We start from the raw sequence: 55,184 nt of genomic DNA on the forward strand, positions 1-55,184 counted from the left end.
TGTCGATCAGGCTGACGAAAGCAACGCGCGGCTCGGCGCGCTTGCCGGTCAGCACGGTGAGATCGGCGCCATCCAGTGGCCGCACCGCGTCGATGCGCTCGTTGGCGGCGTCGATATAGGCCTGCTCGCGTTCGATGCCGACGAAATGGCGGCCGAGACGCTTGGCCACCGCGCCGGTGGTGCCGGAGCCGAAGAAGGGATCGAGCACGATGTCGCCCGGTTTGGTCGAGGCCATCATGATGCGGGCAAGCAGCGCTTCCGGCTTTTGCGTCGGATGCAGCTTGTCGCCATTGTCGTTCTTCAGCCGCTCGCCGCCGGTGCAGATCGGAAACAGCCAGTCGGAGCGCATCTGGATGTCGTCGTTGGACGCCTTCATGGCTTCGTAGTTGAAGGTATAGCCCTTGCCCTTCTGGTCGCGCGTAGCCCAGATCATCGTCTCATGGGCATTCTGGAAGCGGCGGCCACGGAAATTCGGCATCGGGTTGGTCTTGCGCCAGACGACGTCGTTGAGGATCCAGAAGCCGAGATCCTGCATCTTGGCGCCGACCCGGAAGATGTTGTGATAGGAGCCGATCACCCAGATGGTGCCGTTGGGCTTCAGCACCCGGCGCGCCGCCAGCAGCCAGGCACGCGTGAAAGCGTCATAGGCCTCGAAACTCTCGAACTGGTCCCAGTCGTCGTCGACGGCGTCGACCTTCGACTGATCGGGGCGGTGCAGGTCGCCGTCGAGCTGCAGATTATAGGGCGGATCGGCGAAGATGACGTCGATCGATTTTTCGGGCAGCCGGTCGAGCGCGGCGACGCAGTCGCCCTTGAGGATCGTGTCCAGCCATTCGGATTGCTGGGGAGCGTGGGATAGCTCGTCGAGAAGACGCACGGCAGACATTCTGACACCCAAGGCACGCGTTACTGTTTACTCTCCGTTATGGTTACCGATCAGCGTAAATATTCCGTGAAGGCCAAGGGACGGGTGTGGCGAATTTGCGAAGGCGGCCCTGTTGGTGTATGCCGCGCCGCCTAAGCCTTCCGAGGCCACTTCGCCCTCCCATTGTCCGGATCACCATGCCCCAGCCAGACCTTGTCATCTTCGATTGCGACGGCGTGCTCGTCGATTCCGAGATCATCGCCGCCCGCGTCGACGCCGAGCTTTTGACCTTGGCAGGATACGAGATATCGGCTGAGGAGATTTCGGAGAGCTATGCCGGCCTGACCTTCAAGGACATCATGCTGCGGGTCGAGGAAAAGTCCCGCATCCCCTTCCAGGCCTCTCTGATCGACAGGGAGGAACAATTGGTCGACCGCAAACTGCGCAGCGACGTCCGCGCCATCGATGGCGTGCGCGAGGCCGTTGCCGCGGTAAGCGTGCCGCGCTGCGTCTGCTCGAATTCACGCTCCGAGCGGATCGAATTCATGCTGGAAAAGGTGCATCTTCTGCCGTTTTTCACCGACCGGATTTTTTCGGCGATGGAAACACCGACCGGGAAAACGAAACCGGCGCCGGACGTGTTCCTGTTCGCGGCGGAGAAACTCAGCGCCAACCCCGCGAACACTTTCGTTATCGAGGACTCCGTGCACGGCGTTCACGGCGCAAGGGCGGCGGGCATGCGGGTGATCGGCTTCACCGGAGCCGCCCACAGCTATCCCGGCCATGCCGACGCGCTCACCGAGGCCGGCGCCGAAACGGTGATCCGCCGCTGGGCAGAGTTGAAAAGCGTAATCGCGGCGCTGTCGGAGTGGTCGGACGCCTGAGAAGCGTGCGCCGCGACGCACGCCTCATGCAACTGCCGAGACTTAGTTCGTCGCGGCGGCTCTCTTCCTCTGCTTCTTCTTCGGCTTGTCGGCCGTTGCCTGATGCGCGGTTTCGTCATAGCCGGCAAAGGCCTGATAATCCTGCGCCGTCGGCTCGGGCACGACGACATTGGAATCGGTGAAGACGAACTGCGTGGCAACCGAAGGATCGGTGACCTGGACCTGATACTGGTGGAGCTGCGAGTAGAGGACCTCGGTGCCATGCATCACAGCCGTTCGGATCGGCATGGTGATCGTGCCTGGAGAAAACTTCGGTCCGGGGACAATCTTGCCGGCGACCGCAATCTTCATCGTCAGCTGGCCGTTGGCACGGCTGCAGTCGCGTGTCACGTCGCTGACCGACGCCTGGTAGATGATATTAGCCGATTCGTCGGGCGGAGTTGCAGCAGCAGCGTCAGCCTCGGCCTGGGCCGCGGCATCCTGCGCGGCGTCGCCGGTCTTCTTGATCCTGGGCTTGGGCTTCTGAGCTTCCCTGGAATAGGTGTTGAAGAAGGCCGTACCGTCGCGCACCGTCACCCGGGGGCAATAGGCCTGCAACTGGCTGGCCAGTATCTTGGGATCCTGCGGCGGCGGTGGCGCCGTTGGATCCTTCTTGCCTATGCCGAGGTTCAGGATGCCATTGTCGCCCGATTGGCAGCCGGCGGCGGCAAGCATAAAGCCGGTGAGCGCAAGACCCGCCAAAAAGCGACCACTGAATGTACGAAACGCCATGAAACTGCACTTCCCTCTCGCAAAGCTGGTGACGTATATCAACCGCGCGGCAAAAATGCGACTGAGCCAGCGCAGAAATTAACCACCTTGCGGTGGATGGAAAAGCCAAGCAGTAACGGAATTGTGACATGCATTATGTGAGTACCCGCGGGGAAGCCCCCGTTCTTGGATTTTCCGACGCCGTGCTGGCCGGGCTGGCGCGCGACGGCGGGCTCTACGTGCCGCGCGAGTGGCCACAGTTTTCCGCCGCCGAGATCCGCGCCATGCGCGGCCTTGCCTATCCCGAACTTGCCATCCGCGTGCTGTCGCCGTTCCTTGGCGACGAGATCCCGGCCTCCGTTTTCGAGCGGCTGGTGCGCGAAGCTTATGCCACCTTCCGCCACGAGGCCGTCTGCCCGCTGGTGCAGACCGGCCCCAACACCTTCATCCTGGAACTCTTCCACGGGCCGACGCTCGCCTTCAAGGACGTGGCGATGCAGCTTCTGGCCCGGCTGATGGACCATGTGCTTACCGAACGCGACCAGCACGCCACCATCGTCGGCGCCACCTCGGGCGATACCGGCGGGGCGGCCATCGATGCCTTTGCCGGTCGCAGCCGGACCGACATCTTCATCCTTTTCCCGCACGGCCGCGTCTCGCCGGTGCAGCAGCGGCAGATGACGACGTCGACGGCTGCAAACGTCCATGCGCTGGCGATCGAAGGCAATTTCGACGATTGCCAGGGCCTGCTCAAGGACATGTTCAACGATCACGGATTTCGCGACCGGGTGGCGCTTTCGGGCGTCAACTCGATCAACTGGGCCCGGATCATGGCCCAGATCGTCTATTATTTCTCCTCGGCGCTGTCGCTTGGCGCGCCGGACAGGCCGGTCTCCTTCACCGTGCCGACCGGCAATTTCGGCGATATCTTCGCCGGCTACGCGGCCAAGAAGATGGGCTTGCCGATCGAGCGGCTGGTCATCGCCACCAACGACAATGACATCCTGGCGCGGACCTTCGCGACAGGGGAATATCGCACCAAGGGTGTCTTTGCGACCACGTCGCCGTCGATGGATATCCAGGTGTCGTCCAATTTCGAACGCCTGCTGTTCGAGGCCTCCGGCCGTGACGCGGCGACCGTGCGGCGCTACATGGACGGTCTGAAGCAGTCCGGCGCTTTCACCATCGAACCCCAGCAAATCGCCGGGATGCGGTCGGAATTCGACGCCGGCCGGGCTGATATGGACGAGGTCGCCGCCACCATCCGCTCGACGCTCGCGGCCAGCAACTATCTGCTCGATCCGCACACCGCGGCAGCTGTGCATGTCGCTGCGGGCAAGGCGTCAGGCGCCGTGCCGATGGTGGTGCTGGGTACCGCACACCCGGCAAAATTCCCGGCCGCCGTCGAAGCCGCCAGCGGCGTGTCGCCCGCACTGCCCGCATGGCTAGGTGGGTTGATGACATCGGAGGAAAAATACACGGTACTTCCCTCCGACCTGAAAATGGTGGAAGATTATGTCGGCCGCCGCGCGCGGGCGGCGCGTTAAGGAGTACTAGCCATATGGGTGTTGAGGTAAGCCGTCTGTCGAACGGCCTGACAGTCGCCACCGAAACCCTTCAAAGCATCGAATCGGTTGCCCTTGGTGCCTGGGTCAAGTCGGGTGCCCGCAATGAACGTGAGGACGAGCATGGCATGGCCCATCTGCTCGAGCACATGGCGTTCAAGGGCACGAAAAGGCGGAGCGCCTTCGAAATCGCCTCGGAGATCGAAGACGTCGGCGGCGAAATCAACGCCGCCACCAGCGTCGAAACCACTTCCTACTATGCCAGGGTGCTCTCCGACGACGTGCCGCTGGCCGTCGACATTCTTGCCGACATCCTGCAAGAATCCGAATTCGACCCGCAGGAACTCGAACGCGAACAGCATGTGATCCTGCAGGAGATCGGCGCCGCGCACGACACCCCCGATGACATCGTCTTCGACCGTTTCACGGAAACCGCCTATCGCCATCAGACCATCGGCCGCTCCATTCTCGGCACACCCGAAACGGTCAAATCCTTCACCTCCAAGCAACTCCACGACTTCATCGAGCGGCAATATGGCGCCGAGCGCATGGTGATTGTCGCCGCCGGCGACATCAAGCATGACAATTTCGTGCGCGAGGTCGAAAAGCAACTCGGCGGCTTCCGCAGCAAGGCCGACAGCACCATCCCGCAATATGCGCAATATGTCGGCGGCGACTTCCGTGAGGACCGCGACCTGATGGACGCGCAGATCGTGCTGGGGTTCGAAGGCCGGGCCTATCATGTGCGCGACTTCTATGCCTCGCAGGTGCTGTCGATGATCCTCGGCGGTGGCATGTCGTCGCGCCTGTTCCAGGAGGTCCGCGAGAAGCGCGGCCTGTGTTATTCGGTCTATGCTTTCCATTGGGGCTTTTCCGACACCGGCGTCTTCGGCGTCCATGCCGCGACCGGCCAGAGCGACATCGCCGAACTGGTGCCTGTCATCATCGACGAGCTGCAGAAGGCCGGCGAGAAAATCCTGCAGGAAGAACTCGACCGGGCGCGCGCCCAATATCGCGCCGGACTGATCATGTCAGCCGAAAGCCCGGCCAGCCGCGCTTCGCAGATCGCACGGCAGCTGCTTCTGTTCGGCCGGCCGATCGCCAAGGAGGAACTGATGGAACGGCTGTCGGCGCTGACGGTCGAGCGGCTGACCGATCTATCGTCGCGTTTGTTCTCGACCAAGCCGACGCTTACCGCTGTCGGGCCTGTGGGCACACTGGCGCCATACGAGGCGATCCTCGAATCGCTCGCAGGCACGCAGACCACGGCCCGTAAGCTCGCCGTCTAAGCCCCTCGAAGCGTCGTGTTCGCGCTCCCTTTCTTCCGCCGCGACCTGCCGGCGCTGAAAGGCGACCGCGTCACGCTGCGCGTGCCGTTCACCAACGACTTCCGCGAGTGGGCGGCGGTGCGTGGCGAAAGCCGCGCCTTCCTCGAACCCTGGGAGCCACGCTGGACTCCCGATGAACTCGACCGCAACGCATGGCGGCTGCGCATCAGCCGCTACCGCGAGGATTATGCGCAAGGAACCGCTATCGCCTTCTTCATCTTCGAGAGGAGCAGTGGCAAGCTGGCCGGCGGCATCACGCTCGGCAACATACGCCATGGCGTCTCGCAGAGCGGCCATGTCGGCTACTGGATCGGCGAGCGCTTCGGCGGCCGCGGCCTGATGACCGACGCGGTCAAGGTGGTGGCCCGCTTCGCCTTCGATACGCTGAGGTTGCACCGGATCGAAGCCGCCTGTATTCCCGACAATATCCGGTCGATCCGCGTGCTTGAAAAAGCCGGATTTCGGCGCGAAGGACTGCTGCGATCCTATCTCAGGATCAACGGCATCTGGCAGGACCACTACCTCTACGCCCGGATCGCGGACGATCCGCCGGGCGTTGGAACGAAGGACTGATTTTTGACGAATTTCCTGCGCAACGGGTCGCTGTTCGCCTTTGTCCTCGCGACACTCCTGACGCTGTGCGCGGCATCGTCGGCCTTTGCCGTCGAACCGATCAAGATTGCCCGCGACGACGTCGCGCTCGACCTTTCCGGCGCCGTCGAGATCTACCGCAACCAGGGCGAGAATTTCCAGGTGTCGACCGCGCCGGGTCCGGACGGTATCGTGCGGCGCATCGAGGTCGAGGCCAATGATGCCCGTTCCACCGGCGACTGGGCTGTTTTCGCGCTCGCCAACACCACCGACCAGCAACTCGACCGGCTGATCGTCGCACCGCATTTCCGCCTGGTGAATTCCGGCATCTTCTGGCCGGATCTCGGCTCGACCCGCATCGCCGCCATCACTCCCAGCGAAGGCTTCGCGCTCGATCGCCAGACCAGCCCCGACGCCGACGTTTTCCGGGTGACGCTGAACCCCGGCACGGTGATTACCTTCATCGCCGAACTGGCCTCGCCGAAGCTGCCGCAGGTCTACCTCTGGGATCCGGAATCCTACAAGGACTCGGTCAATTCCTACACGCTGTTTCGCGGCATCGTCATCGGCATTGCAGGCCTGCTGGCGCTGTTCCTGACCATCCTTTTCGTGGTCAAGGGAACCTCGATGTTCCCGGCAACCGCGGCACTTGCCTGGGCGGTGCTGGCCTATATCTGCGTCGATTTCGGCTTCCTCAACAAGATCATCGAGATATCGCCCGGCAACGAGCAGATGTGGCGAGCGGGAACGGAGGTGGCGCTGGCGGGAACCTTCGTGGTGTTCCTGTTCGCCTATCTCAACCTCAACCGATGGCACGGCCATTTCAGTTATGGCGCGCTGGTCTGGATCCTCGGACTGGTGCTGATCGCCGGCGTCGCCATCGTCGATCCGGCGGTCGCCGCCGGCATTGCCAGGCTGTCCTTCGCCGCCACCGCACTGACCGGGCTTGGCCTGATCATCTTCCTCGGCATACGCGGCTACGACCGTGCCATCATGCTGGTGCCCAGTTGGGTCATGGTGCTGTTGTGGCTATGCGGATCGTGGATGGCGATCACCGGCATGCTCGACAACGACATTGCCCAGCCGGCCCTGGGCGGCGGGCTGATCCTGATCATCCTTCTGATCGGCTTCACCGTCATGCAGCATGCTTTTGCCGGCGGCGCGCTGCATCAGGGCCTGTTCTCCGACCTCGAGCGGCAGGCGCTGGCGGTCGCCGGTTCGGGCGACACGGTATGGGATTGGGACGTGCTGCGCGACCGCGTCGTCACCAAGCCCGATGTCAGCATCCAGCTCGGACTGGCGCCGAACAGCCTTGGCGGCGCGGCCCGCAACTGGCTCCCGGTGCTGCATGCCGACGACCGCGACACGTTCCGCACCACGCTCGACGTCGTGCTCGAACACCGGCGCGGCCGGGTATCGCAGAATTTTCGCCTGCGCGGCGCCGACGGCCACTATCACTGGTTTTCGCTGCGCGCGCGCCCGGTCATCGGATCCGACGGCGAGGTTATCCGCTGCGTCGGTACCATGGTCGACGTGACCGAGCAGAAAAAGTCCGAGGAAAGGCTGCTGCACGACGCCGTTCACGACAATCTGACCGGTCTGCCGAACCGCGAACTTTTGATGAATCGGCTGGAAGCGATCATCTCGATCGCGCGCACCGAAGAAAAGGTGCGGCCAACCGTCTTCGTCATCGACATCGACCGTTTCAAGCAGGTCAATGACGGCCTCGGCATCTCGGCCGGCGACACCATCCTCTTGACCATCGCGCGTCGCCTGCACCGGCTGCTCAAGCCGAAGGATTCGCTGTCGCGCTTTGCCGGCGATCAGTTCGCGCTGATGCTATTGTCCGAACAGGACCCGGCCCGCATCGCCGCCGTGGCGGATGCCATCAAGCATGCCATCAACAACCCGATCACCTTTGCCAAGCGCGAGATCGTGCTGACCGCGTCGATCGGACTGATCACCTGGAATTCGCCGCAGATGTCGGCCGAGGACATGGTCAAGGATGCCGAGCTTGCCATGCACCAGGCCAAGCGCTTCGGCGGCGACAGGATCGAGCCGTTCCGTCCGGCCTTCCGCACTGTCGGCACCGACAGGCTGCAGTTCGAATCCGACCTGCGCCGCGCCATCGAGCGGCGGGAATTCACGCTTGCCTACCAGCCGATCGTGCGGCTTGAGGACGGCAGTGTCGCCGGCTTCGAGGCGCTGCTGCGCTGGGACCACCCGCGCCGCGGCATGATCCCGCCGGCGGATTTCATCCCGGTCGCCGAAAGCTGCGGGCTTATCGTGCAGCTCGGCCTGTTTGCCATGCAGCAGGCGGCGGAAGATCTCGCCAGCTGGCAAAAACAGATCGGTGACGCGCCGCTGTCGGTCTCGGTCAATTTGTCCAGCCGCCAGCTGATCCGCCGTGACCTGGTCAGCGACGTCCGCTCGGTCATCGCGCGGGCCAATCTGAAGCCGCGCTGCTTCCGGCTGGAGCTCACCGAATCGCTTGTCATGGACAATCCCGAGCAGACCGCCCATGTGCTGACCAAGCTGAAGCAACTCGGCATCGGCCTGTCGCTGGACGATTTCGGCACCGGTTATTCCTCATTGGCCTATCTGACGCGTTTTCCCTTCGACACCATCAAGATCGACAAGAGCTTCGTTGACGACAACACGCCCAAGCGCGCGGTGCTGCTGAAATCGATGGTCAACATGGCGCATGAACTCGGCCTGTCCGTCGTCGCCGAGGGCATTTCGGACGAGAGCGACGCGCTGGAACTGCGCCAGATGGGCTGCGAATATGTCCAGAGCTTCATGTTCGGCGCACCAATGCCGGGCGACCAGGTGCTGAAGACGCTAAAGGAGCAGTATCCGCTGACGCAAGCGTGATGGGATTCAGGCGCGCGTCGCCCAGGCGCGGACCTCTGCGATTGGCCGAGACGCCTATCGCTTCGTCATCCTAGGGCGAAGCAAGGAGCGCAGCGACGCGGCGCAGACCCTAGGAGCCATGCCGTGAGGTTAAAGCGTTGAAAACGGTTCAGATTTCTTCGCCGCTGCATCCTTCGACATAGGTCACGGAATGGATCCCAGGGTCTCCGCGACGGAGCTTCGCTCCTGCTTCGCCCTAGGATGACGAAGGTGTAGGCGGCTTCGGCTAGCCGCGAATGTTGCGCATGACTGTTCGCGATTACGCGTGTCCGGCCGCCAAGCTGAGATGCGCAAGGTCGATACCGATCGAGGCGAGGATCCGGTCGTATTTGCGCTCGATGTCGGTGTCGAACAGAAGCTCGGCATTGGCCGGACAGGTCAGCCAGCCATTTTCGGCGATCTCGGTCTCCAATTGGCCGGCGCCCCAGCCGGAATAGCCGAGCGCCATCAGCGCGTGACGGGGCCCGCGGCCGGACGATATGGCGCGCAAGATGTCGACGGTCGCAGTCAGGCAGATGTCGTCGGAAACGGTCAGCGACGATTCCACCCGATAGTCTCCCGAATGCAGGACGAAGCCCCGGCTGCGATCCACGGGCCCGCCATTGCGCACGACGAAATCGCGGGCCTGCGCCGGCAAGCGGATCGCCTCCTGCTCGTTCATGATGCCCAGTTGCACGAGCAAGTCCGGAAAGAGCATCTGCTGCGTCTGGTTGATGATCAGGCCCATGGCGCCTTCATCCGAATGTGCGCAGACATAGATGACCGAGCGCGTGAAACGGTCGTCCTTCATGCCGGGCATGGCAATCAGGAACTGATCGTCGAGAAAGCCGCGACTGGCGACCGTCTTCTTGTGGCGCAACAAGTCCATAAAGGGAGCGTAACGCGTTTCCAAAGCGCCGAAAAGATGCGCCGTGCTGGATTCGACCAAAGCCTGTTGCGGCGGCTCGAACATTCTTCTCCCTCGAAGTCACGCAAATATGATACCGGCAAGGCCATGAAATCATTGCGCGGCCACGAACGGACGATCAAATCACCGCCATGCGAAGCTTGAAAATCCTGCTGCTCGGCGCCGCCATCGGATCGGCAACCGCTCTTCCCGCCGCCGCCTCTTCGTCGGCGTGGTACAACAGTGAAGGCGGCAAGGTTCGGCTGGTAACATCAGGCAAAGCCGACGATGCCGGCCGTATCCAAGGCGTTCTCGATATTGCGCTCAAGCCTGGCTGGAAGACATATTGGCGCGATCCGGGCGACGCGGGCGTGCCGCCGCAACTCGACATTTCAGCCAGCACCAACATCGCCGACGCCGCTCTGTCGTTTCCGGCGCCGCAGCGCCATGACGACGGCTATGGCAAATGGGCAGGCTACAACTATCCGGTTTCTCTGCCGGTGACATTCACGCTGGCGACGCCGAACCAGCCGGCGGTGATCGATGCCGACATCTTTCTCGGCATCTGCGAAACGATCTGCATTCCGGTGCAGACGCGGCTGACCGTCGACCCCGCCTCCGATCCGGACAATGTCGAGGACGCGGCGCTGGTGAAGGCGAGTTTTACGGCGCTGCCGACGCCCGCGAGGTCCGATTTCGGCATCAATGTGCTGCCGGGCGACCACGAGACGCTGATTGTCGAGGCGAGCTTTCCCGGCGATCCGGCGGCGGCGGATTTCTTCGTTGCCGGCGAGCGGGACTACATGTTCGGCACCCCGGCCCGCAGCGAAAAGGACGGCAAGCTGATTTTCACCGTGCCGATCCTCGATCGCCCCTCGACGACGCCGACCGATGGCGGGCTTCACTATACGCTGACGAGTGCGGCGGGCGCGGTCGCAGGGATTCTGCCTTTCCCTTGATCCAGCCTGTCCCAACGATTGCAGGAAGCCGTTGAGTTCGCTACGCAAAGACACGTCCTTCCCATTTTCCCAAGCGAGGAATCCATGACCATTTCCGTTGGCGACAAGCTGCCTGACGTGACCTTCAAGACGATGACCGCCGATGGCGCCAAGCCGATCACCGGGGCCGAGATTTTCTCGGGCAAGAAGGTCGTGCTGTTTGGGGTTCCCGGCGCCTTCACACCTACCTGCAGCAACAACCATTTGCCGGGTTATCTCGAGAACCACGATGCCATCCTGGCGCGCGGCGTCGACACCATCGCCGTCGTTTCGGTCAATGACGTCCATGTCATGGGTGCCTGGGCGCACTTCACCGGCGGAGAGGGCAAGATCCTGTTCCTCGCCGACGGCAGTGGCGATTTCGCCAAGGCGGTGGGCCTCGATTACATCAGCAACGATATGGGCCTGCGCTCGAGGCGCTTCTCAATGATCATCGACGACGGCAAGGTCACCGCGCTCAATGTCGAGACCAAGCCTGGTGTCGACGAGTCCGGTGCGGCTCATATTCTGGGGCAGCTCTGAACTTCAGCGACAACGTCGGGCTGGACCGCAACGGTTGCCGCCGCCCGACGATCGCCCTTGTATTCCAGGGATTGCCTTTGGGGGGACCTCGATGTTTGACATGTTCTGGCGTGCTATCGCGATCGGCATCGGCGCTACGGTGGCGATGGATCTCTGGGCCATCTTCCTGCACAAGGCGTTCGGGCAGCCACGGCCGAACTGGGGGCCGGTCGGTCGCTGGGTCTGGCATCTCCGCGACAAGGTCTTTCACGATGATATCGGCGGTGCAGCGCCCTACGCGCATGAAAAGGCGCTGGGCTGGGCCTTTCACTATTTTGTCGGCATCGTCTACGGCATCATCCTGGTGGTGTTGGCCGGAGCGGGCTGGCTTGCCGCGCCGACATTCCTGCCGGCCTTCATCCTCGGCATCGTCACCGTCGGCGCCGGCTGGTTCCTACTGGCACCCGGCATGGGCGCCGGTTGGGCCGCCTCGAAGCGGCCCAACCCGATGCTGATCCGTGCGCTGAACCTGGTGTCGCATACGGTGTTCGCGCTCGGGCTTTGGGGCACAGCGCTGCTGATCCGATAAACAGCTCGCTAGAATAAACGGTTCAGATCCCGCCGGTCGTCCACCACACGGACGATTTCAACCCACTCAACAGGGCCATCATCCGTGTCCGGAATCGTTTCGTAGAGCAGTACAAACGGCGCCTCCACCAGCATCCGTACGGAAGACCTGATCGGGTGCCTAACACCCATGCGCGGATGGTCTGCCAGCTGCAAGGCCCGCGCTTCTAGTTGATCATAATAGCGATCGGCCGCTCGTATGTTTTCGCTGCCTATCATCACGTAGACGTCGATGAGGTCCGCCTTGGCCGCGGGTGACCAGACCAGCCTAACGGTCATTCCGCGAGGCTTCCGCCAGCCTTTGCCGAGCTTCCTTTCGCAACGCGTCGAAATCCACAGGCTCCGGCCTCCCACTTGCCTTGCCTTCATCCCACAGGTGCCTTAGCCGGCGGATATCGTCGTGCCGAAGTTCACGCTTGGCCAGCCAATCCCGCACCGCTTCACGCACAATCTCGCTTGCGGTGGCATACTCGCCCGCCTCGACAGCCTCACGCATCACAGCTGCTTGTTGCGGGGTCACAGCCACGCTCATTTTTTCTACGTTTGCCACGCCCGTTTCCTTATCGCATTTTGCTCTATGGTAGGAAATATTACTCCCTCCGTATTCTGGAGCAACTGCGACGCCACCAAAGGCCTTACGTCCGCTGGACGCTGGTCAAGGCAGCCTGTCGTCGGCCGTCAACCGTTGATAACGCGATGCGCGCCTAGCCGCGCCGCTCCGGAAATTCAATAGCTCTGGGTCGAGCGCCGCACTTTCGCGATTGCCGGTTGTTTGGCCGGCGCGGCAGGCTTTGGCGCTGCTGCAGGCCTCAACGGGCCTTTCTTGAACGGCGCCATGCCTTCGCGCGCGAGTTCGTCGGCGCGCTCGTTCTCGACATGGCCGTCATGGCCCTTGACCCAGTTCCAGGTGACCTTGTGGCGCTTGTTGGCCTCGTCGAGCGCCTGCCAGAGTTCACCGTTCTTCACAGGCTTCTTGTCGGCGGTTTTCCAGCCGTTCTTCTTCCAGCCGTGGATCCACTTGGAAATACCGTCCATGACATATTTGCTGTCGGTGTGAAGGTCGACAACGCAAGGTTCCTTCAGTGCATTCAGCGCCGAGATTGCGGCGAGAAGTTCCATGCGGTTGTTGGTCGTCTCGGCCTCACCGCCGGAAAGCTCCTTGGTGGTGCCGTTGAAGCGCAGGATCGCGCCCCAGCCGCCGGGGCCGGGATTGCCCGAACAGGCGCCGTCGGTGAAGATCTCAACCTGTTTGCTCATGATACCCATATCAGGCCAATCCATATTCCGAAGACGATTTAATCGCCCGGTGGAACCGCATCCTTCTGATGTATTCGGTCGGATCGCGTTTCATCACCAGCCCGCCATCGGGAACGGTCAACCAGTCGTACAGCCGGGTCAGCATGAAGCGCAACGCCGAACCGCGCGCCAGCATCGGCAGCGCAGCCTTTTCCTGGTCGCTCAGAAGCCGGAGGCTCTGGTAGCCGGCGAGCAGCGCCTTGCCCTTGGTGAGATTGAAGGAAAAATCCTTCTCGAAGCACCAGGCGTTGAGACAGGTGGCGACATCGTAGGCGTAGAGGTCGTCGCAGGCGAAATAGAAATCGATCAGGCCGGACAGTTTTTCGCCGAGGAAGAAAACGTTGTCGGGGAATAGATCGGCATGGATGATGCCTTGCGGCAGGTCTTTGGGCCAGTTGCGCTCGAAATCGGCGAAGTCGGCATCGACCTCGGCGGCCAGACCCGGCTCGACCTCGTCTGCGCGATCGCGCGCTGCATCCCAGAGCTTGCGCCAGCCGTCGATGGCCAGGGCATTCGGACGCGTCATCGAAAAATCGGCGCCGGCCAGATGCAACTGCGCCAACGCCTTGCCGACCTCGGCACAATGCGTTGCTGTGGGCCGCCGCAACGAAAGCCCTTCCAGGAAGGTGATGATGACCGCCGGCCGGCCGGCGAGCGTGCCGATGACGCTGCCGTCATGCGCGGTCACCGGCAGCGGGCAGGACACGCCCTTGTTGGCGAGATGGCCCATCAGACCGAGGAAAAACGGCAGATCCGCCTTCTCGACCCGCTTTTCATAGAGCGTCAGGATGTAGGAACCGCTGGAGGTGTGCAGCAGAAAGTTCGAGTTCTCGGTACCTTCGGCGATGCCCTTGTAGGACAGGAGATCGCCGACCGGATAGTTTTTCAGGAATGCGCCGAGTTCGCCTTCCGCAACGTCGGTGTAGACCGCCATGTGGCTTACGCGGCTCCATTGACGAAGGCCATGTCGGCCCGCGTCAGTTCGACATCGCGCAATACCCGCATGACCGGAAAATCCTCCGTTTCCGTGGCCGTGATGGCCAGATCGATCGTGACATCGAAGCGCTGCCGGAACGCGTCGATGATCTCGTCGACAATGATTTCGGGCGCCGACGCGCCGGCCGACAGGCCGAGCGTCGAGATGTTGCCGATGTCATTCCACGGAATCTCGGCGGCGCGCTGCACGAGAAGCGACATGGTGGCGCCTGCACGCTCCGCGACTTCGACAAGTCGTCGCGAATTGGAGGAATTCGGCGCGCCGACGATCAGATAGAGATCGGCGCCCGGCGCGGTGTCCTTGACGGCTTCCTGGCGGTTGGTGGTGGCATAGCAGATCGATTCCGCCGCCGGTGCCTGCAGCGCCGGAAAGCGATCCTGCAAGGCGCGGATGATGCCGGCGGTGTCCTCGACCGACAATGTGGTCTGGGTAACGAAGCCGAGCGCCTGCGGATCGGCGGGCGAGAGCTTTGCGGCATCGGCTTCGGTTTCGATCAGCGTCACCGCTCCGTCCGGCAGCTGGCCCATGGTGCCGATCACCTCGGGATGGCCGGCGTGACCAATCAACAGCACATGACGGCCGAGCCGCTGATGGCGCATCGCTTGCTTGTGGACCTTCGACACCAGCGGGCAGGTGGCATCGAGATAGAAGAGATTGCGCGCCTTCGCATCCGCCGGCACCGATTTCGGCACGCCATGCGCCGAGAACACGACGGGCGACTGCCGATGTTCGGCCGGTATCTCGGAGAGTTCCTCGATGAAGACGGCGCCAAGGCTTTGCAGCCCCTCGACGACGTAGCGGTTGTGCACGATCTCATGGCGGACATAGACCGGCGCGCCATATTTCTTCAGCGCCAGCACGACGATCTGGATGGCACGGTCGACACCGGCGCAGAAACCGCGCGGCTGGCAGAGCCGGATCGTCAGAGGTGGTTTGGTGGTTGTCTGAAGCATTAAATCCGGGCCGGTTGATCAAAGCCGAAATGAGGTGCGCACCCCTGCCCTGTCAAGGGCATCAGCCGCGTTCATTCGTCTTTCGCGGGACGGCGAAGCCGCAGGATGAGCACGGCTGCGAGCGCCGCGGCAAGCCCGTACCAAGTCATCGCATATTGCAGATGGCTGTTCGGGAGGTCGATGATGGTGACGCCGCCAACCGGCAAGCCGCCTGGGTTTGGCGTCTTGTCTGCGTCGATGAAGATCGGCACCAGCGCGGCGCCCGCCGGCAGACCGGCGCTCGCAGCCATCACGTCGCGGTCCTTCCAGTAGAAGATGTTCTTCGCCACGTCGTTGTCGGGCAGCATCATCGACGGCTTCGCCGGCAGCGGGTTGCGGGCCAGCCCGGTCACGGTCACTCTGCCAGTCACCTGTCCCTTGGCGCGCTTGGCGGCGTCCTTCAGATCGTAAGGCACGAAGCCGCGATTGATCAGGACGAAGCGGCCGTCGTCGAGCGCCAGCGGCGTGTAGACATTGAAGCCGGCGTCACCTTCCCAGGTTGCGTAGAAATGGCGTTCGCCTTGATGCAGGAACGTGCCGGTGACGGTAACCGGCGTATAATCGACATCCCCGGTGGCGGCGAACTCTTTCTCGACCGCAACCAACGGCAAGGGCGCCGAATGGGTACGCTGGTCGATGGTCTGCAGAAGGCCTTCCTTCCAATACAGGCGCTGCACTTGCCAGGTGCCGAGCACCAGCAGGATCAGGAACAGCATAAGGCCAAGGCCGAGCAGCAATGCCGATCGCGGCCGCGAACGACCGTCAGTTTTAACGGAAGCCTCGTTCATTCGCCGCGATCCAGCCGGCCCTCGGCCGCTTTGTTGCGGTATTGCAGCGTCAGCAGCACGCCCTTGATCAGCCGCAGCGCCGTCAAGCACAGCACAACAGCCAGCGGAATCCAGACCAGCAGATGCAGCCAGAGCGGCGGGCTGAGCGTGACTTCTACCCAGAGCGCCAGGCCGACGATGATAAAGCCGATGATCAGGATCACGAACACCGCCGGCCCGTCGCCGGCATCAGCGTAGGAATAATCGAGGCCGCAATTGACGCATCGCTTGCCGACGGTGAGGAAGCCGGAGAACAACCGCCCCTCGCCACAACGCGGGCAGCGGCCATGCAGGCCGGCCGAGATCGGATCGATCGGCGGCCAGATCGCCCTATCTTCACTCTTGGAAGAGTCGCCGCTCATTGCCTACCGCTCGATCTCGATCGGTGTGCCATCGGCCACCATCGCCCAGATTTCGTCCATATCGGAGTCCGTAACCGCAATGCAGCCGTCGGTCCAGTCGACCAATTGAAGCAGCCAGCCCCACCAGCCATAACCGTTTGGCTGGCCGTGGATCATGATCATGCCGCCCGCGTCGACATTGCGCGCCTTGGCGGCGGCCTCATCGTCGGCATTGGGGTAGGAAATATGGATCGACCTGTGCGCGATGCTGTTCGGGTTCCGCCAGTCGAGGACATAGTTCCCCTCGGGCGTGCGTTGATCGCCCTCCTGGTGCTTGTGCCCGACAGGATCGCCACCGAGTGCGATGCCGTAGCTGCGCAGGATCTTGGCGTCGCCGATCAGTTCCAGCCGTCGTTCGGCTTTGTGGACACGCACCAGATCCACCTTCTCGCCGGCAAAGGCCGGGAGTGCCGCGATCATCAATGCGCAAATGGCCCGGAAAATTGTCAGCCGCATCGGCTATCGATCAGCGATCATTGCGCCAAAAAGAAGAAGGCGGCCACGTTGCCGCGGCCGCCTTCTCGAAATGGAAATTCCTCAGGCCAGGATCAGTGGCCCTCGATCACCGCGCCGACCGATCCCCAGACGTAGATCGAGGCGAACAGGAAAAGCCAGACCACGTCGACGAAGTGCCAGTACCAGGCGGCCGCCTCGAAGCCGAAATGCTGCTTGGGGGTGAAATCACCCTTCATCGCCCGGATCAGGCAGACCAACAGGAAGATGGTGCCGATGATGACGTGAAAACCGTGGAAGCCGGTCGCCATGAAAAAGGTGGCGCCATAGATGGAATCCTTGAAGGCGAACGGAGCATGCATGTACTCGTAGGCCTGCACCATGGTGAACAGCATGCCGAGGCCAACAGTCAGCACCAGGCCGTTGATCAGGCCTTTGCGATCGCCATGGATGAGCGAATGGTGCGCCCAGGTCACCGTGGTGCCGGACAGCAGCAGGATGACGGTGTTGTAGAGCGGCAAATGGAAAGGATCGAGAACTTCCATGCCCTTCGGCGGCCAGACACCGCCGGTAAACGCGGTGCGGGCATATTGCTGGGCTTCGCTCGGAAACAGGCTGGCATCGAAATAGGCCCAGAACCAGGCAACGAAGAACATCACCTCAGAGGCGATGAACATGATCATGCCGTAGCGCAGATGCAGCGACACGACACGCGTGTGATGGCCCTCATGCGCTTCCTTGATGGTGTCCGACCACCAGGCGAACATGGTGTAGAGGATGATCACGAGGCCGATGAAGAACAGCCATGGATTGGCGATGTTGAAGCCGAAGATCGGGAACGAGCCGCCCTTCAGGTACTCCATCAGGCAGACGCCGCCAAAGGCGGTGACCAGTGCGCCTACCGATCCCAGGAAAGGCCACGGGCTCGGGTCGACGAGATGATAGTCATGTTGTGGTTTTGCGTGCGCGTCTGCCATATCAACCCCCGAGATTTGCTTCGGTATTCGAAATTGTCTTGCTGTTGCCCTCGGCCGGCTCCGAGGAGGCGACCGGCTTGGTCTTCTCGACCGGGAACATCGTGTAGGACAGAGTGATCGTCTTCACGTCCTTGAGCTCCGGCACATTGACGATGTCGGGGTCCACGTAGAACAGCACCGGCATGTCCAGCGTCTCCCCGGGCTTCAGCGTCGTGTCGGTGAAGCAGAAGCACTCGACCTTGTTGAAATAGGGACCTGCCAGTTCAGGCTGCACGTTGAAGGTAGCGCGGCCGGTCACGGGACGATCGAACTTGTTGGTCGCCTGATAGTGCGCCTGCACGGTCTCGCCGATCTTCATCGTCATCGAGCGCTGGACCGGCTGGAACTCCCACGGCACGCCAGCGATGTTGGCATCGAAGCGGACAGTGATCTCGCGGTCGAGCACGCGGCCGGCATACTGCTTCTCGGCACGTTGCGTCGTGCCGCCATAGCCGGTGGCCTGGCAAAACATTTTGTAAAGCGGCACCGCGGCATAGGCCATGCCGATCATGCCGGTGAAAAAGGCGAGGCAGACAGCCGCGACGATGACGTTGCCGTTCTTGCCAGCCGCTTTTTTTGAGGTCTCGACGCTCATCACATCGTGCCCAGATTGTGGCCGAACTTCACGATCGTCGCGATGTAGAAAATGACCACCAGCAGCGCCAGCGCCACACCGATGGCGATGGAACGGCTGCGCTGCGCCTTCTTCTGACGCTCGGTCAACGTGACGGTCTCGAGCTTTTCCTCGATCATGGTCATGCTCCACCCATGGCAAGCGCGCGTTCGACAACGCTGTCGGCCAGATAGGCAGCGAAGATGGCGAAGAGATAAAGCAGCGAATAGGCGAACAGGGCCTTGGCCGGTTTCATGACGCGGTCATCGTCGGCCATGCCAAGCACTTTCCACGCGTACCAGACAAAACCGACTCCCAGAAGCAGGGCGGCCACGCCATAGAACGGCGTGGTGTAGCCAAGCAGCCACGGCAGCACGCCGACCGGGGCCAGCACCAGCGCATAGGCGAAGATCTGGCGGCGGGTCGAAGCGTGGCCGGCGACGTTGGGCATCATCGGAATGCCGGCCTTGGCATAGTCCTCGGACTTGAACAGCGCCAGCGCCCAGAAATGCGGCGGCGTCCACAGGAAGATGATCAGGAACAGGACAATGCTTTCGAGGCTGACTGTCCCGGTCACCGCGGCCCAGCCGATCACAGGCGGAATGGCACCGGCAGCGCCGCCGATGACGATGTTCTGCGGCGTCCAGCGCTTCAGCCACATCGTGTAGACGACGGCGTAGAAAAAGATGGTGAAGGCCAGCAGCGTCGCCGCCAGCCAGTTGACCAGCACGCCGAGCGTCATCACCGACAGCACCGACAGCACCAGCCCGAAGGTCAGCGCTTCGTGCGGCTGGATGCGACCGGCCGGGACCGGGCGGGTGGCGGTCCTGGTCATCACGGCATCGATGTCGGCATCGTACCACATGTTGAGCGCGCCGGAGGCACCAGCACCTATTGCAATAGCCAGGATGGCGATCACCGCCAGCAGAGGGTTGATGGTCACGGGTGCGGCGACAAGGCCGACAAAGGCGGTGAACACCACCAGCGACATGACGCGCGGCTTCAGCAGCGCGAAGAAATCGCCCGCCGTCGCTTCCGACATGCGAAAGCCCGCTTCGTCAATCAATGGGTCGTCGACAAGGGCCATGCGTACTTAAGTCCATCATCCGTTGGCCAAAACCGCCGGCGGACCGGCGGTTTCGTATTCGAGCGGGCAGCCGCCTTACTTGATTTTCGGCAGCTGTTCCCACTGGTGGAAGGGCGGCGGCGAAGGCAGCTGCCATTCGAGCGTCGTTGCGCCCTCGCCCCATGGGTTGGCGCCGGCGATCCGCTTCTTCTGGAAGGCCTCGAACACGCCATAGAGGAAGATCAGGACGCCGATGGCCGAGATATACGAGCCGATGGACGACACATAATTCCAGCCGGCAAACGCATCGGGGTAGTCGATGGTGCGGCGCGGCATGCCGGCGAGACCGAGGAAGTGCTGCGGGAAGAAGATCAGGTTCACGCCGACGAAGGTGACCCAGAAGTGGGTGTTGGCGATGACGGGCGAATACATGTAGCCGGTCATCTTCGGGAACCAGTAGTACCAGCCGGCGAAGATGGCGAACACCGCGCCCAGCGACAGCACGTAGTGGAAGTGGGCAATGACGAAATAGGTGTCATGCAGCGAGCGGTCGAGGCCGGCATTGGCCAGTTGGACGCCGGTGACGCCGCCGATGGTGAACAGGAAGATGAAGCCCAGCGCCCACAGCATCGGCGTCTTGAACGAAATCGACCCGCCCCACATCGTCGCGATCCAGGAGAAGATCTTCACGCCTGTCGGCACCGCGATGACCATGGTGGCGAAGACGAAATAGCGCTGCGTGTCGAGCGACAGGCCGGTCGTGTACATGTGGTGCGCCCACACGATGAAGCCGACGGCGCCGATCGCCACCATGGCATAGGCCATGCCGAGATAGCCGAACACCGGCTTCCTCGAGAAGGTCGAGATGACGTGACTGATGATGCCGAAGCCCGGCAGGATCAGGATGTACACTTCAGGGTGACCGAAGAACCAGAACAGGTGCTGGAAGAGGATCGGGTCGCCGCCGCCGTCGGGCGCAAAGAAGGTGGTGCCGAAATTGCGATCGGTGAGCAACATGGTGATGCCGCCGGCCAGAACCGGCAACGACAGCAGGAGCAGGAAGGCGGTGATCAGCACCGACCAGGCAAACAGCGGCATCTTGTGCAGCGTCATGCCAGGCGCGCGCATGTTGAAGATGGTGGTGATGAAGTTGATGGCGCCGAGGATCGACGACGCACCGGCAATGTGGATCGACAGGATCGCCAGATCCATGGCCGGCCCGGGCTGGCCCGAGGTCGAAAGCGGCGGATAGAGCGTCCAGCCGCCACCGACGCCAAAGGCGCCGGGCGCGCTCGGCACGAACATCGAGGTGAGAAGCAGGATGAAGGCCGGCGGCAACAGCCAGAAGGAGATGTTGTTCATGCGCGGGAACGCCATGTCGGGCGCGCCGATCATGATCGGAACCATCCAGTTGGCGAAACCGCCGATCAGCGCCGGCATGACCATGAAGAAGATCATGATCAGGGCGTGCGCGGTGGCGAAGGCATTGTACATGCTCTTGCCGCCGTCGATCGCGGCGTCACCGTTCATGCCATAGACCATCTGCGCCAGGCCGCTGAAGATCTGGATGCCAGGCTCCTGCAGTTCCATGCGGATGGCGACCGACAAGGCACCGCCGATGATGCCGGCCATGATCGCGAAGATCAGGTAGAGCGTGCCGATGTCCTTGTGATTGGTCGAATAAACCCAGCGGACCCAGCCGTGATAAGGCTTGTGGTCATGCCCGTCGTGAGCTGCAGCGTCTGCCATGTTCCGCTCCGTTCCCTAAATCTTGCTAACCCGCGGCATCAGTTGCCGGCGGCCGCTACCTTGTTCTGGCCGTCGACCTCGGCCATCAGCGTCTTGTTGGCGCCGGGCAGATCGGTCTTGGCTGCCGCCAGCCAGGTCTTGAACTGCGCATCGGAGACGACGCGGATGGCGATCGGCATGAAGGCATGATCCTTGCCGCAGAGCTGCGAGCACTGGCCGTAAAAAATACCTTCCTTCTCCGCCTTGAACCAGGTCTCGTTGGTGCGGCCCGGAATGGCATCGATCTTGATACCGAACGACGGCATGGCAAAGGAATGGATCACGTCGGTCGCAGTGACGAGCACGCGGGTCATGGTGTTGACCGGCACCACCAGTTCGTTGTCGACGGCTAGCAGGCGCGGATAGACCTTGCGGTCCTCCTTGCCGGCGCCGGCCCGATCACCGTCCTGGAGGATCGCGGAGTTGAAGGAGAGCGTGTTTTCGGTCTGGTACTCGTAGTCCCAGTTCCACTGGTTGCCGGTCGCCTTGACGGTCAGCTTTGCTTCTTCCGGCGGCGTATATTGCGCGGTCAGCAACTGGAACGAGGGAATTGCCAGGCAAAGCAGGATCACGACCGGACCGACAGTCCAGATCACCTCGATCAGCGTGTTGTGGCTGGTCTTGGACGGAACCGGGTTCGCGCTCGCACGGAATCTGACGATGCAATAGGCTAGAAGAAGCAGCACCAGGATGGTGATCGGGACGATGAACCACATTGTGTAGTTCCCGAACCACTCGATCTGCCGCATCATGTCGGTCGCCGGCGCCTGGAAGGTTGTCTCCCAGTTCTTGGGCTGGTCGGCATGAGCGGATGCGCCGGCGAAAAACGTGATAGCGGCACAAGCACTTAGAAACTTGGCACTTGCTGGAACCTTGGCGTTTGCCAGGAAATTTCTCATCGCCCTCATCGTCTCCCAGTTCCTCGCTGCGGTACCCACGAGAATAACGAACAATGCCGGGACGGGAATCCCGACAGTTTCAAGCTGGTTCAAACCATACTCTTTTTCCCTCCGCAAGAAAGGAGCGGACGAAACCGTGCGGCATTTTTGCGCGCAAGCCCGGATGTGCCTTTGGCGGCAGCCGCGGCAGCACCGAATCGCCTACAATGAGCCCGCAGCAGCATTTCCGCGGGCCGTAGGTGCCGAACGTCGCAATTCGGGCGAAATTGGCAGGGAAAAGCGCCCTATTGGCTTTTTCGAGGCAGACCTGGTGCGGTCTCGTCCTTTACTTGGCTTTGGCGCGGCTTAAAGTGCCGTGATTCGCAATGGAGCCGTCATGAATTACTGGCTTTCGAGAAACTCTCGGTTTTCGAGAAACTGGGCGAAGGTCATCTTTTTCGCCGCCCTGTCTGGCATCGGCTTGTCCGCGATCGTGTCCGGCACGGCGAACGCCGCGCAGCCGAGCGGCACCGTGCGCTCGACGCATGGCGCATGGTCGATCATCTGCGACACACCGGCCGGCGCCACCTCGGAACAATGCGTGATGATGCAGAACGTCGTCGCCGAGGACCGTCCCGAGATGGGACTGTCGGTCGTGGTGCTGCGCACCGCTGACAACAAGGCGGAGATCCTGCGCGTGCTGGCGCCGCTCGGCGTGCTTTTGCCCAACGGGCTCGGCCTCAATGTCGACGGCAAGGATATCGGCCGCGCCTATTTCGTGCGCTGCTTCCAGGACGGCTGCTATGCCGAGGTCATTCTCGAAAAGCCGCTTCTCGACACGCTGAAGACCGGCACGTCGGCCACCTTCATCGTCTTCCAGACCCCGGAAGAAGGTATCGGCATCCCGGTCGACCTCAAGGGTTTTGCCGACGGCTTCGCCGCGCTCCCCTGACAGCCCGGCGACATCACCGACTTCATCAACCAGAAGTGACATCGGCCGGCTGCTGGCAAACCGCTTTTGTCTTCACAATGCGGCAGAACGATTGTCTCGGCGCACCTTCGCGCCTACATCGTGGCAAAGACCCATTCCTCCTGTGAACGGACGCGCCATGAACAGCCTGATCGGCCAATTCGACATTTCAGACGATCGCATCAAGCAGATCGTCGCTGAGACCATCAACGGCGCCGATGACGGCGAGCTGTTCCTCGAATACAGCGAGAGCGAAGCGCTGATGTTCGACAACGGCCGGCTGAAGACCGCCAACTTCAACACCGACCAGGGTTTTGGCCTGCGTGCGGTTGCCGGCGAAGCCAGCGGCTATGCCCATTCCAGCGACCTCTCCGAAGCTTCGCTGCTGCGCGCGGCCGATGCCGTTTCAACCGTCAAGGGCGGTTATTCCGGCACGCTTGCCGCCGCACCCGCCCGCACCAACCGCCATCTCTATGGCGAAGAGAACCCGATCCCCTCGCCTTCCTTCGAGGCCAAGGCAAAGCTCTTGCAGGAAATCGATGCCTGGCTGCGCGCCGAGGATCCGCGCGTGCGGCAGGTTTCGGCATCGCTCGCCGCATCCTGGCAGCATGTCGAGATCGTGCGCGCTGATGGCCAAATGGTGCGCGACATCCGCCCGCTGGTCCGCATCAACGTCTCCGTCGTGGTCGGCGATGGCGACCGCCAGGAGAGCGGCTCCTACGGCATGGGCGGCCGCAAGGCGTTTGGCGAATTCCTGGTCGAGGACAGCTGGAAGCACGCCGCCAAGGAGGCGCTCAGGCAAGCCCTGGTCAATCTCGAGGCCATACCGGCCCCGGCCGGCACTTTCGACATCGTCTTGTCCAGCGGCTGGCCGGGCGTCATGCTGCACGAGGCCGTAGGCCATGGGCTGGAAGGCGATTTCAACCGCAAGAAGACCTCGGCCTTCGCCGGCCTGCTGGGCCAGCAGGTCGCCGCCAAGGGGGTCACGGTGGTCGACGACGGCACGATGCCCGAGCGGCGCGGCTCGCTGACCGTCGACGATGAAGGCACGCCTTCGGCCCGCAATGTGCTGATCGAAGACGGCAAGCTGGTCGGCTACATGCAGGATCGCCAGAACGCCCGGCTGATGGGCATGAAGGCAACCGGCAACGGCCGCCGCGAAGGCTATGCCCACCAGCCGATGCCGCGCATGACTAACACCTATATGACATCAGGCGACATGGAGCCGGACGAAATCATCGCCTCGGTCAAGACCGGCATCTATGCCGTCTCCTTCGGTGGAGGCCAGGTCGACATCACCTCGGGCAAATTCGTGTTCGGCTGCACCGAGGCCTACATGATCGAGAACGGCAAGGTGACGCAGCCGATCAAGGGCGCGATGCTGATAGGCAACGGCCCGGACGCCATGCACCGCGTCTCGATGATAGGCAACGACATGAAACTCGACACCGGCATCGGCATGTGCGGCAAGGCCGGACAGGGCGTGCCCGTCGGCGTCGGCCAGCCGCATCTGCGCATGAATCAGATGACGGTCGGCGGCACGCGGGTCTGATGCGATGGCCACTGGAGAAAAATCCGTTGCCTCCAGTTCAACCGACGATCAGCTCACACGGCCTGCTCCGGTCTTTCCCCCAACGCGACCCGAGGATGTGTTCGGGTCGCTGCCCAACAGAGGCAAGTCGAAAATATTGAGAGAAATGGAAACGGGCGTGCTCGCGGAAGCACGGCGTCGCCAAACCAGCGAATGATCTACCGCCTCTTCTTCGGCTTCTCCAGCAGCGCCACTGCCTCGACATGCGGCGACCACAGGAACTGGTCGATCGGGGTGACGCTTTTCAAGGTGTAGCCACCGTCGAGCAGGATGCGCAAATCCCGCGCGAGCGTCACCGGATTGCAGGACACCGCCGCAACGTAGGGAACATCCGAGCGGGCGATCTGCTTTGACTGGTCCTCGGCGCCGGCGCGTGGCGGATCGAACACCAGACCGTCGAACGCATTCAACTCCTTGAACGTCAGCGGCCGGCGGAACAGGTCGCGGCGTTCGCCCGTCACCCGCTTCAGACCAGTGGCGAAGCGTGATCCCCGGTCGAGCGCCGAAAGGGCTGCCGCATCACCCTCCACCGCATGGACTTCTGACTTCGCGGCCAGGCGCAGAGCAAAACTGCCGCAACCGGCGAAAAGATCCGCCACCTTCTTGGCACGCTTCAGATGCCCGCCGACGATATCGGCCATCGCCTGTTCGGCGGCCTCGGTTGCCTGCAGGAACGCGCCCGGGGGCAAGGCGACAGCGACGCTGCCGAACATGACGACCGGCTTCCTCGGCTCGATGATGATTTCGTCATCGATGGATAGCCTGGCAAAGTCCTGCGCCATGACGAAATTGGCCGCGATACGGCGCTGGTGCTCGCCGAGCTTGCCGGATTCGTGAACCGCGACATCGAGCCCCGAACCGGTCACGGTGACCGCCAGCCGGAACGATTTGGTGGTTGCGCAGACCAATTCGGCGAGCGCCTTCAACCGATCGAGCGAAGCGACGATCTCCGGCAGCGAGATCGGGCATTCCGATATGGCGATGATCTCTGGCGACAGATGGCGATGGAAGCCGAGCAGCATGCCTGTATCGGTGCGGCGGGCGGCAAGCACGACACGGCGGCGCGTCTGCGGCGCGCAGGCGACCAGGTCACCGATCTCGCAATCGATGCCTTTGCCCTTCAGGATGTGCGCCACCTTTTCGCGTTTCCACTGGCGATAGGCTTCGGCTTCGAAATGCTGGAGCGCGCAACCGCCGCATTCGGTGAAATGGCGGCAGGCGGGATCGATGCGCAGCGGCGATGATTCCAGCACCGCCATCAGCATGGCGCGATCCCTTGCGCGCGCGGCGGTAACCGTTTCACCGGGCAGTGTGAAAGGAATGAACAGATCCCCTGTCTCGGTCTCGGCGACACCGTCGCCCTGAGCGCCAAGTTTCCTGATGCTGAAGCGCGCGCTCATCGGTCCTTGATCCCACCGAGCAGGAATTCGCGATTGCCGTCGCCGCCCTCGATCGGCGACAAATGCAGCCCCAGCGAGCGCCAACCGGGAACGGAGTCCAGCCAATCCTGCAGCAGGCCGGCGACACGAGAGGCGTCGTAGGGATCTTTCAACAGACCACCCTTGCCGATCGCATCACGGCCCGCCTCGAATTGCGGCTTGACCAGAAACATGGCCTTGGCGCCAGCCTTCGCCAGACCAAGCGCCGGCGGCAGCGCCAGTTTCAGCGAGATGAAGCTGACGTCGGACACGATGAAATCCGGAATACGCCCGCTGAGATCGGCGAGGGCGAGGTCGCGGGCGTTCAGTCCTTCGATCACCGTCACACGCGGGTCGCCGCCGATATCAGGATGCATCTGGCCATGACCGACATCGACCGCGGTGACATGGGCCACGCCGCGCTCGAGCAACACCTGGGTGAAGCCGCCGGTCGAGGCGCCGATGTCGAGCGCTTCACAGCCGGCAGGGTCGAGGCCGAAATGATCGAGCCCACCGATCAGCTTGAGTGCCGCGCGCGACACATAGCCTTGCGCCGGATCATCGATGGTAACAAGGCATTGCGGCAAAACGCTCTGGCCGGGCTTGCGCGCAATGACGCCGTCGACGGTCACCGTGCCACGCTCGACCGCGTCGCGGGCACGTGAGCGGCTGGCAAACAGCCCGCGCTGGACGAGCAGGTCGTCGAGCCGCTGGCGTGCGCTGGCTGGCAAAGGCGAATTCATCGGCCTTCATGGCGAAAGCCGACGACGATGGCAAGAGCGCCAGATGGAAGCATTTCGTCTCCCGTTCCATCGTCACACCCAGCATCTTGCACCGTGACGATGGTGAGGCGTTCCGTCCCGCCGACCATCCTTATGAATATCCATGCGTTACGCCCGTTGAGACGGATGACCGCCGAAGCATGGGGTCTCGCCGCCTGCGGATAAATACCAAACACCTAGAAAGCCTCATGATTTCTTAACCAATTTTCATCGCATTTGCTTGAGGACTTCAATGTTATGACCGCGACGACCGGAAAACCCGGATGGAGAGGCGGCAACCTTGGAAATGGCCAGCGATATCGTCTACAAGGTTCTTGACCGGATTTCCGGCGCCGGCCTGCTGGCGACCGGACTTCTGTTGCTGACTGCTTTGGTCAGCGCCCTGGTCGCCTACTGGCGCACGGTCGAGAAAAAGAGCTGGAAAGAGTTCTTCGAGTTCGCAGTCCCGCATGAGGTCATCACGCATCCCTCGGCGAAAGCCGACCTTTTGTTCTGGGTGACGCGGAAGGCGCTGATGCCATTCCTCATGCTGCCCGCCGGCGTCGTCTTCGTCAGCGCCGTCGGCTATGCGACGAACTGGTTGCTCTCCACGCTGCTGGCAATCCAGCCGCCCCTGATCGAAGGACCGGCAGGGCCGGTGACGGTGACGATCTTCACCATCACCATGCTGCTTGCCTACGACATTTCGTACTATCTCTATCACGTCGCCCAGCACCGCTACCCGGTGCTCTGGGAACTGCACAAGGTCCACCATTCGGCCGAGGTGATGGTCGGCATCACAAAGGATCGCGTCCACCCGCTCGACGAATTGATGAACCGGGCCTGGGACGGCGTCATTCCCGGCATCTGCTTCGGGATCTGGTCGCTGGTGTCGCTGAACCTCGTCGAGCTGACGGTCTTCGGCGTCAACGTCTACATCATACGCAACATCCTGATGATGGATTTCGTCAGGCACACGCATTTCAAGATCTCGTTTGGACCATTGAACAATCTGATCCTGTGTCCGCACTGGCATCAATTGCACCACAGCACCGACCCGCGCCACTACGACAAGAACTTCGGGCTGCTCTTCTCGTTCTGGGATCGGCTCTTCGGAACGCTATGCGTTCCCAGACCCGACGAGGACTTCAAGTTCGGTTTGATCGAACGCAACGTGCGCGACTACCAGTCGCTCGCAGGCCTCTATGTTCTGCCGCTGAAGCGGATGTGGCGGCAGATCGCTAGACATTTCCGCACCGACAAGCCCGAGCCACAGCAATCGCCGCAAGGGGGCAAGCCATGAACGGACCCGCCGTGTTCCGGATGCCGCGAACGCACCGGATCGAAATTGCAACCTCGCCAGCGCGACTGGCAGAAGTCGCACCCGCCTGGGCAGCGCTCTGGCAACGCGCCGGCGGCCTCGTTTTCCAGCATCCCGACTGGATCTCGGCCTGGTGGCACACCACACCGCATCAGGACCGTCGCGGTCTCAGGATCGGCCTGGTCTGGAGCGGCGAGCGCCTCGAGGCCGTCATTGCGCTCGCGACCTTCTGGCGCTCGGGCATCCGTATGCTGGAATGGGCGGCGAAAGATCACTGCGACTATGGCGATGTCCTGCTTGCTCCCGATGCCGAGCCACAGATCCTGCCGCAACTCTGGCAACATATCCTCGACGATGGCGGCTTCGATCTTGCCTACCTCAATCGTCTGTTGCCCGATGCCCGATTTCGGACCCTGCTCGGTCCCGCCGCCCCAGGCCAAGACAATATCTTGCAGCCAAGCCACCGCAGCGAGGTCAGCTATCGAGTTTCCGGCGCCGGGCAACGCGGCGCACAATGGTTTGAAAGCCAGTCGAAGAAAACCCGGCAAAACTATCGCCGTGGCTACAAATTCATGGAGGAAGGCGGCGCGCTGCGTTTCCGCCTGATGGATGCGCACGAAGCCCGCGAGCCGGTGCTGGAGCGCGTCGCGGCGCTGAAGCGGGTATGGCTTGCAAAACACGGCCGCGTTTCGGACCTCTTCGACGAAGGTTCCCCCGCGCTGGCGGCACTCATATCCGTTCTGGCCAAGCTTGGATTGCTGCGCATCTTCGTGCTCGAACGCGAAGACGAGATCATCGCCATCTCGATCAATTTCGAGCAGCATGGAACGATGATGGCTTTCGTCACCACCTATGATCCGGCCTTCGAACGGGCCTCGCCGGGCATGGTCTTGATGATGGATTACATCCAGTGGTCGTTTGACCGGGGCTTGACCACGATCGATTTTCTCTGCGGGGGCGAGGATTTCAAGCGCCGCTTTGCGACGCATTCGGTGACGTTGTCGTCAGTGGTGGGTGGACGAAACCTGCGCGGACGCCTAGCCGCCCTGGCAGACCGCGCCCGCCACACGGCGCAATCCTGGCGCCCCGACAAATCGGCGCAGCAAGCGGAGCTGGTTGCGGCAGAGTAGCATTGCCGACGCCTTCTTAGATCACCCGCACAGCGGCAAGCACGATGAAACGATCGGGCGATCCCGATCAAGGCTTGCTGCTCTCCAGCTCAGAATACGCTTCGCGGAACCGGACGCTCGACGGCTGGAGACAACCCATCCTCACGCCCTCCTGAAGCTTGCTCGCGTGCAGGCTCGATGGCAACCGCAGGCGCGGGAACAGGGGCCGGCAGAACCACCAATTGCGGTACCTGCTTGAATGAAAAGCCGCCGCGGATGTCGCCCATCTTGCCGGCGATGATGCCCATCGCCGCCTTTTCGAGGCTGCGATCATAGCGCGTTTCGGCTGTGGCCGGCGCGACGATGACGGCGCAAAGCGCTGCACCGCACAGAAGCGGTTTCATTGTTGTTGTCTCCCTGCCTGATCACGATCTAGCAGGGCGCCATTGAAAAACGGCCAACAGACACGGTAAGCAAAGCGCCAAACGTCAGTGTAAACAACGCGTTAAGATCGTTGGCCGGCAAACCGATTCAAGTCATTGAGACTTTGATTCAGGCGCGCTGGGATTCAGGCGCGCTGGGCGTGGACTGTGTGCCCGAGCGCGACGAACACGGTGCGCACGATGCCGGCAGCATCGAGCCCGGCATCGGCATACATCTTTTCCGGCTTGGCGTGGTCGGTGAACGCGTCGGGCAGTATCAGCGGGCGCACCTTCAGGCCGCTTTCCAGTAGGCCTTCATGGGCAAGGAACTGCAGCACGTGGCTGGCGAAGCCGCCGACGGCGCCCTCCTCCACCGTCACCAGCACCTCATGCGAGCGGGCCAGCCGCCGGATCAGATCCTGGTCGAGCGGCTTGGCGAAACGGGCGTCGGCGACCGTGGTGGACAGCCCGGCAGCACCTAGCTCCTCGGCGGCGATCAGGCAATCCTGCAGCCGCGTGCCGAAGGACAGCAATGCAACCTTGGTGCCCTCCTTGACGACGCGGCCCTTGCCGATTTCGAGAACCGAGCCGCGCTCCGGCATGTCGACGCCGACGCCGTTGCCGCGCGGATAGCGGAAGGCGATCGGGCCGTCATCATAGCTTGCCGCGGTGCGCACCATGTGGCGCAGCTCCGCCTCGTCGGCGGCGGCCATGACGACGAAACCCGGCAGTGTCGCCAGGAAGGTGGTGTCGAAGGCGCCGCAATGGGTGGCGCCATCGGCGCCGACGAAGCCGGCCCGGTCAATGGGAAAGCGCACCGGCAATTTCTGGATGGCGACGTCGTGGACGACCTGGTCGTAGGCGCGCTGCAGGAAGGTGGAATAGATGGCCGCGAACGGCTTGTAGCCTTCGGTGGCAAGGCCCGCCGCGAAGGTCACCGCATGCTGTTCGGCGATGCCGACATCGAAGGTGCGCGACGGGAACGCTTCACCGAACAAATCGAGGCCGGTACCGCTCGGCATGGCTGCGGTGACGGCGACGATACGGTCGTCCTCGCGGCCCTCCTGGACCAGGCTTTCGGCGAACACCTTGGTGTAGGCCGGTGCGTTGGCTGGCGCCTTGGCCTGCGCGCCGGTGATGACGTCGAACTTGTTGACGCCGTGATATTTGTCGGCAGCGGCTTCGGCCGGCGCATAGCCCTTGCCCTTCTGGGTGACGACATGGATGAGCACCGGGCCTTCGCCATTGTCGCGGACGTTTTTCAGGACCGGGATCAGATGCTCCAGATTGTGGCCGTCTATCGGGCCGATGTGATAGAAGCCGAGTTCCTCGAACAGCGTGCCGCCGGTGACGTAGCCGCGTGCATGCTCGACTGCCCTTGTGATCGCACGATCCGCGCGCTTGCCGAGATAGGACGTCAGTTTCTTGCCGAAATCGCGCAGGCCGATATAGGCCTTGCCGGAGGCCAGCCGCGCCAGATAGGCGCTCATCGCGCCGGTCGGCGGCGCGATCGACATGTCGTTGTCGTTGAGAATGACGATCAGCCGTGCATCGAGCGCGCCGGCATTGTTCATCGCCTCATAGGCCATGCCGGCAGACATGGCGCCGTCGCCGATGACGGCAATGACGTTGTTGCGGCCGCCGGAGAGATCGCGGGCGGCGGCCATGCCGAGGCCGGCCGATATCGACGTCGAGGAGTGGGCGGCGCCAAAGGGATCGTACTCGCTCTCGGCGCGGCGGGTGAAGCCGGACAGACCGCTTTCCTGGCGCAGCGTGCGGATACGGTCGCGGCGGCCGGTCAGGATCTTGTGCGGATAGGCCTGGTGGCCGACATCCCAGATCAGCCGGTCGTCGGGGGTGTTGAAGACATAGTGCAGCGCCACTGTCAGCTCGACCACGCCAAGCCCTGCGCCCAGATGACCACCCGTGCGGGACACGGCGTCGACCAGCTCGGCGCGAAGCTCGGACGCCAATTGCGGCAGTTCACTTTCGGCAAGCGTGCGCAGGTCGGCCGGGATGCGGACCTTGTCGAGAAGCGGCGTATGCGGCGTTGCGTTCACGGTGCTCGGGCTTTCGGTTGATGGGCGAATAGGCCGCCGGCCGGCGAAAGTAAATGTGTGTCAGTGACGCGGATCAGGCCCTAGTCTTTTGTCTATGCATTTCGTTCTGCCACTTTTGGGTGACAGGGCATCAGCTTTCCGGCAGCGGAATAAACTCTTCCTCGTCTCCGGGAACGATGTCGAAGCGGCCCGTCTTCCATTCCTCTTTCGCCTGTTCGATGCGCTCCTTGGACGACGAGACGAAATTCCACCAGATGTAACGCTTCGAACCAAGAGAGGCGCCGCCGAATAGCATGAAATGCGCCCCGGTCTGCGACGACACGACGATCTCGTCACCGGGACGGAACACCAGCAGCCGTTCGGCTGGGAATACATCACCCGAAATTGAGACCTCGCCTTCCAGCGTATAGATGGCGCGTTCTTCCGCATCAGCAGGGATTTTCACGCTGGCGCCGGGCGCCAGGCGCAGGTCGGCGTAGAGCGTCTCCGTGTCGGCCCTGACCGGGGACCGCAGTCCCTGGAAATCGCCGATGATGAGGCGCCCGTTGACGCCTTCGGCTTCGATCTCGGGAAGCCGAAGCGCTGCGGTATTCTCGAAAACCGGAGCCACCTCTTCCTTGTCGTCCGGCAGAGCCAGCCATGTCTGCAGGCCGGATACCGACATCGGCGCGCCACGCAGTTCCTCCGGCGTACGCTCCGAATGGACGATGCCGCGGCCGGCGGTCATCAAATTCACGTCGCCGGGCTGAATGACCATTTCGGTGCCGAGTGAATCGCGGTGCCGGATCTTGCCGTCGAACAGATAGGTGACCGTCGACAGGCCGATATGCGGATGCGGACGGACATCCAGTGCCTGACCGGCGCGCAGGATCGCGGGACCCATGCGGTCGAAGAAGATGAACGGCCCCACCAGCCGCCTTTTTGCCGTCGGCAGGGCACGGCGCACCTGAAAACCGCCGATATCCTTGGCGTTGGGTATGACCATCAATTCGATCTGATCGCTGGCGAAGGCATCGCCTGCCTCAGGGTCTTTCCCGGGGAAGAAGCTCATGGACTCTCCTTGTCGGTGGTCGAAGGCCGCCTGGCCGCATCAGGCAAAGCGGATCGCCGCCTTTGCCCGCAGCTTGGCCGCCACCTCTTCGCGATTACGCGGATGCTGGTGGGTTTCCAGGGAATCGAGCAGTTCGCGCGCCGAGGCGGCGATGGCTTCGACGGCATGGTCGAAGGCGTGCTGGTTCTGCTTCGAGGGTCGCGTGGTTCCGCTCAGCTTGCGGACGAACTGAAGAGCCGCGTCGCGCACCTCGTCATTGGTTGCCGGCGGATCAAAATTGAACAGGGTCTTGATGTTTCTGCACATCGCTTCCGTATCTCCTCTTGTCCTTGAGCTGTTTCAATCGGAACGAGTTATATCCTCGATCATGATCATGTCCAAAAACCGGTGAGGCGAGGCCATCGTTCGGACCGAGCCTCAATCCGCGTCGAGTGGCTCCGTTCCAACCGGCTTGCCGTCGCGCGACAGCCTGATCTTCTCGACCTTGTCCTCGGCGGCCTTCAGCAGCCGGTCGCAATGCGCCTTCAGCGCCTCACCACGCTCATAGATCTTGATCGACTGGTCGAGCGGCACGTCGCCACGCTCCAGATCATCGACGATCTTCTCCAGCGCATCGAGTGCCTGCTCGAAGCTCATCGCCTTGACGTCTTCGTTGGTCTCATCGGCCATCATTCATCCTTTCATCAGTCGCCCGACATGGGCGGCGACCGAAAATGCCAATCCCTGCAGATCGTAGCCGCCCTCGAGCAGGCTGACGAGCCGGTTGCCGCTGTGGCGTGCCGCGCGCTGCATCAGCTGGCCGGTCGCCCAGTCGAAATCATCCTCGGTCAGATTGATCTCGGCCAGCGGATCGCGGTGGTGCGCGTCGAACCCCGCCGAAATGATGATCAGGTCGGGCGCGAAATTGTCGAGCGCGGGCAGGACGCGCGACAGGAAGGCATCGCGAAACACTTCGCTGCCGGTCTGCGGCGCCAGCGGTGCGTTGACGATGTTGCCGGCGCCCGTTTCGGTCTTCGCTCCGGTGCCGGGATAAAGCGGCATCTGGTGTGTCGAGCAATAGAGCACCGACGGATCGTCCCAGAAAATATCCTGCGTGCCATTGCCGTGATGCACGTCCCAGTCGACGACGGCAACGCGCTCGACACCGTGTTTCTTCTGCGCATAACGCGCCGCGATCGCCGCCGTGTTGAACAGGCAAAAGCCCATCGCCGTGGTCTTTTCGGCATGATGGCCGGGCGGCCGGGCGGCGACGAAGACGTTGTCGGCGCGGCCCGAAAAGACATCATCGACGGCGGCGTTGGCGGCGCCGATCGCGGTGATCGCCGCTTGCCAGCTCTTCGGGCTGGCAGTGGTGTCGGCATCGATGCGGGCAATCCCCTCGTCGGGGATGGCGGCGCGCACGCGGGCGACGAAATCGGCGGGATGCGCGTAGAGGATGGTGGCCTCGTCGCCTTCCGGCGCCTGAATACGATCGAGCCCGGCAAAGGCTTCGTCGTCGAGCACGCGCTCGATGGCGCGTAAGCGGTCGGGCCGCTCGGGATGTCCGGGCGGCGTGAGATGCTCGAGGAAGATCGGATGGGTGTAGAGACGGGTGGTCATCGTCCTAATCTAGTGACCCGGATCGACAAAGGCCATGCACGGGCGGCCGATGACTGGGGAAAATCGCGACTGCGTCCATTCGCGTCGCCGCAGGCATTGGCCCCGCGGGCGCTTCGGCGTAAGGTCCCTGGTACTGCCTGGTGCCCGCCGCAAGCGGGAGAATCGGGAACACGGTTGAATTCCGTGGCGTGCCCAACGCTGTGAGGGGGACCGCGCCGGTAAATGCCACTGTCGATGACGGGAAGGCACCGGACGCGGGTTGATCCCGAGCCAGAAGACCGGCCTGGCAGGCATTGTCATCCGCGTGGTCAGGCGGATGGCATCAGAGCGACGTGCGTCTACTTGGACGCACAAAGTACGCTCTGTCAGTTTTGAATCTGCAATCGCAAGGGGACAAGCGATGCCGGAACACATGACCGCTGCCATTGACGATGGATTTGACCAGAATGCGCGCGATGCGGTCTACCGCGCCATGTTCACGCGGCGTGACGTGCGCAGCCATTTCCTGCCCACCGCGATCGATGACGACGTGCTGGCACGGCTGCTGCTTGCCGCCCATCACGCGCCATCGGTCGGCTTCATGCAGCCATGGAATTTCATTGTCATTCGCGATGTCAAACGACGGGCGGAGGTGCGCGACCTGTTCCTGGCCGCGCGAGAACAGGAACTGCCGGCGATCGAGGCGGAAAAACAGGCGCTGTACCGCAAGCTCAAGCTGGAAGGCATCTGCGAGAGCGCGCTCAACATCTGCATCACCTGCGACCGGCAGCGCTCGAAGGGTTCGCCGCTGGGACGCTGGCACAATCCGGAGATGGATCTCTACAGCACCGTCTGCGCGGTGCAGAATTTCTGGCTGGCCGCGCGTGCCGAGGGCGTTGGCGTCGGCTGGGTGAGCATCATCGAGGCTGAGGCGCTGAAGCGGCTGTTGGCCATTCCGGATCACGTAACGCCGGTCGCCTATCTCTGCGTCGGCCGTGTTTCCGAGTTCGCTCCCAAACCGGACCTTGAAACGCATGGCTGGGGACGGCGGCTGCCGCTGCCGGAGCTGATCATGAGCGAGACCTTTTCCGGGCAAGGCGAGACACAGCTCAAATCCACCGTGGCGCGCCTCAACACCGTTCCTGCCTCACCAGACACCATCCGCCCAGCCGATCAGGGTGTGGCGCCGGCCGTAGCCCAGCGCGAACCGCCGAAGGAGGCCAGCGCCTTGTCCTTGAGCTCCCTGAACTTCGACGATGCCTCGGCCAGCCGGGCGTCCCAGGCCGGATCGGGCACCTGGCCCGCGATGGTCTTGAAATAGACCTGCATCAGGCAGGCGATGGCGAAAGGCTCGATGAACGCCGCCTTGAATGCCCAGGCGAAGACGATGGCGAGCACAAAAGCCCAGCCGGCGAGCTGGCCAGGCATCAGGAACAGAATCGCACCGGCAGGTGCCAGCATCATCAGAAAGATGATGAACGACATGCCCCACATGATGACCGCCAGCCAGACGGCGTTCTTGACCATGACCTTGCCGTTCTGAGCATAGAGCACTACGCCTTGGCGCGCCGTCTCGAAGGGCGAGGCTGAATTGATGCGGATGTTGTAGCCGAGGATGATCTCGTCGACATAGGTCAGCGACAGGCGGATCACCGTGTTGATGAAGGAGACCAGGCCGCTCAGGCCTGGTATCGGCAGGAAGGCGGCGATACCGCCGAGCAGGCCGGTGATGGCACGGATGGCACCCTTGACGAGTCGGTCGACGACGAAAAGGATGTTGGCTTCGGCAAAACGCTGGGTGACGACATCCCTGGCGTAGGCGATCTGGTCCTGACCGCCGGGAATGTCGCGGCCGTCGATCAGATGAACCATGACGGCGATGTGGCCGGCCTTGACGACATAGAGGATGTATTCGCGGATCCAGTAGACGGCGATCGAGACGACGCCGAAACCGACCACGCCGCCCCACAGGGCAAACGACAGCGGCCCGTCGGGATCGGTGGAGATATGGCCGACGCCATAGCCGACAGAGGCACCGGTGCCGGTCGCCACGATGTAGGCCAGCGTGATGCCGAAATAGACGATCATGCGAAAAACGATGAACGGCCAGGTCCGCATCATGATGGACACCGACCGGCCGATCTCAAAATCCCACATGTGCCCCGAATCTCCGCCTCAGAGATGGTGGAAGAGGATGGACTCAACCCGGCGATTGTCAATTGCCGGCCCTGACGCCAAAGGGCGACGAATTCGGGGTAACGGGTTGGTTCGGAGCCCGCCAGCGCGTTGGCTGACGGAGCATCAAACGAAAAACCCGCCTGTGCGGCCGGTCACTGGCGCAAATCAGCACCATGGACGAATATATACCTTAGCTGAGGGCACGGTGTCAAGAAAAAATTCCTATCGTGAACAGCTGCCGGCACGAAAGCTCTGGTGGGAACTTCAATTCGACTGCGGATCCGGCTTCCTGAGCAGGCCTTCGAGCAGTTGCTTGAACGCCGTCACCACCTTCTTCGACGTCGTTTCGGGGTCGTTCGAATTGGCGATCCGTTGCGCCGCCTGGCTGCTCGCTCCGATGATCAGTCGCGAGGCGGTCTCGGGGTCGAGGCTGGAGACAACGACCCCCTCCTCCTGCAGCGCGGTCAGATGGTCGGTCATTGAAGCGATGCACGCACTGGCATTCGGCCATTGCGCTGGATCCCCCAGCACGGCCGGGCCATCGCGGAACATGATGCGCTGGATTTCCGGCTCCAGCGCCATCTCGATATAGGTCGAGCACTCGTCGACGAAATGTTGCCAGCGGGTCGGTGCTCTCGACGCGACCTCATTGATGCGCGCCGCCATCTCGCCGTCAATCTGGGCTATGACCGCCTGCAGCAGCCCCTTCTTGTCGCCGAAATGATGATAGAGCGCGCCGCGCGTCAGCCCGGCCGAAGCGGTGAAATCATCCATCGAGGCTGCTGCATAGCCTGTTGTGCCGAAGGCATGACGGGCCGCCGCGATAAGCTTTGCGCGCGTCTCGGCGATCATCTCCTTGCGGGGTCTGTGCATGTGTCCTGGACCTATTCACATACGCTTCGTATGCTAATTGACATACGCGGCGTATGCTCTATCTAATAATCATACGCTCCGTATGTAATTGTCCAATCGTCCTTTGTCGAGGAACCAACCGATGCAAAATCCCTATGCGGAAATCTTTCGTGCCCCCGGCGCCAAGGGCTTTGCGGCCGCCGGCTTCCTAGCGCGCCTGCCGATCGCCATGGCGCCCATCGGCATCGTGGCGATGCTGTCGCAGGCGCGCGGCGAATACTGGCTGGCTGGAGCCGTCTCGGCGACATACGCGCTGGCCAACGCCTTCGTCGCGCCGCAAATATCGAGACTGGTGGACCGCCTGGGCCAGACACGAATCGTCGTGCCCACCACTATCATCGCGGTGCTGGCTTTCGCCGTCCTCATAGCGGCGGCCAACCAGGACTGGCCGGTGTGGACGCTGTTCGTGTCGGCACTCCTGGCCGCCGCCATGCCAAGCATACCTGCGATGGTGCGGGCGCGCTGGACAGAGATTTTCCGAGGACGACCGCAGATGAACACCGCATTCGCCTTCGAGTCCGTGGCCGATGAACTGGTCTATATCGCCGGGGCATCGTTATCGGTCGGCCTGAGTGCCGCCCTATTCCCGGAAGCCGGCGTTCTGGTGAGCACATTATTTCTCGCATTCGGATCAGCGGCCTTCATCCTGCAACGCTCGACCGAGCCCCAGGTGCGGCCGGTCGACCATAACTCAAGCGGCTCGGCGATCCGCCTGCGGCCGGTTCAGATCATCACGCTTGCCCTGATCTTCGTCGGCGCAACCTTCGCGACGACGGAAGTGACCACCGTGGCGATCACCAAGGAGCTTGGCCAACCCGGCGCCGCCAGCCTTGTCATCGGCGTTTATGCGCTGGGATCGTTCGTGCTCGGCATCATCGTCGGCGCGCTCAGCCTGAAGGCGCCGCTGCAACGCCAGCTCGCCATCGCAGTCGCCCTCGTCGCGCTCGGCACGCTGTTGCCGCTCGCCGCCGACACCGTGCCGCTGCTGGCGCTGACCGTGTTCATCAGCGGTGTGGCGATCTCGCCGACCTTCATCACGGCCTTCGGCCTGATCGAGCGGCATGTGCCGGAAGCGATGCTGACCGAAGGCATCACCTGGGTCATGACCGGCATCGGCATCGGCATGGCGCTGGGCTCGTTCGCGGCCGGCGCGGTGGTGGATGCGTTCGGTGCACCGAACGGGTTCTGGGTGTCGGTGGCTTCAGGCACGATCGCGCTGGCCACGGTGCTGCTTGGCCAACGCAGCCTTGCCACGACTGAGTGCGAGATGGACGGATGTGAAGCGGCCGCGATTGCCGCGGAATAATCAGATAGCGCCCGGTTTCGAGCCGGGCGCTAGCTGCCTAGAGGATCTCGGTCTTGGCGATGTGGATGCCAAAACCTTCGAGGCCGACATAGTGGCGTTCGCGCGAGGCGATCAGGTTGATCGAGGAGATGCCGAGATCCTTGAGGATCTGCGCGCCGAGCCCGATCTCGCGCCACTCGTTTTCGCGGCGGCGAGCCTCTTCGTGATCCTCGCGGTCGCCGCTGGCCGGCCGTTTGCGTTCCTGATGCGCAACGCCGACGGAGCCTTCTCTGAGATAGACGATGACGCCGCGCCTGCGCTCACCCATCGCCTTCATGATGGCGTCGAGCCGGTGGCTGGTGCCGAAGACATCGGTCACCACATCCTCGGAATGCAGACGCACCGGGACCTCCTCGCCGTCGCGGATGTCGCCGAAGACTATCGCGACGTGATGCATGGAGTCCCACGGCAGCGTGTAGGTGAAGACCTGTGCCTTGCCGCCGAGCGTGTCGATTTCCGAGCACGCGACGCGTTCGACCAGAGTTTCCTTGCGCTGCCGGTAGGCAATGAGGTCGGCGACCGAAACCTGCTTCAGCCCATGCTCCTGGGCGAAGGCCTGCACCTGCGGGCCGCGCTTGACGGTGCCGTCATCATTGACCAGCTCGGAAATGACGCCGACCGGCGGCAGGCCGGCGAGCTTGCACAGGTCGACCGCTGCTTCGGTATGGCCGGAGCGCATCAGCACGCCGCCTTCGCGCGCAATCAAAGGGAAGATGTGGCCGGGCCGGACGAAATCCGAGCCGCCGACATTGCCGTTGGCAAGATTGCGAACGGTCAAAGTGCGATCTTCGGCCGAGATGCCCGTAGTGGTGCCATGCTTGAAATCGACGCTGACGGTGAAAGCCGTGGTGTGGGCGGAATCGTTGTCGGCGACCATCGGCGCAAGGTTAAGCCGCTTGGCTTCTTCGCGCGGCATCGGCGTGCAGACGATGCCGGACGTGTGGCGAACGATGAACGCCATTTTTTCGGGCGTGCAGTGGACGGCGGCGACGATCAGGTCGCCCTCGTTCTCGCGCCCGTCATCATCCATGACAACGACGATCTCGCCGCGTTCGAAAGCACGCAGGGCTTCGACGATTTTTTTCTGGTCGTAAGGCATGGGTACTCGCTTCGCTCGCAGGGGAATAAGGGAGTAGGGCAGTACGGGAGTAGGGAAAAGCAAAAAGATTTGGCTGGCCGGGCTAAGAGCGCAACATATTCCCCTATTCCCCTATTCCCCTATTCCCCTATTCCCCTCCCCGTCTGTCCCCGATGCCGCAGATAGTGGTCGGCGATCGCACAGGCAACCATTGCTTCGCCGATCGGCACGGCGCGGATGCCGACGCATGGATCGTGGCGGCCCTTGGTCATGATCTCGACGTCCTTGCCGTCCTTGTCGATCGACTTTCGCGGCGTCAGGATCGACGAGGTCGGCTTGACGGCGAAACGGGCGACGATCGCCTGGCCGGTCGAGATGCCGCCAAGGATGCCGCCGGCATTGTTGGACAGGAACACCGGCTTGCCGTCATTGCCGATGCGCATCTCGTCGGCATTCTGTTCACCGGTGATGCGGGCGGCCTCGAAGCCGTTGCCGATCTCGACGCCCTTGACCGCGTTGATCGACATCAAGCCGGAGGCGATGTCCTGGTCAAGCTTGGCATAGATCGGCGCGCCGAGGCCAGGCGGAACGCCGTCGGCGACGATTTCGATCACCGCACCGACCGAGGAGCCCGCCTTGCGGATGCCGTCGAGATATCTGGTGAAGACCGGAACGGAGGCCGGATCTGGGGTGAAGAACGGATTTTCGGCATCGCCGATGAAATTCCAGTTCCAGTTGGCGCGATCGATGGATTTTTCGCCCATCGACACCAGTGCGCCGCGCACCACCACGCCCGGAACCACCTTGCGCGCCAAGGCACCGGCCGCCACCCTGGCAGCCGTCTCGCGGGCCGAGGAGCGGCCGCCGCCACGATAATCGCGCACCCCGTATTTCACGTCATAGGTGTAGTCGGCATGGCCCGGCCGGTATTGGCGGGCGATCTCGCCATAATCCTTTGAACGCTGGTCGACATTCTCGATCAGCATCGACACCGGCGTGCCGGTGGTGATCATCGTCTCGCCGTCCTCGTCGAAGATGAAGCCAGACAGCACCTTCACTTCATCTGGTTCGCGACGCTGCGTCACGAAACGTGATTGCCCCGGCCGGCGCTTGTCGAGTTCGACCTGGATATCGTCGCGCGTAAAGCGGATGCCAGGCGGACAGCCGTCGACCACGCAGCCGAGGGCGGCGCCATGGCTTTCCCCCCAGGTGGTGACGCGGAAAAGGTGGCCGAACGTGTTGTGAGACATGGAAAGTGCCCTGCCCGGCAGCGGAGCCGGCTGAAGCCTGCCTTCTATTGGCGTTTTTCGTAGTGGTCAAACTGTCATCCCAGCCGTTTAAGTTTTGACACATTCGGCTGGTTTCTGCTTTCTTCGATCCGCCGTTGAGTATCCGCCGCCGCCATGCCGGTGCAATGATAAAGAGGAACGATTATGCGTACCCTGATTGGCGCCATTGCCGCCACGCTGCTGCTTTCCACCGCCGCTTTCGCCGGCCAGACAGAAGGCCTGATCAAGAAGGTCGACAAGGACGCGCTGACGCTGACTCTGGATGACGGCAAGTCCTACAAGCTGAATGCAGAGACCGATATCGACGCGCTGAAGCCGGGCATGGACATCGTCATTGCCTACGATGTGACCAATGGCGAAAACGTCATCACCGACATGGAACTGCCGGACAGCTCTGCCAACTAGAGCTTCCAACCTCAATTGAATGCAGTGTTTGCGGTTCAGCTTTCGCCGAGCCGTGTGCGAACTGGCCTAAAGCCACTCCAGACTCTTGCCTTCGAGCTTGAGCAGGCGATCCTGCGGTATTTCCAGGTTCGCTGCCTCGTCCTCGGCCAGCCCCAGAACGAAGCGAAACAAGGTGCGCATGACGCCGCCATGGGTCACGCATATCGTCTGGCGTTCGATCTCGTCGAAGCATGGCCTCACCCGTTCGAGCAGCATCTGATAGCTCTCGGCGCCTTCGCCGGGCGGCTGAAAGTTCCACTTGTCCAGAGCCCGCGTCATGCTCGCTCCGGGATACCGTGTCTCGAGCTCGGGAAAGGTAAATCCCTGCCAGTCGCCGAAATTGACTTCGACGAGGCGCGGATCGGTTCGATAGGCACCCGGATCGAGCTCCATCGCGGCGCGAATACGCTGCATCGTTTCGCGCGTCCGTTTCATCGGACTGGCGAGGAAATCGAATTCCCAGGGGTTTGGGACCAACGCGGCTAGCCGAAGCCCGTTTCCGGTCGCCTGTTCGCGGCCAAGAGGGTTGAGATCGGTGTCGGCCTGCCCCTGAAGCCGGAATTCGGCGTTCCACGCGGTCTGGCCGTGGCGCGCGATATAAACCAGCGGGTACATCAGGTCTTCCGGTGCGGGATCGGGACGGACGACGGTTGGCCGGGCGTTAGTCCTTGACCGTCGAAATATCAGGTGCGTCGACCGCCTTCATGCCGACGACGTGGTAGCCCGAATCGACGTGATGCACTTCACCGGTGACGCCGCGCGACAGATCGGACAGGAAATAGACGCCGGAATCGCCGACTTCCTCCTGCGTGACCGTCTGCTTCAGCGGCGAATTGTACTCGTTCCACTTCAGGATGTAGCGGAAATCGCCGATGCCGGAGGCGGCCAACGTCTTGATCGGACCGGCCGAAATGGCGTTGACGCGGATCTTCTTGGCGCCGAGGTCGACCGCCAAATAGCGCACGCTGGCCTCGAGCGCCGCCTTGGCGACACCCATGACGTTGTAGTGCGGCATCACCTTTTCGGCGCCGTAGTAGGTCAGCGTCAACAGCGAGCCGCCATTGGTCATCAGCGCCTCGGCGCGCTTGGCAATGGTGGTGAAGGAATAGACCGAAATGTCCATGGTGCGCAGGAAATTGTCGCGCGTCGTCTCGACATAGCGGCCGGTCAGCTCGTCCTTGTCGGAGAAGGCAATGGCGTGGACGAGGAAATCAAGCTTGCCCCAATGTTTGGCGACATTGGCGAAAACCTCGTCCAGGCTCGCCGGATCGGTGACGTCGCAATGGCCGGCGACAAAGGCGCCCAGTTCCGCCGCCAGCGGCTCGACGCGCTTCTTGAACGCCTCGCCCTGATAGGTCAGCGCGATCTCGGCGCCATGGTCGACGCACGACTTGGCGATGCCATAGGCGATCGACCTATTGTTGGCGACGCCAAGAATGAGGCCGCGCTTGCCGGCCATTAGGCCCTGTCCACCCGCCATGTCAGCGCTCTCCGCAAGATTCAGCTTTGTGGGTTGCCCTATCGCACAGGCACAGAGCCCCTTCAAGCGCTCAAACCGGACAGTTCAGGGGACAAAAGCCGCCGATCAGCCTTTTTGGCTGCGCAACAGCGCTTCGAGCGCGCTATCACCGTCTTCCGGCAGCATGATGCGCACATGAGCGTAGAGATCGCCGTGGCCGCCGGCCTTTTCCGGCAGGCCCCTGCCCTTCAGCCGCAGGACCTTGTCGGAGCTCGACCAGGCAGGAATGTTGACCGCAAGCCTGCCGGTCGGCGTCTCGACCGGCACCTTGGCGCCGAGCACCGCATCCGCCAGCGCCACCGGCAGATCGGCGTGCAGGTCGCGGCCCTCGATGCGGTAGCGTGGATGGCGGCGCAGATGGATCTTGACCAGCGCGTCGCCTGGCTGGCCCGGCCCCTGCTCGCCTTGGCCTTTGAGGCGGATGGTCTGGCCATCCTCGACATAGGCCGGCAGCTTGACCGCCACCTTGCGGCCGTCGGGGAACATCGCCGTCACCTTTTCGGCGGTCGCCGCTTCCTCGATGGTGACGTCGAGCGTCACGTTCAGATCGGCTGCTGTCGCCTGCTGGCGGCGATCGCCCGTTCCGGGACCGCGCGCGCCCGAAAAAGTGTCGCCAAAAATCTGGCTGAAGATGTCGCTGTTGCCGTCGAACGGATCGCCACCCGGTCGGCCGGAGCGGAATTCGAACCGCGAACCGCCCGGACCTTGCTGCCGGCGGAAGCCGCCGAAGGGATCGCCGCCACCGGCAGCGCCTTCAAAGCCCTGGAATCGCGGCTTTCCGTCGGCGTCGATCTCGCCGCGATCGAAAGCGGCGCGATTCTTTTCGTCGCCGACGATCTCGTAGGCCTGGTTGGCCGCGGCAAAACGGTCCTTCGCCTTGGGATCATTCGGATTCTGGTCCGGATGATGCTTCTTGGCGAGTTTCCGATACGCCGACTTTATGTCCTTGGCCGATGCGTTCCTGGCAACGCCCAGCACCTCATAGGGGTCGCGCATGCTTACTGCCCTGGAGTAGAGTTGAGTCTCTGGTTGCCTCCTATATGCGCTCGCATAGGAAGAAATTCCAGTGCTGGAGCAGCATATCAGACGCGGAAAATCAGAGTGCCTTGAAGTCCTGCATGCGCCAGCCACCGGCGCTGGCCAGGCACAGTTCGCCTTCGAACATGGCAACGCCGTCAAAGCTTTCGCGCGAGGCCTTGAAGCGGCGGCAGGTCTGGCCGTTGTCCTTCAATTCCGCCAGATCGGTGATGGAACCGCGCGAGCCGGTATCGGCATTGGCCCATGGGACGGCCTGCCCGCCGAGCTGCTCAATGTCGGCCGAGGAGACTGCATTGCCGATCGTCGTCTGGTCGGAGTCGCGATCCAAATTGGCCGGCGCGGCCGAGGCCGACGTGCTGCTGGTCAGAATCGAGCGGTCGACTTCGGCTTTTTCCAGGCTGAAGCCGCCGGCGCCACACGCGGCAAGCGGCAAGGCGACCGCCACGATCGCGGCTTTCGCGCTGGCCGAAGCGATAACGCTCCATTGCCTGCTGTCAAAAGCTTGCGCGATACGCGACAATCGGCAGCCTCCCCCTTGCTTCGTTAAGAATCTTGGTTTTGTAAGAATCTTGGCTTCGTGACAATTTGAGAAAAACTATGAGTGACACTGAGTTAACAAGCGGTGACTTTACCGAGGCTGCCGAGCCGTTTCGCCTCTTTGCCGCATGGCTGGACGACGCAACGAAAAGCGAGCCGAACGACCCCAACGGCGTGGCTCTGGCGACCGTCGATGCCGACGGCATGCCGGATGTGCGTATGGTGTTGCTCAAGGGATTCGATGAAGGCGGGTTTGTCTTCTACACGAATTTCGAGAGCGCCAAGGGCCAGGAGATTCTTGGCAGCATGAAGGCGGCGATGTGTTTCCATTGGAAGTCGCTGCGCCGCCAGGTGCGCATTCGCGGACCGGTGGAGATCGTCAGCGACGCCGAAGCCGACGCCTATTACGCGACGCGGCCGCGCGGCAGCCGCATCGGCGCCTGGGCCTCGAAACAGTCGCGACCGCTGGAAAGCCGCTTTGCGCTGGAAAAGGCGGTGGCAGAATACACGGCACGCTACCCGGTCGGCGAGATCCCGCGGCCAAAGCACTGGTCCGGCTTCCGAATCGTGCCCAGCACCATTGAGTTCTGGCACGACAGGCCGTTCCGGCTGCACGACCGGCTCGTTTTTACGCGCAGTGCGAAGGACGGCTGGGACAAGACACGGCTTTATCCCTGAGGCTCAGGCCTTCTTTCTCGTCATGAACGCGGTGAGCGCGGCGCGGGCCTCATCGGACTTCAGCCGCTCGCGAAAATGCTCGCTTTCCTCGCCGATGCGGGCGACGAGGTCGTCTCGCGAGCCACGCATCAGGTCGCGCGCGATCTTCAGCGCCTGCGGCGGCTTGGCCGCGATCTGCCCGGCCGCCGCCAGCACCGAGGCCTCCAGCGCTGCTTCCTCGACCACCTCGTAGATCAGGCCGGCGGCCTTCGCCCGTTCAGCCGAAAAGCCTTCGCCGAGGCCGAGCAGCGCGAAGGCACCCTGCTGCCCGAGGATGCGCGGCGCCAGCAGGCTCGATCCCGCCTCAGGCACCAGGCCAAGGTCGACGAAAGGCGTCCTGAACACGGTGCGTGGCGTGGCGAAGGTCAAGTCGCAATGCAAATTGAGCGTGGTTCCGATGCCGACCGCGATGCCGTCGACGCCGGAGACCATGGGTTTTTCGACCTTGGCCAGGGCCATCAGGAAATCCCAGACTTCGGTGCCGCCGTCGCCGCCGGTGGCGACGACCATGAAGTCGGCAAGGTCGTTGCCGGAGGAGAAAGCGCCGGGCACGCCGAGGAAGACATGGACGCGGATCGCCGGGTCGGCGTCGCCTTCGGCCAGGGTTTTTGACATTTTCGCATACATGGCGCGCGTCAGCGCATTCTTTTTGTCCGGCCGGTTCATGCGGATAATCTGGATGGCGCCCTGGCGCTCGACGAGGATATGGTCTGTCACGGTGTTTTCCTTGTGAAACGTCAGGCGGAGACGAGCGTCTTGCCGGCAGCGGCGAGGCTTTCGGCGCCATCGATGACGCGCGCCCTCAAGGCGCTGACCTCGCCGAGCAGGTTTTCGGCGAAGAAACGGCAAAGCGCTATGCGGTTGTGATCGGCAAGAGCACCGCGCGCCAGATAGGCGCCGCCGGCGGCAAGCGAGATCAGCCTGAGATAGGGCGTGGCGCCTGCCAGCGCCTCTTCCGACCGGCCATCGGCCGTCAGTTTTTGCAGGAAGCGGGTCGCTTCGCTGAGATCGCCAAGTGCCGCGTCGAGAGCGTCGGCGGTGCGGCCGAAACCCTGCATGTTCGAGGTCCGCACCGCTGCGGCCATACCAGCCAGTTCGGCGATGTAACCATGCACATGGTCGCCACCGCCGAGCGGCAGCTTGCGCATCACCAGATCGATCGCCTGGATACCGTTGGTGCCCTCGTAGATCGGCGCGATGCGCGCGTCACGATAGAAGGCGGCCGCTCCCGTCTCCTCGATGAAACCCATGCCGCCATGAACCTGGAGGCCGAGTGAGGCAACTTCGACGCCGATATCGGTCGAGAACGCCTTTGCCAGCGGCGTCAGCAGATTGGCACGGTCGCGCCAGTGTGCCGCCTCGTCACCGGCGGAAACACGGGCCATGTCGATGGCGTGGGCACAGGAATAGCTGATGGCGCGTGCGGTTTGGGTCAGCGCCTTCATGGTCAGCAGGTTACGCTGGACATCGGGGTGATGGACGATAGGCGCCATACCCGTGCCAGTGTAGCTCGCGGCCTTGCCCTGCCGGCGCTCATTGGCATAGGCGATCGCCTTCTGCGTTGCGGCTTCCGCGACCGCTACCCCCTGCATGCCGACACAAAGCCGCGCATTGTTCATCATGGTGAACATGCAGGCTAGCCCCTTGTTCTCCTCGCCGATCAGCCAGCCGACGGCGCCGGGTTCGGCACCTTCGAAGCCGTCGCCATAGATCATGGTGCAGGTCGGTGAGGCATGGATGCCGAGTTTATGCTCAAGTCCGGAACAGAAGACGTCGTTGCGCGCGCCAAGCGCGCCATCGTCGCCGACCAGGAATTTCGGCACCAGGAACAACGATATGCCGCGCGTGCCGGCCGGCGCGTCGGGCAGCCGCGCCAGCACCAGATGGATGATGTTGTCGGTGAAATCGTGCTCGCCATAGGTGATGAAGATTTTTTGGCCGAAGATGCGGTAGCTGCCGTCACCCGCCGGCTCGGCGCGGGCGCGCAAGGCGGCGAGGTCCGAGCCGGCTTGCGGCTCGGTCAGGTTCATCGTGCCCATCCAGTCGCCGGAGACGAGCTTTTCGAGATATTTGGCCTTGAGATCGTCGGAGGCGTGTTTGTCGAGCGCCTCAACCGCGCCCATGGTCAGCGTCGGGCCGATGCCGAAGGCCATGGCGGCGGAGTTCCACATTTCGAGCGCGGCCACGCCGAGCATGGTCGGCAGCGCCTGGCCGCCATATTCCGCAGGCCCGGAGAGCGCGTTCCAGCCGCCATCGATCCAGCGGCGATAGAGTTCCTTCCAGCCGGGCGGCGTGGTGACGGCGGCGCCCTTCAGCACCGCACCCTGCCGATCGCCGATCGTGTAGAGCGGTGCGACCTCTTCGGTGGCGAAACGGCCGGCCTCACCCAGAACGGCATCGACCAGATCCTCGCCGAGATCGCCGAAGGTGCCGGCATCGAGCGCCGATTTCATGCCGGCCACGTGCTTGAGCGTGAAGGCGATATCCTCGACCGGTGCCCTATACATGCCGCTCACTCCTCCTGATGCATCGGCCCGCCCAACCGTAGAGCCGGTACCGCTGCAAAACCATCCGCCCTTTGGGCGGTCTCCCATCTTCTTTTTACGTAAACGTCAAATTTTGTCACGCGATTTTGCAATCGCGGCGGCGCGTATTAAATTCAATCGACGCCGGATCAAATCAACCGGCGACAGATCAGAACCCGCCGACCGGAACCGTGCCATGCTTGCCATACCCGACGCCTATCGCTGCATCGAATGCGGCCTGCCCTATCGAGCGGAGGGGTTCTGTTACCATGGGGGCAGACTGGACCACGGTGCCGCCTACTGGTCGGATCGCGGCATATTGTGCTCCCCGCAATGCTCTCTGGCCCATCACCGCAAACGCGCCGCCGAAGGCACGCTGCGGCAAGAGCCCGCGCCCGATCCGTTTGGATTCTAGCCGCTGATGCGACGCCAGCTTTTCTGAAGCCGGCCTCCCGGAAGCAAATCCTTAACCATGACGGTTCAGGATTTGCCTTTGATCAACGGGGGCTCCCTGTTTTGAAAAGGACGGCGCGCCTTCTTCGCCGCACAGCGCTTCTCGCCTTGGCGGCGACGATGGCGCTGTCCATGGCGGCAAAGGCCTCGGATTTTTCCGAGCCGTGGAAGAACGCCGACCGCGCTTTGGTCGTCGATGCCTACGAATACAATTCCATCGATTGGGCCCAGCTCGCCACCGACAAGCGGGTCGTCGGCTTCATCAACAAAGCCTCCGACGGCATGCCGCCGGCCTATTTCTGCTTGGGCAACGACATCGAGGTGAAGCTTTGCAAGGCGCTGTGGAAACGTCATGCGGTGACGCGCGAACTGTTCCAGACGCGCAGGGTGGTGGCCAAGGCACTCGGCCTGAAATGGGGCGCCTATCACCTTGCCCGCCCCGGCAATCCGGTCGAGCAGGCCAACAATTTCCTCGATTTCGCCGGGCCTGCGCCGGACGATCTCATGGCTCTCGACATTGAGGGCAATGATCCCTCGCAATGGATGTCGCTTGACGACGCCGAGGAGTTCGTACGCCAGGTGCATCGCCGCATCGGCCGTTTCCCGGTGCTGTACACCAACGGCAAGACCGCCCAGTACATTGCCGACAACAGCTACCGATACCGGCTCCTGTCGCGGCTGCCGCTCTGGTATGCGCGCTACACCACCGACATCGACGTGCATTTCCCGATGGGCAACTGGCAAGGCTACGCACTTTGGCAGTTTTCGGCGCAAGCCAATTGCGGCCGTTTCCGCTGCCCTTACAGGGTTGCCGGCACGCCTAACGACATAGACGTCAATGTCGCGCCGACGGACGCCGCCACGCTGCGCGCGCAATGGCCGTTCGGTGGGCTTATCGACGTGCCGCCGGACTATCTCGCCTCGATACCGCTTCCGGTCTCACGCGAGGCCGGCCTCGCCGGCAATGTCACCATTACCTATGCGTCCGTGGCCGCGCCGCCGACTTTCGAGGACATGGTTGCAGCGTTGGGCACACGCTGGTCCCGTTTCCGCGACGGCTTCCGCATGCCAGTCGTGAAGACGGTGCCGCGACGGCCGGGCTTCGGCATTGTCCAATATGTCGCCTGGAAGCGGACCGAACGGCGTTCACCCGCACAACTCGATGCTGCCTTTGCCGTGTCCGATCCACTCAGCACCGCTTCCACCGAACTCGATCGCGGCCAGCGGTGAGCCAACGCGGAACTTCAGGTTCCCTGTTCGCGCGCCACGGCCTGCCAGCCGATATCGCGGCGGCAGAACCCGTCCGGCCAATCAATGCGGTCGAGGGCAGCATAGGCTCGTTTCTGTGCCTCGCCGACCGTGGCGCCTGATGCCGTCACGTTGAGGACGCGGCCGCCATTGGCAACCAGCGCGCCGCCATTGATGGCGGTACCGGCGTGGAAGATCTCGACACCGTCGCTCGCCGCGTCTTCGACGCCGCGGATGACCGAGCCTTTTTCCGGTGTTCCGGGATAGCCTCTCGCCGCCATCACCACGGTCAAGGCCGCCTCGTCGCGCCAGCGCACCGAAGTATGCGCAAGCTGGCCGTCGGTCGCCGCGTTGAGCAGGACCAGCAGATCGTCCTTCAGCCGTATCATCAGCACCTGGCATTCCGGGTCGCCGAAACGGGTGTTGTATTCGATCAGCCTCGGTCCCTTGTCGGTGATCATCAGCCCGGCAAACAGCACGCCGGAGAACGGCGCGCTAAGTTCGGCCATGCCGCGCATGGTCGGCTCGATGATCTCGCGCATGGTGCGTTCGACCAGTTCCGGCGTCATCACCGGGGCCGGCGAATAGGCGCCCATGCCGCCTGTGTTGGGGCCAGTGTCGCCATCGCCGACGCGCTTGTGATCCTGCGCGGTGCCGAAGGGCAGCGCGGTGTTACCGTCGCAGAGACAGAAGAAGCTCGCCTCCTCGCCGGTCATGAATTCCTCGACCACAACTTCCGCGCCGGCGGCGCCGAAGGAACCATCGAAACAGGCATCGAGTGCTGCCTGTGCTTCACTGAGCGTCATGGCGACGGTGACGCCCTTGCCGGCAGCGAGCCCGTCGGCCTTGATGACGATCGGCGCTCCGGTCTTTTCGACATAGGCCTTGGCCGAGGCCAGATCACTGAAGCGGCCATAGGCGGCAGTCGGGATGTCGTAGCGGGCACAGAGGTCCTTGGTGAATCCCTTCGAACCTTCCAGCTGTGCGGCAGCCTTGGAGGGACCGAAGACGCGGATATTTTCGGCGCGCAGATCGTCGGCAATGCCGGCGACCAGCGGCCCCTCCGGACCGACCACCACGAGGTCGATTTTTTTCTCCCGGCAGAACGCGGCCACGGCGGCGTGGTCGGCTAAATCCAGCTTCACCAGCTCAGCCTCGCTGCCGATGCCCGGGTTGCCGGGAGCCGCATAGAGCTTTGTCAGCAGCGGTGATGCGGCAATCTTCCAGGCGAGCGCATGTTCGCGGCCGCCGGAGCCCAGAAGAAGAACGTTCATGGCCACCTCTTGATGCCGAAATTCTGCTCTGGCGGCCATCTGATGGCGTTTTCTGCGCTTCCGTTGCTCACGGACCAAATGTCCGCTCCGCTACGGTTCTCGAAACCACCACCATATGACTCGCCAGCGCGAATTTCGAAACAGTCTCTTGGAGCACCCGCTATTGCTCTCCGGGCGACGGGTCAAGGCATCAGGGTGTTTTGATCGGAATTGCGCACGGGAACGTTACCCCAGCCAGAATATGGGCCTCGAATACCGGCGCTCATATTCTGGCTGCCGCCTCAGCCCTGGTAGACCACCGGAAACCAATCCTCGCGCAATCTCTGTCCCGGCTGCATGCCATGGCCATGATAGGGCGGCGAGGTGCGGCCCGGCCGCTCGACATAGCGCGCATCGTCACCGACCCAGCGCAGCGACAGCGCCCGGCGCCGCGCCGCGGTCATATTGCCACGGGCGCCGTGCGCGGTCCTGAAGTCGAACAGGATGGCGTCGCCCGGCTCCATTTCCCACTCGAGCACTTTCAGCGACGGATCATTGTCGGGATCGGGCACCGGCAGATAGTCGCCTTCGCCGGCATAGAAATTGCTGTCGTCGAGCCAGCGCACCGGCAGGATCATCTTGTCCCATTTGTGCGAGCCGGCAATCAGCCGCAGCGTCGCTTCCTTCACCGGGTCGATGGGTATCCAGAAGCTCACCGTCTGCCGGCCATCGACGAAATAGTAGGGGATGTCCTGATGCCAGGGCGTCGGCTTCTGCGTGCCGGGTTCCTTGACCAGCACATGATCGTGGAAGAACTGTGCGGTGCGCGACTGCATCACCGCCGCCGCCAGTTCGGCGGCTGGCGAACCCCGCACCAGGCTGACGAATTCGGGGATGCGCTCCCAGTTGCAGTAGTCGTCGAAGAAACTGCCGCGGCCGTTGGCGATGTCGGATGCGGTGGCGCTGCGGTTCTGCATGTTGCGTTCGATGCCGGCGGCAATCGTGTCGACCCAGCCCTTGAAGGCGCCGCGAATGCAGACAGCGCCGTCACGCTGATAGTCGGCAATCGTGGACGCGCCGATCATGGTGGCGTCGAGGATGGCAGTCTGGGAAGCCATGGCGTTCTCCTCTTGGAATGAAGCCATTATCGCAATATCAATTCATTCAGTAAAATAATAACTTTCCATCCGACATATAGAGTACTCCTATGAGTGTAACCCTCACGCAGCTGCGCTATCTGGTTGCCGTGGCGCGTCACGGCAGCGTCACCGGCGCGGCAAAGATGCTGAACGTCTCTCAGCCGTCGATTTCGGTGGCGATCGACGCGGTCGAAAAGAATTTCGGCCAGAAGCTGTTCGTCCGCCAGCGCGGAAGCGGCGTGTCGCCGACATCGTTCGGCCGCGCCGTCGTGGCCAAGGCAAGGCAGGTTCTCACCGAAACGGACGAACTCGTCGGCCTGGGTTCAAGCAAATCGGCTGTCGCGGGTGAGTTGGTGCTGGGATGCTTCGAGGATCTGGCGCCTTTCTTCGCGCCGGCTTTGATCCGCGCCTTCTCCGAACGCTATCCGGCCGTCAAAATCGTCGTTCGCGACGAGACGTTCGAGACCCTGGGACGACGGCTGGGTGATGCGGCCATCGATCTCGGCCTGACTTATGACCTCAGCCTGCCGACGCATTTCGCCCGCATCCTGTTGCGCGAACTTCGCCCGCATGCGCTGTTGCCGGCAGGCCATGCCCTGGCGGACCGGCCAACGGTCAGCCTTGCCGATTTGGCCGCCTATCCGCTGATCACGACGGACCAGCCGCACAGCTGGCAGCACATGCTCGACCTGTTCCGCAGCCGCGGCCTTTCGCCGGTGGCCGATACGACGACAAGCTCGTTCGAACTGCAGCGGAGCATGGTCGCCAACGATTCGGAGTCGCGGTCAGCTACACCCGCCCGCACGGCGACCGCAGCTATGACGGCCTGCCGCTCATCTGCAAGCCGCTGTCCGATCCGCTGCCCATGCAGCGGATCCTGCTCACCTATGACACGCATCAGCGTGTGTCGAATGCAGCGCTGGCCTTCGTCGAGGTGGCCAGGGACTGGTTCGCCACCCGCGACATCTTTGCCTCGTGAAAGGCTGACGTGCACCACTCTCCCGCTTGCCGCTTGACGGTTTCTGCCGCTGCTGCCACTCCATGGACATGGAAAACATCCAGTCGAAAGCGGCCCAGGGCCGTGTCGCCGATGCGCCGAACGGCCATTGGGTCTACCGCGTGCTGCCGCGCTCGATATGGCCGTATGCGCAGCTTGCCCGATGGGACAGGCCGATAGGCTGGCAGCTGCTGCTGTGGCCGTGCTGGTGGTCGGCGGCCTTGGCGGCAAGCGCCTATCCGCGTCCCGGCGACCCGCTGCTCTCACTGCTGCCGGCACCAGTGTATCTCGTGCTTTTCCTGGTCGGGGCCATCGCCATGCGTGGCGCCGGCTGCACCTACAACGACCTCGTCGACGAGGACATCGACAGCCAGGTGGAGCGCACGCGCTCGCGACCGCTGCCGTCGGGCAAGGCGACCCGCCGGCGGGCATGGCTGTTTCTCGTCCTGCAGGCTCTGGTCGGCCTCGTCGTGCTCATCCAGTTCAACAGCTTCGCCGTCCTGCTCGGCATCTGCTCACTGGCGGTCATCGCCATCTATCCATTCATGAAGCGGATAACCAACTGGCCGCAACTGGTGCTTGGCCTTGCCTTTTCCTGGGGCGCGCTGATGGGATGGGCGGTCGAGTTCGGCGATCTCGATGGGCCTGCCATCATGCTTTATATCGGCTCGATCCTGTGGGTGATCGGCTACGACACGATCTACGCGCATCAGGACAAGGAAGATGACGCCATCGTCGGCGTGCGCTCGACGGCACGCTTGTTCGGCGACAACACCAAGTCGTGGCTGGCAGGGCTTTATGGTGGCGCGCTGATCTGTTTTGCGATCGCCTTCGCGTCGGCGCAGGCGCCGGTGGTGGCGCTGGCCGGGCTGATTGCCGCCGGCGCCCATATGGCGCGGCAGATCGCGGTTCTGGATATCGACAATACGGACCAATGCCTGCGACTGTTCAGGTCGAACAACCAGGTCGGCTGGCTGATCTTCCTCGGCCTGATCGGCGGCGCTGTGTGGGTGGCGCTGAAGCCGCTGGTTTAGCGGCTTCCCGTCTCAGCATTCCCAGCGGGATCATGCTCAGTCGCGCGAAATAATCTCCTGGCCGTCGATGACCAGCCTGAGACCGAGGGCGCCCGCTCTGCGGCGAGCGAGGAAACGCGGGCGGCGCGTGTTCGAAATCCGCCCCTTGCGCCTATCCTGCGGCGGCAGCGTCTTGATGGCGGCGCCGAGCGATTCTTCCAGGGTGCGGGCAACGCCGTCCGATTCGATCAGCAGCATCGGCAGACGGTAAGCGTCGGCCCAGGCGCGCCAGTCGGCTGCGACATCGTCGAGATCGTCGGCCACAAGCAGCGGCACCGACAGCATCGGGTCGTTGTGCAGGAGTTCCAGGGTCACCGTGACATTGCCGTCCGGGTCTTCCATGGCGCGGGCGGCAACGCCGCGGAACGCATTGGCGGGCAGAACGATGATTGCGGGCAGGCCGCTCATCTCGAGCAGGCGGCGGATCACGGCGCCGCGCTGGTCGATGGTGAAGGTTACATCGCCGTAGTCGTCGCGAGTCGCGTAGCTCACCACTTGCGGCAGGCGGAATGGGTCGAGACGCATGTTGCGTCCCGCCCAGACTGGCTTCAGTCCGGTGTTCATAGAGTGGCCTTCCTGTCTGTCTCCTGAGAGCCGGTGTCCGGTTCTCTCCGGGCCGGTTTTTCCGGCCTCGTTTGTATGGAGACAGTAGCGCGGGCTCCTTACCGCCCCGCTTAAGAAAGTCGGTTAAATTTTGCTGATCTCAGGGATGGTTATCGGAATCCCACCAGCCACAAGATGTCGAAAGGATCAGATAACCTTACCCGGATTCATGATGCCGGCCGGGTCGAAAGCGGCCTTAACCCTTCGCATCAGATCGATCGCCATCGGCGGCGCGGTGGCGATCAGTTCGTCGCGTTTCAACTGGCCGATGCCGTGCTCGGCCGAGATCGAACCGTGCAGGCTGCGCACCACATCGTGCA

General features: G+C 62.7%; 57 protein-coding genes, 2 pseudogenes and 1 riboswitch (2 of these 60 only partly in view). Of the genes and pseudogenes, 20 read left to right on the top strand and 39 right to left on the bottom strand.

Annotated features, from left to right (window positions below; translation table 11 throughout):
* Positions 1-886 carry the 5' portion of a site-specific DNA-methyltransferase gene (locus NKK51_RS01595; RefSeq protein WP_127290830.1) on the bottom strand. The gene continues 248 nt to the left of window position 1, outside the view, so the window shows 886 of its 1,134 coding nt (coding positions 1-886); its start codon is at positions 884-886; its stop codon lies beyond the left edge, outside the window.
* A gap of 176 nt (positions 887-1,062) precedes the next feature.
* Here NKK51_RS01595 and NKK51_RS01600 point away from each other — a divergent pair, with 176 nt between their 5' ends.
* On the top strand, positions 1,063-1,749 hold the full coding sequence (locus NKK51_RS01600) for an HAD family hydrolase (protein WP_352550817.1): 687 nt from the start codon (positions 1,063-1,065) through the stop codon (positions 1,747-1,749).
* A 42-nt stretch (positions 1,750-1,791) separates the two neighbouring features.
* Here NKK51_RS01600 and NKK51_RS01605 read toward each other — a convergent pair whose 3' ends face one another.
* Positions 1,792-2,520: a hypothetical protein gene (locus tag NKK51_RS01605; protein ID WP_352550819.1), complete on the bottom strand. Its 729-nt coding sequence runs from the start codon at positions 2,518-2,520 to the stop codon at positions 1,792-1,794.
* A 128-nt stretch (positions 2,521-2,648) separates the two neighbouring features.
* On the opposite strand from NKK51_RS01605, the gene thrC reads away from it, so the two are divergent.
* The 4 genes from thrC to NKK51_RS01625 are packed head-to-tail and all read left to right on the top strand — an operon-like array spanning position 2,649 to position 8,857.
* A complete protein-coding gene (gene thrC / locus NKK51_RS01610; RefSeq protein ID WP_352550821.1) occupies positions 2,649-4,046 on the top strand; it encodes a threonine synthase in 1,398 nt (465 codons plus the stop codon).
* 14 nt (positions 4,047-4,060) lie between these two features.
* A complete protein-coding gene (locus NKK51_RS01615) occupies positions 4,061-5,353 on the top strand; it encodes a M16 family metallopeptidase (protein ID WP_127290840.1) in 1,293 nt (430 codons plus the stop codon).
* A gap of 15 nt (positions 5,354-5,368) precedes the next feature.
* Positions 5,369-5,965 (top strand): GNAT family N-acetyltransferase, encoded by a 597-nt coding sequence (locus tag NKK51_RS01620; RefSeq protein WP_128302500.1) that lies wholly within the window; start codon positions 5,369-5,371, stop codon positions 5,963-5,965.
* Positions 5,966-5,968: 3 nt separating this feature from the next.
* Complete coding sequence (locus tag NKK51_RS01625; protein WP_128302499.1) at positions 5,969-8,857, top strand: EAL domain-containing protein; 2,889 nt, start codon at positions 5,969-5,971, stop codon at positions 8,855-8,857.
* Positions 8,858-9,155: 298 nt separating this feature from the next.
* On the opposite strand, the gene NKK51_RS01630 is transcribed toward NKK51_RS01625, so the two are convergent.
* Positions 9,156-9,764 (bottom strand): YqgE/AlgH family protein, encoded by a 609-nt coding sequence (locus NKK51_RS01630; protein ID WP_023808594.1) that lies wholly within the window; start codon positions 9,762-9,764, stop codon positions 9,156-9,158.
* 170 nt (positions 9,765-9,934) lie between these two features.
* Here NKK51_RS01630 and NKK51_RS01635 point away from each other — a divergent pair, with 170 nt between their 5' ends.
* The 3 genes from NKK51_RS01635 to NKK51_RS01645 all read left to right on the top strand — a co-directional run bounded on the left by NKK51_RS01635 (position 9,935) and on the right by NKK51_RS01645 (position 11,870).
* On the top strand, positions 9,935-10,741 hold the full coding sequence (locus NKK51_RS01635; protein WP_352550824.1) for a protein-disulfide reductase DsbD domain-containing protein: 807 nt from the start codon (positions 9,935-9,937) through the stop codon (positions 10,739-10,741).
* Positions 10,742-10,825: 84 nt separating this feature from the next.
* On the top strand, positions 10,826-11,302 hold the full coding sequence (locus NKK51_RS01640) for a peroxiredoxin (protein ID WP_023808596.1): 477 nt from the start codon (positions 10,826-10,828) through the stop codon (positions 11,300-11,302).
* 91 nt (positions 11,303-11,393) lie between these two features.
* Complete coding sequence (locus NKK51_RS01645) at positions 11,394-11,870, top strand: DUF2938 domain-containing protein (RefSeq protein WP_128302496.1); 477 nt, start codon at positions 11,394-11,396, stop codon at positions 11,868-11,870.
* Between the two features lie 8 nt (positions 11,871-11,878).
* On the opposite strand, the gene NKK51_RS01650 is transcribed toward NKK51_RS01645, so the two are convergent.
* From NKK51_RS01650 to coxB, 14 genes are all read right to left on the bottom strand, one after another.
* A complete protein-coding gene (locus NKK51_RS01650; protein WP_352550826.1) occupies positions 11,879-12,187 on the bottom strand; it encodes a type II toxin-antitoxin system RelE/ParE family toxin in 309 nt (102 codons plus the stop codon).
* Entirely contained in the window at positions 12,177-12,458 is a 282-nt protein-coding gene (locus tag NKK51_RS01655; protein WP_352550828.1) for a ribbon-helix-helix domain-containing protein, read from the bottom strand. The genes NKK51_RS01650 and NKK51_RS01655 overlap by 11 nt, the downstream gene beginning before the upstream one ends.
* 176 nt (positions 12,459-12,634) lie before the next feature.
* Entirely contained in the window at positions 12,635-13,165 is a 531-nt protein-coding gene (rnhA, locus tag NKK51_RS01660; RefSeq protein ID WP_352550830.1) for a ribonuclease HI, read from the bottom strand.
* Positions 13,166-13,175: 10 nt separating this feature from the next.
* Positions 13,176-14,138 carry a homoserine kinase gene (locus NKK51_RS01665; protein WP_352550832.1) on the bottom strand — a complete coding sequence of 321 codons (963 nt, stop codon included), beginning with the start codon at positions 14,136-14,138 and terminating at the stop codon, positions 13,176-13,178.
* A gap of 5 nt (positions 14,139-14,143) precedes the next feature.
* The gene (ispH, locus tag NKK51_RS01670; protein ID WP_023808604.1) at positions 14,144-15,154 is read right to left on the bottom strand and encodes a 4-hydroxy-3-methylbut-2-enyl diphosphate reductase; all 1,011 of its coding nucleotides are present in this window, start codon (positions 15,152-15,154) and stop codon (positions 14,144-14,146) included.
* Positions 15,155-15,225: 71 nt separating this feature from the next.
* On the bottom strand, positions 15,226-15,981 hold the full coding sequence (locus NKK51_RS01675; protein WP_352550834.1) for an SURF1 family protein: 756 nt from the start codon (positions 15,979-15,981) through the stop codon (positions 15,226-15,228).
* Positions 15,978-16,382 carry a DUF983 domain-containing protein gene (locus NKK51_RS01680; RefSeq protein ID WP_127290852.1) on the bottom strand — a complete coding sequence of 135 codons (405 nt, stop codon included), beginning with the start codon at positions 16,380-16,382 and terminating at the stop codon, positions 15,978-15,980. The genes NKK51_RS01675 and NKK51_RS01680 overlap by 4 nt, the downstream gene beginning before the upstream one ends.
* 3 nt (positions 16,383-16,385) lie before the next feature.
* On the bottom strand, positions 16,386-16,877 hold the full coding sequence (locus NKK51_RS01685) for a L,D-transpeptidase family protein (RefSeq protein WP_127290854.1): 492 nt from the start codon (positions 16,875-16,877) through the stop codon (positions 16,386-16,388).
* A 92-nt stretch (positions 16,878-16,969) separates the two neighbouring features.
* The gene (locus NKK51_RS01690) at positions 16,970-17,851 is read right to left on the bottom strand and encodes a cytochrome c oxidase subunit 3 (RefSeq protein WP_023808608.1); all 882 of its coding nucleotides are present in this window, start codon (positions 17,849-17,851) and stop codon (positions 16,970-16,972) included.
* A gap of 1 nt (position 17,852) precedes the next feature.
* Positions 17,853-18,485 carry a cytochrome c oxidase assembly protein gene (locus tag NKK51_RS01695; RefSeq protein ID WP_127290858.1) on the bottom strand — a complete coding sequence of 211 codons (633 nt, stop codon included), beginning with the start codon at positions 18,483-18,485 and terminating at the stop codon, positions 17,853-17,855.
* The gene (locus tag NKK51_RS01700) at positions 18,485-18,649 is read right to left on the bottom strand and encodes a cytochrome c oxidase system small membrane protein (RefSeq protein ID WP_024503613.1); all 165 of its coding nucleotides are present in this window, start codon (positions 18,647-18,649) and stop codon (positions 18,485-18,487) included. Before NKK51_RS01700 ends, NKK51_RS01695 begins: the two co-directional genes overlap by 1 nt.
* The gene (locus NKK51_RS01705; protein WP_127290860.1) at positions 18,646-19,590 is read right to left on the bottom strand and encodes a heme o synthase; all 945 of its coding nucleotides are present in this window, start codon (positions 19,588-19,590) and stop codon (positions 18,646-18,648) included. The genes NKK51_RS01700 and NKK51_RS01705 overlap by 4 nt, the downstream gene beginning before the upstream one ends.
* 75 nt (positions 19,591-19,665) lie before the next feature.
* Positions 19,666-21,318 carry a cytochrome c oxidase subunit I gene (gene ctaD / locus NKK51_RS01710; protein WP_023808611.1) on the bottom strand — a complete coding sequence of 551 codons (1,653 nt, stop codon included), beginning with the start codon at positions 21,316-21,318 and terminating at the stop codon, positions 19,666-19,668.
* Positions 21,319-21,356: 38 nt separating this feature from the next.
* The gene (gene coxB, locus NKK51_RS01715; protein WP_127257085.1) at positions 21,357-22,256 is read right to left on the bottom strand and encodes a cytochrome c oxidase subunit II; all 900 of its coding nucleotides are present in this window, start codon (positions 22,254-22,256) and stop codon (positions 21,357-21,359) included.
* A 376-nt stretch (positions 22,257-22,632) separates the two neighbouring features.
* Between coxB and NKK51_RS01720 the strand changes: the two genes are divergently transcribed.
* Entirely contained in the window at positions 22,633-23,187 is a 555-nt protein-coding gene (locus tag NKK51_RS01720) for an invasion associated locus B family protein (RefSeq protein WP_013532781.1), read from the top strand.
* 157 nt (positions 23,188-23,344) lie between these two features.
* Positions 23,345-24,757: a metalloprotease TldD gene (gene tldD / locus NKK51_RS01725; protein WP_352550838.1), complete on the top strand. Its 1,413-nt coding sequence runs from the start codon at positions 23,345-23,347 to the stop codon at positions 24,755-24,757.
* Between the two features lie 197 nt (positions 24,758-24,954).
* Here tldD and NKK51_RS01730 read toward each other — a convergent pair whose 3' ends face one another.
* Together NKK51_RS01730 and NKK51_RS01735 are read right to left on the bottom strand one after the other, a co-directional pair.
* Positions 24,955-26,196: a class I SAM-dependent RNA methyltransferase gene (locus NKK51_RS01730; protein ID WP_352550840.1), complete on the bottom strand. Its 1,242-nt coding sequence runs from the start codon at positions 26,194-26,196 to the stop codon at positions 24,955-24,957.
* Entirely contained in the window at positions 26,193-26,957 is a 765-nt protein-coding gene (locus NKK51_RS01735; protein ID WP_352439982.1) for a TlyA family RNA methyltransferase, read from the bottom strand. Before NKK51_RS01735 ends, NKK51_RS01730 begins: the two co-directional genes overlap by 4 nt.
* 325 nt (positions 26,958-27,282) lie before the next feature.
* Here NKK51_RS01735 and NKK51_RS01740 point away from each other — a divergent pair, with 325 nt between their 5' ends.
* Positions 27,283-28,278 (top strand): sterol desaturase family protein, encoded by a 996-nt coding sequence (locus NKK51_RS01740; protein ID WP_352440113.1) that lies wholly within the window; start codon positions 27,283-27,285, stop codon positions 28,276-28,278.
* Positions 28,275-29,426 carry a GNAT family N-acetyltransferase gene (locus NKK51_RS01745; protein ID WP_352550842.1) on the top strand — a complete coding sequence of 384 codons (1,152 nt, stop codon included), beginning with the start codon at positions 28,275-28,277 and terminating at the stop codon, positions 29,424-29,426. The genes NKK51_RS01740 and NKK51_RS01745 overlap by 4 nt, the downstream gene beginning before the upstream one ends.
* Positions 29,427-29,515: 89 nt before the next feature.
* On the opposite strand, the gene NKK51_RS01750 is transcribed toward NKK51_RS01745, so the two are convergent.
* From NKK51_RS01750 to NKK51_RS01775, 6 genes are all read right to left on the bottom strand, one after another.
* Complete coding sequence (locus NKK51_RS01750) at positions 29,516-29,809, bottom strand: hypothetical protein (RefSeq protein ID WP_352550844.1); 294 nt, start codon at positions 29,807-29,809, stop codon at positions 29,516-29,518.
* A gap of 164 nt (positions 29,810-29,973) precedes the next feature.
* Positions 29,974-31,887, bottom strand: coding sequence for a 1-deoxy-D-xylulose-5-phosphate synthase (gene dxs / locus NKK51_RS01755; protein ID WP_352550846.1), 1,914 nt, complete (start codon positions 31,885-31,887; stop codon positions 29,974-29,976).
* Between the two features lie 130 nt (positions 31,888-32,017).
* Entirely contained in the window at positions 32,018-32,938 is a 921-nt protein-coding gene (locus NKK51_RS01760; RefSeq protein ID WP_352550848.1) for a pirin family protein, read from the bottom strand.
* 39 nt (positions 32,939-32,977) lie between these two features.
* On the bottom strand, positions 32,978-33,244 hold the full coding sequence (locus tag NKK51_RS01765; protein WP_027035955.1) for a DUF2277 domain-containing protein: 267 nt from the start codon (positions 33,242-33,244) through the stop codon (positions 32,978-32,980).
* Positions 33,245-33,355: 111 nt separating this feature from the next.
* Positions 33,356-33,607 (bottom strand): exodeoxyribonuclease VII small subunit, encoded by a 252-nt coding sequence (locus NKK51_RS01770; protein WP_127268720.1) that lies wholly within the window; start codon positions 33,605-33,607, stop codon positions 33,356-33,358.
* A 3-nt stretch (positions 33,608-33,610) separates the two neighbouring features.
* Complete coding sequence (locus NKK51_RS01775; RefSeq protein ID WP_127290880.1) at positions 33,611-34,537, bottom strand: histone deacetylase family protein; 927 nt, start codon at positions 34,535-34,537, stop codon at positions 33,611-33,613.
* A gap of 121 nt (positions 34,538-34,658) precedes the next feature.
* Positions 34,659-34,838, top strand: a riboswitch (cobalamin riboswitch).
* A 111-nt stretch (positions 34,839-34,949) separates the two neighbouring features.
* On the opposite strand from NKK51_RS01775, the pseudogene bluB reads away from it, so the two are divergent.
* Positions 34,950-35,567, top strand: a pseudogene (bluB, locus tag NKK51_RS01780) (5,6-dimethylbenzimidazole synthase); the annotation flags it as partial.
* 122 nt (positions 35,568-35,689) lie between these two features.
* On the opposite strand, the gene NKK51_RS01785 reads toward bluB, so the two are convergent.
* Both NKK51_RS01785 and NKK51_RS01790 read right to left on the bottom strand, forming a co-directional pair.
* A complete protein-coding gene (locus NKK51_RS01785) occupies positions 35,690-36,673 on the bottom strand; it encodes a hypothetical protein (RefSeq protein ID WP_352550850.1) in 984 nt (327 codons plus the stop codon).
* A 285-nt stretch (positions 36,674-36,958) separates the two neighbouring features.
* Positions 36,959-37,567 carry a TetR/AcrR family transcriptional regulator gene (locus NKK51_RS01790; RefSeq protein ID WP_352550852.1) on the bottom strand — a complete coding sequence of 203 codons (609 nt, stop codon included), beginning with the start codon at positions 37,565-37,567 and terminating at the stop codon, positions 36,959-36,961.
* Between the two features lie 121 nt (positions 37,568-37,688).
* Between NKK51_RS01790 and NKK51_RS01795 the strand changes: the two genes are divergently transcribed.
* Positions 37,689-38,912, top strand: coding sequence for an MFS transporter (locus NKK51_RS01795; protein WP_023808629.1), 1,224 nt, complete (start codon positions 37,689-37,691; stop codon positions 38,910-38,912).
* Between the two features lie 37 nt (positions 38,913-38,949).
* Here NKK51_RS01795 and ribB read toward each other — a convergent pair whose 3' ends face one another.
* Positions 38,950-40,050, bottom strand: a complete 1,101-nt coding sequence (gene ribB / locus NKK51_RS01800; RefSeq protein ID WP_023808630.1) for a 3,4-dihydroxy-2-butanone-4-phosphate synthase — start codon at positions 40,048-40,050, stop codon at positions 38,950-38,952.
* A 119-nt stretch (positions 40,051-40,169) separates the two neighbouring features.
* Positions 40,170-41,279, bottom strand: coding sequence for a chorismate synthase (aroC, locus tag NKK51_RS01805; protein ID WP_023808631.1), 1,110 nt, complete (start codon positions 41,277-41,279; stop codon positions 40,170-40,172).
* A gap of 183 nt (positions 41,280-41,462) precedes the next feature.
* Here aroC and NKK51_RS01810 point away from each other — a divergent pair, with 183 nt between their 5' ends.
* Complete coding sequence (locus NKK51_RS01810; RefSeq protein WP_352550855.1) at positions 41,463-41,723, top strand: DUF1344 domain-containing protein; 261 nt, start codon at positions 41,463-41,465, stop codon at positions 41,721-41,723.
* A gap of 66 nt (positions 41,724-41,789) precedes the next feature.
* On the opposite strand, the gene NKK51_RS01815 is transcribed toward NKK51_RS01810, so the two are convergent.
* The 4 genes from NKK51_RS01815 to NKK51_RS01830 all read right to left on the bottom strand — a co-directional run bounded on the left by NKK51_RS01815 (position 41,790) and on the right by NKK51_RS01830 (position 44,839).
* The gene (locus tag NKK51_RS01815) at positions 41,790-42,377 is read right to left on the bottom strand and encodes a histidine phosphatase family protein (protein ID WP_352439986.1); all 588 of its coding nucleotides are present in this window, start codon (positions 42,375-42,377) and stop codon (positions 41,790-41,792) included.
* A gap of 46 nt (positions 42,378-42,423) precedes the next feature.
* Positions 42,424-43,242: an enoyl-ACP reductase FabI gene (gene fabI, locus NKK51_RS01820; RefSeq protein ID WP_023808634.1), complete on the bottom strand. Its 819-nt coding sequence runs from the start codon at positions 43,240-43,242 to the stop codon at positions 42,424-42,426.
* 105 nt (positions 43,243-43,347) lie between these two features.
* Positions 43,348-44,277 (bottom strand): DnaJ C-terminal domain-containing protein, encoded by a 930-nt coding sequence (locus tag NKK51_RS01825; protein ID WP_352550856.1) that lies wholly within the window; start codon positions 44,275-44,277, stop codon positions 43,348-43,350.
* A 100-nt stretch (positions 44,278-44,377) separates the two neighbouring features.
* Positions 44,378-44,839 carry an RT0821/Lpp0805 family surface protein gene (locus tag NKK51_RS01830; protein ID WP_023808636.1) on the bottom strand — a complete coding sequence of 154 codons (462 nt, stop codon included), beginning with the start codon at positions 44,837-44,839 and terminating at the stop codon, positions 44,378-44,380.
* 77 nt (positions 44,840-44,916) lie between these two features.
* On the opposite strand from NKK51_RS01830, the gene pdxH reads away from it, so the two are divergent.
* The gene (gene pdxH / locus NKK51_RS01835) at positions 44,917-45,534 is read left to right on the top strand and encodes a pyridoxamine 5'-phosphate oxidase (protein ID WP_023808637.1); all 618 of its coding nucleotides are present in this window, start codon (positions 44,917-44,919) and stop codon (positions 45,532-45,534) included.
* Between the two features lie 3 nt (positions 45,535-45,537).
* On the opposite strand, the gene NKK51_RS01840 is transcribed toward pdxH, so the two are convergent.
* Positions 45,538-46,290: a crotonase/enoyl-CoA hydratase family protein gene (locus NKK51_RS01840; protein WP_127414276.1), complete on the bottom strand. Its 753-nt coding sequence runs from the start codon at positions 46,288-46,290 to the stop codon at positions 45,538-45,540.
* Positions 46,291-46,310: 20 nt separating this feature from the next.
* Positions 46,311-48,080, bottom strand: coding sequence for an acyl-CoA dehydrogenase family protein (locus NKK51_RS01845; protein WP_352550859.1), 1,770 nt, complete (start codon positions 48,078-48,080; stop codon positions 46,311-46,313).
* A 214-nt stretch (positions 48,081-48,294) separates the two neighbouring features.
* Here NKK51_RS01845 and NKK51_RS01850 point away from each other — a divergent pair, with 214 nt between their 5' ends.
* Together NKK51_RS01850 and NKK51_RS01855 are read left to right on the top strand one after the other, a co-directional pair.
* Positions 48,295-48,513, top strand: coding sequence for a hypothetical protein (locus tag NKK51_RS01850; RefSeq protein WP_352550982.1), 219 nt, complete (start codon positions 48,295-48,297; stop codon positions 48,511-48,513).
* A 158-nt stretch (positions 48,514-48,671) separates the two neighbouring features.
* Positions 48,672-49,781, top strand: coding sequence for a glycoside hydrolase family 25 protein (locus tag NKK51_RS01855; RefSeq protein ID WP_352550861.1), 1,110 nt, complete (start codon positions 48,672-48,674; stop codon positions 49,779-49,781).
* A gap of 14 nt (positions 49,782-49,795) precedes the next feature.
* Here the strand turns inward: NKK51_RS01855 and purD are convergent, their stop codons facing one another.
* Together purD and NKK51_RS01865 are read right to left on the bottom strand one after the other, a co-directional pair.
* Positions 49,796-51,073 (bottom strand): phosphoribosylamine--glycine ligase, encoded by a 1,278-nt coding sequence (gene purD, locus NKK51_RS01860; RefSeq protein ID WP_352550863.1) that lies wholly within the window; start codon positions 51,071-51,073, stop codon positions 49,796-49,798.
* A 281-nt stretch (positions 51,074-51,354) separates the two neighbouring features.
* Positions 51,355-52,170 carry a phytanoyl-CoA dioxygenase family protein gene (locus tag NKK51_RS01865; protein WP_352550865.1) on the bottom strand — a complete coding sequence of 272 codons (816 nt, stop codon included), beginning with the start codon at positions 52,168-52,170 and terminating at the stop codon, positions 51,355-51,357.
* A gap of 89 nt (positions 52,171-52,259) precedes the next feature.
* Between NKK51_RS01865 and NKK51_RS01870 the strand changes: the two are divergent.
* Both NKK51_RS01870 and ubiA read left to right on the top strand, forming a co-directional pair.
* Positions 52,260-53,170 (top strand): annotated as a pseudogene (locus NKK51_RS01870) (LysR family transcriptional regulator).
* 68 nt (positions 53,171-53,238) lie between these two features.
* Positions 53,239-54,222 carry a 4-hydroxybenzoate octaprenyltransferase gene (gene ubiA, locus NKK51_RS01875; RefSeq protein ID WP_352550984.1) on the top strand — a complete coding sequence of 328 codons (984 nt, stop codon included), beginning with the start codon at positions 53,239-53,241 and terminating at the stop codon, positions 54,220-54,222.
* A gap of 36 nt (positions 54,223-54,258) precedes the next feature.
* Here the strand turns inward: ubiA and NKK51_RS01880 are convergent, their stop codons facing one another.
* Entirely contained in the window at positions 54,259-54,825 is a 567-nt protein-coding gene (locus NKK51_RS01880) for a DUF6101 family protein (protein ID WP_023808648.1), read from the bottom strand.
* A 186-nt stretch (positions 54,826-55,011) separates the two neighbouring features.
* Positions 55,012-55,184: the end of an FAD-binding oxidoreductase gene (locus NKK51_RS01885; protein ID WP_023808649.1), read on the bottom strand. The gene runs 1,258 nt beyond the window's last position; the window shows 173 of its 1,431 coding nt (coding positions 1,259-1,431); its start codon lies beyond the right edge, outside the window; its stop codon occupies positions 55,012-55,014.

The organism is Mesorhizobium sp. M0011, from assembly GCF_040324155.1.
In the GTDB taxonomy this organism is placed as follows: Bacteria; Pseudomonadota; Alphaproteobacteria; order Rhizobiales; family Rhizobiaceae; genus Mesorhizobium.

What these genes read in the sequence shown, in the direction of transcription:
- NKK51_RS01600 (WP_352550817.1), top strand. Translation starts at nt 1,063, where the DNA reads ATGCCCCAGCCAGACCTTGTCATCTTCGATTGCGACGGCGTGCTCGTC.
- NKK51_RS01605 (WP_352550819.1), bottom strand. Translation starts at nt 2,520, where the DNA reads ATGGCGTTTCGTACATTCAGTGGTCGCTTTTTGGCGGGTCTTGCGCTC.
- thrC (WP_352550821.1), top strand. Translation starts at nt 2,649, where the DNA reads ATGCATTATGTGAGTACCCGCGGGGAAGCCCCCGTTCTTGGATTTTCC.
- NKK51_RS01615 (WP_127290840.1), top strand. Translation starts at nt 4,061, where the DNA reads ATGGGTGTTGAGGTAAGCCGTCTGTCGAACGGCCTGACAGTCGCCACC.
- NKK51_RS01630 (WP_023808594.1), bottom strand. Translation starts at nt 9,764, where the DNA reads ATGGACTTGTTGCGCCACAAGAAGACGGTCGCCAGTCGCGGCTTTCTC.
- NKK51_RS01635 (WP_352550824.1), top strand. Translation starts at nt 9,935, where the DNA reads ATGCGAAGCTTGAAAATCCTGCTGCTCGGCGCCGCCATCGGATCGGCA.
- NKK51_RS01640 (WP_023808596.1), top strand. Translation starts at nt 10,826, where the DNA reads ATGACCATTTCCGTTGGCGACAAGCTGCCTGACGTGACCTTCAAGACG.
- NKK51_RS01645 (WP_128302496.1), top strand. Translation starts at nt 11,394, where the DNA reads ATGTTTGACATGTTCTGGCGTGCTATCGCGATCGGCATCGGCGCTACG.
- NKK51_RS01650 (WP_352550826.1), bottom strand. Translation starts at nt 12,187, where the DNA reads ATGACCGTTAGGCTGGTCTGGTCACCCGCGGCCAAGGCGGACCTCATC.
- rnhA (WP_352550830.1), bottom strand. Translation starts at nt 13,165, where the DNA reads ATGAGCAAACAGGTTGAGATCTTCACCGACGGCGCCTGTTCGGGCAAT.
- NKK51_RS01665 (WP_352550832.1), bottom strand. Translation starts at nt 14,138, where the DNA reads ATGGCGGTCTACACCGACGTTGCGGAAGGCGAACTCGGCGCATTCCTG.
- ispH (WP_023808604.1), bottom strand. Translation starts at nt 15,154, where the DNA reads ATGCTTCAGACAACCACCAAACCACCTCTGACGATCCGGCTCTGCCAG.
- NKK51_RS01675 (WP_352550834.1), bottom strand. Translation starts at nt 15,981, where the DNA reads ATGAACGAGGCTTCCGTTAAAACTGACGGTCGTTCGCGGCCGCGATCG.
- NKK51_RS01680 (WP_127290852.1), bottom strand. Translation starts at nt 16,382, where the DNA reads ATGAGCGGCGACTCTTCCAAGAGTGAAGATAGGGCGATCTGGCCGCCG.
- NKK51_RS01685 (WP_127290854.1), bottom strand. Translation starts at nt 16,877, where the DNA reads ATGCGGCTGACAATTTTCCGGGCCATTTGCGCATTGATGATCGCGGCA.
- NKK51_RS01690 (WP_023808608.1), bottom strand. Translation starts at nt 17,851, where the DNA reads ATGGCAGACGCGCACGCAAAACCACAACATGACTATCATCTCGTCGAC.
- NKK51_RS01695 (WP_127290858.1), bottom strand. Translation starts at nt 18,485, where the DNA reads ATGAGCGTCGAGACCTCAAAAAAAGCGGCTGGCAAGAACGGCAACGTC.
- NKK51_RS01700 (WP_024503613.1), bottom strand. Translation starts at nt 18,649, where the DNA reads ATGACCATGATCGAGGAAAAGCTCGAGACCGTCACGTTGACCGAGCGT.
- NKK51_RS01705 (WP_127290860.1), bottom strand. Translation starts at nt 19,590, where the DNA reads ATGGCCCTTGTCGACGACCCATTGATTGACGAAGCGGGCTTTCGCATG.
- ctaD (WP_023808611.1), bottom strand. Translation starts at nt 21,318, where the DNA reads ATGGCAGACGCTGCAGCTCACGACGGGCATGACCACAAGCCTTATCAC.
- coxB (WP_127257085.1), bottom strand. Translation starts at nt 22,256, where the DNA reads ATGAGAAATTTCCTGGCAAACGCCAAGGTTCCAGCAAGTGCCAAGTTT.
- NKK51_RS01720 (WP_013532781.1), top strand. Translation starts at nt 22,633, where the DNA reads ATGAATTACTGGCTTTCGAGAAACTCTCGGTTTTCGAGAAACTGGGCG.
- tldD (WP_352550838.1), top strand. Translation starts at nt 23,345, where the DNA reads ATGAACAGCCTGATCGGCCAATTCGACATTTCAGACGATCGCATCAAG.
- NKK51_RS01730 (WP_352550840.1), bottom strand. Translation starts at nt 26,196, where the DNA reads ATGAGCGCGCGCTTCAGCATCAGGAAACTTGGCGCTCAGGGCGACGGT.
- NKK51_RS01735 (WP_352439982.1), bottom strand. Translation starts at nt 26,957, where the DNA reads ATGAATTCGCCTTTGCCAGCCAGCGCACGCCAGCGGCTCGACGACCTG.
- NKK51_RS01740 (WP_352440113.1), top strand. Translation starts at nt 27,283, where the DNA reads ATGGCCAGCGATATCGTCTACAAGGTTCTTGACCGGATTTCCGGCGCC.
- NKK51_RS01745 (WP_352550842.1), top strand. Translation starts at nt 28,275, where the DNA reads ATGAACGGACCCGCCGTGTTCCGGATGCCGCGAACGCACCGGATCGAA.
- NKK51_RS01750 (WP_352550844.1), bottom strand. Translation starts at nt 29,809, where the DNA reads ATGAAACCGCTTCTGTGCGGTGCAGCGCTTTGCGCCGTCATCGTCGCG.
- NKK51_RS01760 (WP_352550848.1), bottom strand. Translation starts at nt 32,938, where the DNA reads ATGAGCTTCTTCCCCGGGAAAGACCCTGAGGCAGGCGATGCCTTCGCC.
- NKK51_RS01765 (WP_027035955.1), bottom strand. Translation starts at nt 33,244, where the DNA reads ATGTGCAGAAACATCAAGACCCTGTTCAATTTTGATCCGCCGGCAACC.
- NKK51_RS01770 (WP_127268720.1), bottom strand. Translation starts at nt 33,607, where the DNA reads ATGGCCGATGAGACCAACGAAGACGTCAAGGCGATGAGCTTCGAGCAG.
- NKK51_RS01775 (WP_127290880.1), bottom strand. Translation starts at nt 34,537, where the DNA reads ATGACCACCCGTCTCTACACCCATCCGATCTTCCTCGAGCATCTCACG.
- NKK51_RS01785 (WP_352550850.1), bottom strand. Translation starts at nt 36,673, where the DNA reads ATGTGGGATTTTGAGATCGGCCGGTCGGTGTCCATCATGATGCGGACC.
- NKK51_RS01790 (WP_352550852.1), bottom strand. Translation starts at nt 37,567, where the DNA reads ATGCACAGACCCCGCAAGGAGATGATCGCCGAGACGCGCGCAAAGCTT.
- NKK51_RS01795 (WP_023808629.1), top strand. Translation starts at nt 37,689, where the DNA reads ATGCAAAATCCCTATGCGGAAATCTTTCGTGCCCCCGGCGCCAAGGGC.
- ribB (WP_023808630.1), bottom strand. Translation starts at nt 40,050, where the DNA reads ATGCCTTACGACCAGAAAAAAATCGTCGAAGCCCTGCGTGCTTTCGAA.
- aroC (WP_023808631.1), bottom strand. Translation starts at nt 41,279, where the DNA reads ATGTCTCACAACACGTTCGGCCACCTTTTCCGCGTCACCACCTGGGGG.
- NKK51_RS01810 (WP_352550855.1), top strand. Translation starts at nt 41,463, where the DNA reads ATGCGTACCCTGATTGGCGCCATTGCCGCCACGCTGCTGCTTTCCACC.
- NKK51_RS01815 (WP_352439986.1), bottom strand. Translation starts at nt 42,377, where the DNA reads ATGTACCCGCTGGTTTATATCGCGCGCCACGGCCAGACCGCGTGGAAC.
- fabI (WP_023808634.1), bottom strand. Translation starts at nt 43,242, where the DNA reads ATGGCGGGTGGACAGGGCCTAATGGCCGGCAAGCGCGGCCTCATTCTT.
- NKK51_RS01825 (WP_352550856.1), bottom strand. Translation starts at nt 44,277, where the DNA reads ATGCGCGACCCCTATGAGGTGCTGGGCGTTGCCAGGAACGCATCGGCC.
- pdxH (WP_023808637.1), top strand. Translation starts at nt 44,917, where the DNA reads ATGAGTGACACTGAGTTAACAAGCGGTGACTTTACCGAGGCTGCCGAG.
- NKK51_RS01845 (WP_352550859.1), bottom strand. Translation starts at nt 48,080, where the DNA reads ATGTATAGGGCACCGGTCGAGGATATCGCCTTCACGCTCAAGCACGTG.
- NKK51_RS01850 (WP_352550982.1), top strand. Translation starts at nt 48,295, where the DNA reads ATGCTTGCCATACCCGACGCCTATCGCTGCATCGAATGCGGCCTGCCC.
- NKK51_RS01855 (WP_352550861.1), top strand. Translation starts at nt 48,672, where the DNA reads ATGGCGCTGTCCATGGCGGCAAAGGCCTCGGATTTTTCCGAGCCGTGG.
- purD (WP_352550863.1), bottom strand. Translation starts at nt 51,073, where the DNA reads ATGAACGTTCTTCTTCTGGGCTCCGGCGGCCGCGAACATGCGCTCGCC.
- NKK51_RS01865 (WP_352550865.1), bottom strand. Translation starts at nt 52,170, where the DNA reads ATGGCTTCCCAGACTGCCATCCTCGACGCCACCATGATCGGCGCGTCC.
- ubiA (WP_352550984.1), top strand. Translation starts at nt 53,239, where the DNA reads ATGGAAAACATCCAGTCGAAAGCGGCCCAGGGCCGTGTCGCCGATGCG.
- NKK51_RS01880 (WP_023808648.1), bottom strand. Translation starts at nt 54,825, where the DNA reads ATGAACACCGGACTGAAGCCAGTCTGGGCGGGACGCAACATGCGTCTC.